Annotated in this window: 44 protein-coding genes (2 of these 44 only partly in view); 23 read left to right on the forward strand and 21 right to left on the reverse strand. The window is 54.6% G+C overall.

Going from position 1 to position 57,671, the window contains the following annotated elements:
- The 5 genes from WD071_RS07970 to WD071_RS07990 all read left to right on the forward strand — a co-directional run.
- On the forward strand, positions 1 to 934 hold the 3' portion of the coding sequence (locus WD071_RS07970) for a c-type cytochrome (RefSeq protein WP_368047819.1). It extends 434 nt beyond the left edge of the window; 934 of the gene's 1,368 nt are visible here — the last part of the coding sequence; its start codon lies beyond the left edge, outside the window; the stop codon is at positions 932 to 934.
- 76 nt (positions 935 to 1,010) lie between these two features.
- The gene (locus WD071_RS07975; protein ID WP_368047820.1) at positions 1,011 to 2,780 is read left to right on the forward strand and encodes a cbb3-type cytochrome c oxidase subunit I; all 1,770 of its coding nucleotides are present in this window, start codon (positions 1,011 to 1,013) and stop codon (positions 2,778 to 2,780) included.
- Entirely contained in the window at positions 2,777 to 3,403 is a 627-nt protein-coding gene (locus WD071_RS07980) for a cytochrome c oxidase subunit 3 (protein WP_368047821.1), read from the forward strand. The genes WD071_RS07975 and WD071_RS07980 overlap by 4 nt, the downstream gene beginning before the upstream one ends.
- 57 nt (positions 3,404 to 3,460) lie before the next feature.
- Positions 3,461 to 4,162 (forward strand): heme-copper oxidase subunit III family protein, encoded by a 702-nt coding sequence (locus tag WD071_RS07985; RefSeq protein WP_368047822.1) that lies wholly within the window; start codon positions 3,461 to 3,463, stop codon positions 4,160 to 4,162.
- Between the two features lie 59 nt (positions 4,163 to 4,221).
- Complete coding sequence (locus WD071_RS07990; RefSeq protein ID WP_368047823.1) at positions 4,222 to 4,578, forward strand: cytochrome C oxidase subunit IV family protein; 357 nt, start codon at positions 4,222 to 4,224, stop codon at positions 4,576 to 4,578.
- Positions 4,579 to 4,583: 5 nt separating this feature from the next.
- Here WD071_RS07990 and WD071_RS07995 read toward each other — a convergent pair whose 3' ends face one another.
- Together WD071_RS07995 and WD071_RS08000 are read right to left on the reverse strand one after the other, a co-directional pair.
- A complete protein-coding gene (locus WD071_RS07995; protein WP_368047824.1) occupies positions 4,584 to 5,237 on the reverse strand; it encodes a hypothetical protein in 654 nt (217 codons plus the stop codon).
- Between the two features lies 1 nt (position 5,238).
- Positions 5,239 to 5,949: an SURF1 family protein gene (locus WD071_RS08000; RefSeq protein WP_368047825.1), complete on the reverse strand. Its 711-nt coding sequence runs from the start codon at positions 5,947 to 5,949 to the stop codon at positions 5,239 to 5,241.
- 85 nt (positions 5,950 to 6,034) lie between these two features.
- Between WD071_RS08000 and WD071_RS08005 the strand changes: the two genes are divergently transcribed.
- Complete coding sequence (locus tag WD071_RS08005; RefSeq protein ID WP_368047826.1) at positions 6,035 to 6,241, forward strand: DUF2909 domain-containing protein; 207 nt, start codon at positions 6,035 to 6,037, stop codon at positions 6,239 to 6,241.
- 126 nt (positions 6,242 to 6,367) lie between these two features.
- On the opposite strand, the gene WD071_RS08010 is transcribed toward WD071_RS08005, so the two are convergent.
- The 5 genes from WD071_RS08010 to WD071_RS08030 form a co-directional block, all read right to left on the reverse strand.
- Entirely contained in the window at positions 6,368 to 7,294 is a 927-nt protein-coding gene (locus WD071_RS08010) for a cytochrome c oxidase subunit 3 (protein ID WP_368047827.1), read from the reverse strand.
- A gap of 34 nt (positions 7,295 to 7,328) precedes the next feature.
- Positions 7,329 to 7,898 (reverse strand): cytochrome c oxidase assembly protein, encoded by a 570-nt coding sequence (locus WD071_RS08015; RefSeq protein ID WP_368047828.1) that lies wholly within the window; start codon positions 7,896 to 7,898, stop codon positions 7,329 to 7,331.
- Positions 7,899 to 7,931: 33 nt separating this feature from the next.
- A complete protein-coding gene (gene ctaD, locus WD071_RS08020) occupies positions 7,932 to 9,515 on the reverse strand; it encodes a cytochrome c oxidase subunit I (RefSeq protein WP_368047829.1) in 1,584 nt (527 codons plus the stop codon).
- A gap of 5 nt (positions 9,516 to 9,520) precedes the next feature.
- The gene (gene coxB, locus WD071_RS08025; RefSeq protein ID WP_368047830.1) at positions 9,521 to 10,669 is read right to left on the reverse strand and encodes a cytochrome c oxidase subunit II; all 1,149 of its coding nucleotides are present in this window, start codon (positions 10,667 to 10,669) and stop codon (positions 9,521 to 9,523) included.
- A gap of 398 nt (positions 10,670 to 11,067) precedes the next feature.
- On the reverse strand, positions 11,068 to 13,170 hold the full coding sequence (locus WD071_RS08030; protein WP_368047831.1) for a M3 family metallopeptidase: 2,103 nt from the start codon (positions 13,168 to 13,170) through the stop codon (positions 11,068 to 11,070).
- A 162-nt stretch (positions 13,171 to 13,332) separates the two neighbouring features.
- On the opposite strand from WD071_RS08030, the gene WD071_RS08035 reads away from it, so the two are divergent.
- A complete protein-coding gene (locus WD071_RS08035) occupies positions 13,333 to 13,872 on the forward strand; it encodes a gamma carbonic anhydrase family protein (RefSeq protein WP_368047832.1) in 540 nt (179 codons plus the stop codon).
- On the opposite strand, the gene aroE is transcribed toward WD071_RS08035, so the two are convergent.
- From aroE to dprA, 4 genes are all read right to left on the reverse strand, one after another.
- Positions 13,861 to 14,715: a shikimate dehydrogenase gene (gene aroE / locus WD071_RS08040; protein WP_368047833.1), complete on the reverse strand. Its 855-nt coding sequence runs from the start codon at positions 14,713 to 14,715 to the stop codon at positions 13,861 to 13,863. The genes WD071_RS08035 and aroE overlap by 12 nt on opposite strands.
- A 45-nt stretch (positions 14,716 to 14,760) precedes the next feature.
- Positions 14,761 to 15,714 (reverse strand): oxygen-dependent coproporphyrinogen oxidase, encoded by a 954-nt coding sequence (gene hemF / locus WD071_RS08045; RefSeq protein ID WP_368047834.1) that lies wholly within the window; start codon positions 15,712 to 15,714, stop codon positions 14,761 to 14,763.
- 60 nt (positions 15,715 to 15,774) lie between these two features.
- Complete coding sequence (locus WD071_RS08050; protein ID WP_368047835.1) at positions 15,775 to 16,350, reverse strand: L-threonylcarbamoyladenylate synthase; 576 nt, start codon at positions 16,348 to 16,350, stop codon at positions 15,775 to 15,777.
- 96 nt (positions 16,351 to 16,446) lie between these two features.
- Positions 16,447 to 17,457, reverse strand: a complete 1,011-nt coding sequence (gene dprA / locus WD071_RS08055) for a DNA-processing protein DprA (RefSeq protein WP_368047836.1) — start codon at positions 17,455 to 17,457, stop codon at positions 16,447 to 16,449.
- A 195-nt stretch (positions 17,458 to 17,652) separates the two neighbouring features.
- Between dprA and def the strand changes: the two genes are divergently transcribed.
- The 5 genes from def (at position 17,653) to WD071_RS08080 (ending at position 23,447) form a co-directional block, all read left to right on the forward strand.
- Positions 17,653 to 18,165 carry a peptide deformylase gene (def, locus tag WD071_RS08060; RefSeq protein WP_368047837.1) on the forward strand — a complete coding sequence of 171 codons (513 nt, stop codon included), beginning with the start codon at positions 17,653 to 17,655 and terminating at the stop codon, positions 18,163 to 18,165.
- The gene (gene fmt, locus WD071_RS08065; RefSeq protein WP_368047838.1) at positions 18,162 to 19,142 is read left to right on the forward strand and encodes a methionyl-tRNA formyltransferase; all 981 of its coding nucleotides are present in this window, start codon (positions 18,162 to 18,164) and stop codon (positions 19,140 to 19,142) included. Before def ends, fmt begins: the two co-directional genes overlap by 4 nt.
- Positions 19,129 to 20,475, forward strand: a complete 1,347-nt coding sequence (rsmB, locus tag WD071_RS08070) for a 16S rRNA (cytosine(967)-C(5))-methyltransferase RsmB (protein WP_368047839.1) — start codon at positions 19,129 to 19,131, stop codon at positions 20,473 to 20,475. Before fmt ends, rsmB begins: the two co-directional genes overlap by 14 nt.
- A gap of 107 nt (positions 20,476 to 20,582) precedes the next feature.
- The gene (gene trkA, locus WD071_RS08075) at positions 20,583 to 21,956 is read left to right on the forward strand and encodes a Trk system potassium transporter TrkA (RefSeq protein WP_368047840.1); all 1,374 of its coding nucleotides are present in this window, start codon (positions 20,583 to 20,585) and stop codon (positions 21,954 to 21,956) included.
- Between the two features lie 39 nt (positions 21,957 to 21,995).
- Positions 21,996 to 23,447 carry a TrkH family potassium uptake protein gene (locus WD071_RS08080; RefSeq protein ID WP_368047841.1) on the forward strand — a complete coding sequence of 484 codons (1,452 nt, stop codon included), beginning with the start codon at positions 21,996 to 21,998 and terminating at the stop codon, positions 23,445 to 23,447.
- A gap of 13 nt (positions 23,448 to 23,460) precedes the next feature.
- Here the strand turns inward: WD071_RS08080 and WD071_RS08085 are convergent, their stop codons facing one another.
- On the reverse strand, positions 23,461 to 24,354 hold the full coding sequence (locus tag WD071_RS08085; RefSeq protein ID WP_368047842.1) for a lysophospholipid acyltransferase family protein: 894 nt from the start codon (positions 24,352 to 24,354) through the stop codon (positions 23,461 to 23,463).
- A 111-nt stretch (positions 24,355 to 24,465) separates the two neighbouring features.
- Between WD071_RS08085 and glyQ the strand changes: the two genes are divergently transcribed.
- Genes glyQ through WD071_RS08105 form a run of 4 tightly spaced genes read left to right on the forward strand, consistent with a single transcriptional unit; the run spans position 24,466 to position 28,856 of the window.
- Positions 24,466 to 25,407, forward strand: coding sequence for a glycine--tRNA ligase subunit alpha (gene glyQ / locus WD071_RS08090; RefSeq protein ID WP_368047843.1), 942 nt, complete (start codon positions 24,466 to 24,468; stop codon positions 25,405 to 25,407).
- Positions 25,408 to 25,451: 44 nt separating this feature from the next.
- Positions 25,452 to 27,557: a glycine--tRNA ligase subunit beta gene (gene glyS, locus WD071_RS08095; RefSeq protein WP_368047844.1), complete on the forward strand. Its 2,106-nt coding sequence runs from the start codon at positions 25,452 to 25,454 to the stop codon at positions 27,555 to 27,557.
- A gap of 4 nt (positions 27,558 to 27,561) precedes the next feature.
- Entirely contained in the window at positions 27,562 to 28,116 is a 555-nt protein-coding gene (gene gmhB / locus WD071_RS08100; protein ID WP_368047845.1) for a D-glycero-beta-D-manno-heptose 1,7-bisphosphate 7-phosphatase, read from the forward strand.
- Positions 28,113 to 28,856 (forward strand): lysophospholipid acyltransferase family protein, encoded by a 744-nt coding sequence (locus tag WD071_RS08105; RefSeq protein ID WP_368047846.1) that lies wholly within the window; start codon positions 28,113 to 28,115, stop codon positions 28,854 to 28,856. The genes gmhB and WD071_RS08105 overlap by 4 nt, the downstream gene beginning before the upstream one ends.
- A gap of 48 nt (positions 28,857 to 28,904) precedes the next feature.
- On the opposite strand, the gene WD071_RS08110 is transcribed toward WD071_RS08105, so the two are convergent.
- Positions 28,905 to 33,152 (reverse strand): cadherin-like domain-containing protein, encoded by a 4,248-nt coding sequence (locus WD071_RS08110; protein ID WP_368047847.1) that lies wholly within the window; start codon positions 33,150 to 33,152, stop codon positions 28,905 to 28,907.
- Between the two features lie 217 nt (positions 33,153 to 33,369).
- On the opposite strand from WD071_RS08110, the gene WD071_RS08115 reads away from it, so the two are divergent.
- Together WD071_RS08115 and WD071_RS08120 are read left to right on the forward strand one after the other, a co-directional pair.
- Positions 33,370 to 34,413 (forward strand): helix-turn-helix domain-containing protein, encoded by a 1,044-nt coding sequence (locus tag WD071_RS08115; protein ID WP_368047848.1) that lies wholly within the window; start codon positions 33,370 to 33,372, stop codon positions 34,411 to 34,413.
- Positions 34,414 to 34,449: 36 nt separating this feature from the next.
- Positions 34,450 to 35,493 (forward strand): helix-turn-helix domain-containing protein, encoded by a 1,044-nt coding sequence (locus WD071_RS08120; RefSeq protein ID WP_368047849.1) that lies wholly within the window; start codon positions 34,450 to 34,452, stop codon positions 35,491 to 35,493.
- Positions 35,494 to 35,544: 51 nt separating this feature from the next.
- Here the strand turns inward: WD071_RS08120 and WD071_RS08125 are convergent, their stop codons facing one another.
- Entirely contained in the window at positions 35,545 to 40,725 is a 5,181-nt protein-coding gene (locus WD071_RS08125) for an Ig-like domain-containing protein (RefSeq protein WP_368047850.1), read from the reverse strand.
- 211 nt (positions 40,726 to 40,936) lie between these two features.
- Here WD071_RS08125 and WD071_RS08130 point away from each other — a divergent pair, with 211 nt between their 5' ends.
- On the forward strand, positions 40,937 to 41,980 hold the full coding sequence (locus WD071_RS08130) for an AraC family transcriptional regulator (RefSeq protein WP_368047851.1): 1,044 nt from the start codon (positions 40,937 to 40,939) through the stop codon (positions 41,978 to 41,980).
- A gap of 110 nt (positions 41,981 to 42,090) precedes the next feature.
- Here WD071_RS08130 and WD071_RS08135 read toward each other — a convergent pair whose 3' ends face one another.
- The 4 genes from WD071_RS08135 to WD071_RS08150 form a co-directional block, all read right to left on the reverse strand.
- Positions 42,091 to 43,563, reverse strand: coding sequence for a CehA/McbA family metallohydrolase (locus WD071_RS08135; RefSeq protein WP_368047852.1), 1,473 nt, complete (start codon positions 43,561 to 43,563; stop codon positions 42,091 to 42,093).
- A gap of 117 nt (positions 43,564 to 43,680) precedes the next feature.
- A complete protein-coding gene (locus tag WD071_RS08140; RefSeq protein ID WP_368047853.1) occupies positions 43,681 to 45,264 on the reverse strand; it encodes a fibronectin type III domain-containing protein in 1,584 nt (527 codons plus the stop codon).
- A gap of 132 nt (positions 45,265 to 45,396) precedes the next feature.
- Entirely contained in the window at positions 45,397 to 48,345 is a 2,949-nt protein-coding gene (locus WD071_RS08145; protein ID WP_368047854.1) for a TonB-dependent receptor, read from the reverse strand.
- A 267-nt stretch (positions 48,346 to 48,612) separates the two neighbouring features.
- On the reverse strand, positions 48,613 to 49,068 hold the full coding sequence (locus tag WD071_RS08150) for a hypothetical protein (RefSeq protein ID WP_368047855.1): 456 nt from the start codon (positions 49,066 to 49,068) through the stop codon (positions 48,613 to 48,615).
- 175 nt (positions 49,069 to 49,243) lie between these two features.
- On the opposite strand from WD071_RS08150, the gene WD071_RS08155 reads away from it, so the two are divergent.
- From WD071_RS08155 to WD071_RS08170, 4 genes are all read left to right on the forward strand, one after another.
- The gene (locus WD071_RS08155; RefSeq protein ID WP_368047856.1) at positions 49,244 to 51,424 is read left to right on the forward strand and encodes a TonB-dependent receptor plug domain-containing protein; all 2,181 of its coding nucleotides are present in this window, start codon (positions 49,244 to 49,246) and stop codon (positions 51,422 to 51,424) included.
- A 103-nt stretch (positions 51,425 to 51,527) separates the two neighbouring features.
- Entirely contained in the window at positions 51,528 to 51,899 is a 372-nt protein-coding gene (locus WD071_RS08160; RefSeq protein ID WP_368047857.1) for a PepSY domain-containing protein, read from the forward strand.
- On the forward strand, positions 51,896 to 52,594 hold the full coding sequence (locus tag WD071_RS08165; RefSeq protein ID WP_368047858.1) for a response regulator: 699 nt from the start codon (positions 51,896 to 51,898) through the stop codon (positions 52,592 to 52,594). The genes WD071_RS08160 and WD071_RS08165 overlap by 4 nt, the downstream gene beginning before the upstream one ends.
- Positions 52,587 to 53,933 carry a sensor histidine kinase gene (locus WD071_RS08170; RefSeq protein ID WP_368047859.1) on the forward strand — a complete coding sequence of 449 codons (1,347 nt, stop codon included), beginning with the start codon at positions 52,587 to 52,589 and terminating at the stop codon, positions 53,931 to 53,933. The genes WD071_RS08165 and WD071_RS08170 overlap by 8 nt, the downstream gene beginning before the upstream one ends.
- Before the next feature lie 25 nt (positions 53,934 to 53,958).
- Here WD071_RS08170 and WD071_RS08175 read toward each other — a convergent pair whose 3' ends face one another.
- The 3 genes in view from WD071_RS08175 to recF are tightly spaced (at most 20 nt apart) and all read right to left on the reverse strand, a layout consistent with a single transcriptional unit that may run on beyond the window.
- A complete protein-coding gene (locus WD071_RS08175) occupies positions 53,959 to 54,999 on the reverse strand; it encodes a hypothetical protein (RefSeq protein WP_368047860.1) in 1,041 nt (346 codons plus the stop codon).
- 20 nt (positions 55,000 to 55,019) lie between these two features.
- The gene (gene gyrB / locus WD071_RS08180) at positions 55,020 to 57,440 is read right to left on the reverse strand and encodes a DNA topoisomerase (ATP-hydrolyzing) subunit B (RefSeq protein WP_368047861.1); all 2,421 of its coding nucleotides are present in this window, start codon (positions 57,438 to 57,440) and stop codon (positions 55,020 to 55,022) included.
- 17 nt (positions 57,441 to 57,457) lie between these two features.
- Positions 57,458 to 57,671: the 3' end of a DNA replication/repair protein RecF gene (gene recF, locus WD071_RS08185; protein ID WP_368047862.1), read on the reverse strand. It continues 899 nt past the right edge of the window; the window shows 214 of its 1,113 coding nt (coding positions 900–1,113); its start codon lies beyond the right edge, outside the window — the gene reads right to left on this strand; the stop codon is at positions 57,458 to 57,460.

Here is a 57,671-nt window from a genome sequence, read left to right on the forward strand (position 1 = left end):
GCACATCACCGAAACCAACCCCTGGGGTATCAACCCCCAGGATCCCAATGGCCAGGATGACCGGATCGTCAAAAAACCCTACATGATGCTGCCTGTCGACCAGCCGGTGAAAGCCCTGCTGCGCTCGCGCGACGTTCTGCATAACTACACAGTGCCACAGTTTCGCATCAAGATGGACATGGTACCGGGCATGGTGTCTTACTTGTGGCTGACACCAACACGCACGGGTGTCTTTGATATTCTGTGTGAGCAATATTGCGGCCTGGGCCATCACATCATGCGCGCCCGGGTTGAAGTCGCCGAAGCTGATCAGTATGCCACCTGGCTGCAGGATCAGCCGACATTCGCGGAAACCCAGGCGCGCGAAGACGCCGATGTGACGGCGGGCCAGCAAGCGTACACGGTTTGCGCCAGCTGCCACGGGCAGGAAGGTGAAGGCAACCAGGCCATGAACGCGCCCAAACTTGCCGGCCTGCAACCCTGGTACATTGATCGCCAGCTGCGTTATTACCAGGAAGGTATTCGCGGCGCCCACGAAGACGATCAATTCGGCCGCATGATGGCACCGATGGCAAATATGGTGGCATCGCCCGAAGCTCGCGCCAATGTTTCTGCCTATATTGCTTCCCTGTCAGACGAGCCAGCAGCCATCACCATGTCCGAAGGTGATCCGGCGCGCGGCATGCGCATCTACAGCGCCAACTGTGCGTCCTGCCACGGTGACGATGGCCAGGGCAGCTGGGCGACCGACGCCCCGGCGCTTGCAGGCATGGATGACTGGTATCTTGCCAATCAACTGCAGAATTATCGCGACGGCATCCGCGGGGCTCATCGCGAAGACGATTATGGCTACCAGATGACATCGATGGTGAAAGCGATGCGCACTGAGGAACAGCAGAACGATGTGATCAGTTACATCAATACCCTGCGATAGTGGTGAGCAGCAAAACGAATTTTAAAAAACAAATATAGATAACCGCAGGTTCGGTTGATACCGGGAGGACGTTTACATGGCATATGTTCCATTAGCGGACCAGGATGATGCTCACGCACTGCACGACCCGCAGAGTTTTGTGACCAAGTATATCTGGAGTCAGGATCACAAGGTCATTGCAATACAGTATGGTGGTGTTGCGATTTTTGTTGGTCTGATTGCCTTGGGGCTGTCCATTCTGATGCGCCTGCAACTGGGCTTCCCGGACACCATCAGCTGGATTGACCCTGCATTCTATTACCAGGCCGTCACCATGCACGGCATGATCATGGTGATCTACCTGCTGACTGCGCTATTTCTCGGCGGGTTTGGTAATTACCTGATCCCCTTGATGTGCGGCACGCGGGACATGGTGTTTCCGTTTCTCAATATGCTCAGTTTCTGGTTTTACCTGGTATCCGTGATCATTCTGCTGGCGAGTTTCTTTGTGCCGGGCGGTCCCACCGGGGCCGGGTGGACTCTGTATGCACCGCAGTCAATTTCACATGGCACTCCGGGCAGCGAAGGCGGCATTCTGCTGATGCTGATCTCGCTGGCGGTGTTCATCATCGCCTTCACCATGGGCGGTCTGAACTATGTCACTACCATCCTGCAGGCGCGTACCCGCGGCCTGACCCTGATGCGACTGCCACTGTCAATCTGGGGCATCTTTACCGCAACGGTGCTGGGTTTATTTGCTTTTCCGGCGCTGCTGGTCAGCGCCATCATGATGGCATTTGATCTGGTGCTGGGCACCAGCTTCTTTATGCCGGCCATGATGGAACTGGGCACCCAGAATGATTACGAGGGCGGCAGCCCGATTCTCTTCCAGCATCTGTTCTGGTTCTTTGGTCATCCTGAAGTCTATATCGTAGCCTTGCCCGCATTCGGCCTGGTATCGGATGTCATCAGTACCCATGCCCGCAAAAACATCTTCGGGTATCGCATGATGGTGTGGGCCATCATCGCCATCGGCGGCCTGAGCTTCATGGTCTGGGCTCACCACATGTATGTCAGCGGCATGAATCCCTATTTCGGCTTCTTTTTTGCCACCACCACACTGGTGATCGCAATACCGACCGCGCTCAAGGTATACAACTGGGTGCTGACGCTGTGGCAGGGCAACATCCGGCTCAATACGCCGATGCTGTTTGCCATCGGGTTTATCTTTACCTTTGTTCATGGCGGCCTGACCGGTCTGTTCCTGGGCAACGTCGTCATTGACGTACCGCTGGCGGATACCTATTTCGTCGTTGCTCACTTCCATATGGTCATGGGTGTTTCTCCGGTGCTGGTGCTGTTCGCAGCCCTGTACCATTGGTATCCGAAAGTGACCGGTCGCATGTTCAATGAAACCATGGGCAAGGTACATTTCTGGTGTACCTTCCTGGGCACTTACGCAATCTATCTGCCCATGCACTACCTCGGTTTCCTGGGCGTGCCGCGACGTTATTACGAAATGGGTAACACTGACTTTATTCCGGAAACCGCGCAGGCGCTCAATGCCAATATCACGCTGGCAGCGATTTTTGTGGCCACGGCCCAGATCCTGTTCTTCATCAATATTTTCTGGAGCCTGAGGAACGGCGAGAAATCCGGTGGCAACCCGTGGGGCGCAACCACACTGGAATGGCAGACACCTGACACACCGCCCAAACACGGTAACTGGGGCGACGAGTTGCCTTCGGTATATCGCTGGGCGTATGACTACAGTGTGCCCGGTATGGAAAAGGACTTTATTCCGCAAAACGAACCCGGTATGGAATTTGAAAAACCCAGACAGCAGAAGGGGATGGAAGCGTTATGAGTTTTTATCGTGATGTCACTAAAAAGCCCTGGAACACTGTCGGCCTGCCTGAAGGTATAGAGCCGAGGCCGGCCTTCAACATGCCCAACGAAAAAGTGGCGCTGATATTTTTCGCCACCTGTGCCAGTGTGTTGTTCTCTTTGCTGGTGGTGTCCTACTTCATTCGCATGACGGTCGGGGACTGGGTGCCGCTGGCGACGCCATCGATGTTGTGGGTCAATACCGGCGCTCTGGCATTGAGCAGTGTCTGCTTTCACTTTGCTGTGCTTCAGTCACGCAAGACCGGCGCGGTTCGTTTTGGCTCCGGTGCAGGGCTGCTGTCACTGGCCGGTGGCCTGCTGGCGATTGTTTTTATTGCCGGACAGTACAGCGTATCGGAGCAACTGCTCGCCGCCGGTCATGGCTTGCGCGTCAACGCGGCCAATGCCTTTTTTTACCTGCTAACCGGTATTCACGTCATACATCTGCTTGGCGGCTTATGGGTCTGGGGCAAAGCCCAGGTCAGGCTGGCAATAGGTACTGATGCCAAGGATGCGCGCCTTAGCCTTGAGTTGTGCGCCTGGTACTGGCACTTCCTGCTCGTCATCTGGGCCATCCTGTTTTATCTGCTCGCCTCTACCTGATGACGCGATGGCCGCACTACGATTGAACACAAGAATAGACAGAAAAAGGAATCTATCATGAGTCACAGCAGCACAGTTGATGCAAGCGTCAGTGGCAGTGCGGCTCCCGCAGCCGATGGCGTGACCGGTTTCATAAACGATTGGTCCGCCGACAAACAGACATATCATGTGCCGTGGGGCAAGGCCATGATGTGGATATTCCTGGTCAGTGACACCTTCATCTTTTCCTGTTTCCTTGTCGGTTACATGACGGTTCGGATTTCAACCGCCGATCCGTGGCCATTGGCGACCGAGGTTTTTGCGCTGTCTTTTTTTGGCAGTGAACCGATTCCTCTCATCCTGATTGCGATCATGACCTTTGTGCTCATCACCAGTAGCGGGACCATGGCGCTGGCGGTCAATTATGGTTATCGAAAAGACAAGAAAAAGACGGTCATTCTGATGTGCGCCACTGCGGCACTGGGTGCCACATTTGTTGGCATGCAAGTGTATGAATGGTCAAAATTGATTGGTTATGGCGTCAGGCCCTGGGGTAATCCCTGGGGCGCTGATCAGTTCGGCTCGGTTTTTTACATGATCACCGGGTTCCATGGTTTGCATGTCACCGGGGGTGTCATTTACCTGCTGGTCGTCGCACGAAAAGTATGGCTTGGCCACTATGAGAAAAAAGGTTACGAGATTGTCGAAATCACCGGTCTGTACTGGCACTTTGTTGATCTGGTCTGGGTGTTCATCTTCGCTTTCTTTTATTTGTTATAGCGCCGGCGATCAGTCACCGATTTTTTGAAATTTGAGTTTAGCGCTGAAGGAGAACACACATGGCGTCAACAGCAAGCGGACCACAACAGCATCCTTTAAGTATCTATCTGAAGATCTGGACATTGCTCTTTGTATTGAGCCTGTTCAGCTATATGGTGGATTATTTTGATGTCCAGGGCGTCATGCGCTGGACATTGGTGCTGCTGTTCATGGCATTAAAAGCGGGTTTCATCCTCGCCATTTTCATGCACGTGGTGTGGGAGAGAATGGCGCTGGCGCTGACCATTCTTGGCCCGCCGACAATACTGCTATTGCTGATATTCTTTATGGCCATTGAAGGCAATTACACAGAAGACGCGCGCGTTCAGTACTTTGGTCAGGACGCTGACCGCAGCCCTCTGCATGTAGAGCATTGACAGAACTAGCCCAGGCTTGAGTGCCTTAACAGTCGGTCCAGATCGGTCTTGATGTCGTCGGTGGTATGGGACCCATCGTAGTACATCATGACGTTGCCGACCGGATCGACAAAGAACACATAGTCATCGGCCGACAGATCTATGTTCACACCTTTGGCAGCAAGATTTTCCTGCAGCAAAGCGACCGAAGAGTAGGCAATTCCCATGCTGGGAAATTCCTGACGAAAATGAGTTGCGGTTGACTGTGCAATAGGCGCCGTATCGGCATGCAGGTAATAACGGCGGACACGCTCGACGTTCTTGCCTAACGTGATATGTAACTGACGCAGATAGAATACACGCTCCTCACAGACCTCATCGCAGGCACCGGCGTTCACATAGACCATGAGCCAAGGCTGTGCATCGTAGTCCTCTTCACTTTCCAGGGTTGCGACAAATTCTTCAAAGCTGCTGAACATCGGGGCTCCGTCCGCGTCGGACATGCCCAGATCGGTGATGTCTGCCGGGGGCAGAATGAAGTTGCCCTTGTTGACGGTGCCACCACCAAATCCACCGGACTCGGTAGCGGCGCGGAAGGCAAAGGTTGCCATGGTGATCGGCACAAACGCAATCAGCAGCAGGAAGGCGAGTTTAAGCTTGCTGCGGGTCAGATCTTTCATGTCAAATCTCCGGACGTCTGAAACTGAAAATCAAATATAAAATAACAAGAACGACTGCCATGAAAAACCATTGCACGGCATAGGCACGATGCGTTTCCGGGCTCAGCGTCACCGGCTGCCAGTTTACTTGCTGCAAGCCGGGCGAACCAGTCTCCAGGCGTAAACTGTAGGGCAGAACAGGCTCGCCAAGCAGGGCAGACATCCGGGTGATGTCCAGGCTCTGGACGACACGTGGCCAGGGGTTGCGACCCACAGGTTCTTCGTCACCCAACACCAGGATATCACCGCCGGGGACATAGACAGTGCCCCGAATCACGGTCTCATCATCCATAACCGTGACATCTGGCAGCGTCTGCCGATCTGCCCCCTGCGCGACCCAGCCTCGGTTGACCAGCAACAGTCCGCTATCGGTCCGGAACGGTGTGATCAGTTCGTAACCAACGCGCGACTGATTAATGCGATTATCAAGCAGGAACTGCCGCGTATTATCATACTGCCCCGCTGCTTCAACCCTGAGCCACGCCAGCTCATCGGCTGACTGCCAGTTGATGTCAGCCAGGGCGCGCGGCGCCTCGGTAGCTCGCAGATCGTAGCTGTCCTGTGTTGCCCGCTTTTCCTGCTCCCGTGCGAGCTGCCAGAACCCAAGATAGACCAGCAAAGGCAGCATCAACAGCGTAAACAGCGTCAGTTTCCAGTTGAAGTGAAACACCATGACTCCTGTGTTGGTCGTCGGTTTCGGTTCGCCAGAACATCATGATCTGCTATCATGATGTTCTATTTCTTTTGCGGGATTAACAATGCTCAGAGCAATTATCGTCCTTCTTTTGCTTGCGATTGTGATCAGTCTTGTTGTTGGTTACGTTTTTTTCTACAAGGATCAGGGTCGCTCCAAACGGGTCATGTATGCGCTCGGCATTCGTGTCACGCTCGCGATCATTCTGATGATCTGCGTGTTCTACGGTGTCACCACCGGTCAACTGAACTTCGGCGCACCCTGGAGCTGATCCGGGAACAAGCCGTCACAGTATCAGAGGCAAAGAAGCAAAAAAAAGACGGCCCGTATCGCGAGCCGTCTTTTTTATTGTGTGCATGTTTCTTAAAAGGCTGGCTGCCTGCTCGCGACGAGCGGTTTACAGGCAGTATACAAAAATGAACAGCCCGACCCACACGACGTCAACAAAGTGCCAGTACCAGGCCGCAGCCTCAAAACCGAAGTGGTCATTGGGTTTGAAGTGACCTTTGATGGAGCGTATCAACATCACCAGCAGGATAAAGGTACCCAGCGTCACGTGGAAACCGTGGAAACCGGTCAACAGGAAGAACGTGGAACCGTAAATCCCGGAATCCAGTGTAATGCCGTAGTGGCCGTAGGCTTCAACGTACTCCAGCGCCTGCAGGCCAAGGAATATGATACCCAGACCAACCGTCACAAACATCCACTGAATCAGACGCTTGCGATTTTCTGCTTTAAGCGCCACGTGGGCAAAGTGCAGGGTGACAGACGATGTGATCAGGATGACCGTGTTCCAGAAGGGCAGGTAGCCGGCAAAGAACGCTGGCGTCCACTCTTTCACATTCAGACCGTCAATAGGGTTTCTGAATACAGTCGGATCCGGGTTGACCAGCAGCGGCCAGGCAGCCTGGAATTCCGGCCACAGGAATTCACCCGCGCTGCCTTTCTCGCCTTCACCGCCCAGCCAGGGCACAGACAGCGTGCGGACGTAGAACAGGGCGCCGAAGAAGGCTGCGAAGAACATGACCTCCGAGAAAATAAACCAGCTCATGCCCCAGACATAGGAGCGCTTGAGCTGCGCGCTGTTGAGGCCCGCATGGTTTTCGCGAATGGTGGTAGCAAACCACTGGAACAGAATGAAAGACAGTATCGTGAAGCCGATCAGGGCCGTCCACGTTGAGCCGGTGACGCTGACCCCGGCACTGATGTCATTCAATACGCCGCCCAGACCGTAAACCGTCAGGAACAGACCAATGGATGCAAAGAACGGAAATTTGCTCTGTTCCGGTACATAATAGGTTTCATGGGAGCTTTCGCTGGCCATCTTTATTCTCCAAAAAAAACAATATTATTGTCGTTTACAGTGTTGCCAATTCTTTCAGTGTTTTACTTTTAGCCGTGATGTCGTAAAGCGTATATGACAGGGTCAGCTTATTGATGTCCGAGGGCAATGCCGGATCAACAAAAAAGCGCAAAGGCATATCAGCCGACTCGCCTGGCTGCAGGATCTGCTCTTCAAAGCAGAAGCATTCCACCTTGTTGAGATGACCGGCAGCGGCGTTCGGCGCAACGCTGGGTATTGCCTGACCAACCATCACCTTGTCGGTGGTATTGGTCACTTTATAACTGATCATGTTGACTTCGCCTGGCTTGACCTTGACCTGAGTCGCACTGGGCGTGAAGCCCCACTGCATGTCAGCGTTCTCACGGGCAATAAACTGCACCGTGATCTCGCGGGTTTCGTCAATGATTTCGCCGGCTTCTGCCTGCACGGCAAGATTATTGGTCTTGCCGTTCAACCCGGTGATGTCACAAATCACATCGTACAGCGGTACCAGAGCAAACCCGAACGCAAACATGCCCACAACAGCAAACAACAACTTTGTTACCACAGTCTTGTTTTTAGCAGGTGCCTTGTCAGTTTTCATCGTTTTAACTCCGATACCGTTTGCGAAACAGAATTACTGAGCCTTGATCAGTGCAGGATCAGGCGGTGTTTCAAAGGTGTGGTATGGCGCCGGTGACGGCACTGTCCACTCCAGACCCTGAGCACCTTCCCAGACTTGAGCCGTTGCCTTCTTGCCACCACGGATACACTTGATGATGACAAACAGCAGGATCAGCTGGGAGAAGCCGAACAGGAAGCCGCCGACACTGGATATCCAGTTGAAGTCAGCAAACTGCAGGGCGTAGTCCGGAATACGACGCGGCATGCCGGCCAGACCCAGGAAGTGCTGCGGGAAGAACAACAGGTTGACGCCGATAAAGGACAACCAGAAGTGCAGCTTGCCCAGCGTCTCGTCGTACATGTAACCGGTCCACTTGGGCAGCCAGTAGTAGGCGGCCGCCATCAGTGAGAACACAGCGCCAGGCACCAGTACGTAGTGGAAGTGAGCAACCACGAAGTAGGTGTCATGGTACTGGAAGTCTACCGGCGTGATCGCCAGCATGACCCCGGTGAAACCACCGATGGTGAACAGCACCACAAACGCAATGGCAAACAGCATCGGCGTTTCAAAGGTCATGGAACCACGGAACATGGTAGCCACCCAGTTGAACACTTTAACGCCTGTCGGTACCGCGATCAGCATGGTCGCGTACATGAAAAACAGCTGGCCGGCCAATGGCATGCCGACTGTGAACATGTGGTGCGCCCATACGATAAAGGACAGGAAGGCGATGGACGCGGTCGCGTAAACCATGGAGTCATAACCGAACAGACGCTTGCGGGCGAAGGTCGGGATGATGGCGGACACGATACCGAATGCCGGCAGAATCATGATGTAAACTTCCGGGTGACCGAAGAACCAGAACAAGTGCTGGAACAGAACCGGGTCACCACCACCGGCGGCGTCAAAGAACGCAGTGCCGAAGTGGATATCGAACAGCATCATGGTCACTACACCCGCCAGAACCGGCATAACCGCAATCAGCAGGTAGGCAGTGATCAGCCAGGTCCACACGAACAGCGGCATCTTCATCAGGGTCATGCCGGGGGCACGCATGTTGAGGATGGTCGCAATCACGTTGATCGCACCCATAATGGATGAAGCACCCAGAATGTGAACGGCAAAGATGAAGAACGTGGTGGAGGGCGGTCCGTATGTCGTGGACAGCGGCGCATAGAAAGTCCAGCCGAAGTTGGGGCCGCCGCCTTCCATGAACAGGGTGGACACCATCATCGCGAAAGCGAAGGGCAGAATCCAGAAACTCCAGTTGTTCATCCGCGGCAGCGCCATGTCAGGCGCGCCAATCATCAGCGGAATCATCCAGTTGGCCAGACCCACAAACGCAGGCATGACCGCACCGAAAACCATGATCAGACCGTGCATGGTCGTCATCTGGTTAAAGAAGTTGGGTTCTACAAATTGCAGACCCGGCTGGAACAGTTCGGCGCGAATCACCAGGGCAAACGTACCGCCCAGGAGAAACATGGCGAAGCTGAACCACAAGTACATGGAGCCAATATCTTTATGGTTGGTAGTAAACAACCATCGCGTAATGCCTTTGGCGGGGCCGTGATGATGATCGTGTGCAGCGCTCATGGTCTTTACTGTCCTTCTTGAATATATGCGTTGACTTCAGTTGGCTGAACCAGGTCGCCCGTATCGTTGCCAAAGGCATTACGAACGAAAGTAATAACAGCAGCCAGTTGAATCGGATTCAGCTGTCGGCCATAGGCCGCCATGGCTGTTCCGTCGACACCGTTGACCAATGTGTCCATGGTGACCAGACGATCGCCTGTGGCTTTTTCACTGCCGGCAATGGCCGGGAATACCGGTGGCATGCCCACACCACCCGCCTGGTGGCAGGCAACGCAGTTCTGGTTGTAGATCTGCTCGCCCTGCGCCATGGCATCTTCCATGCTCAGTTCGGCATTGGCCAGTTCACGAATCTCGGCGGCCGCCTGCTGCTGCTCGGCGTACCATGCGTCATACTCTTCCGGCGGCAGTGCATGCACCACAATCGGCATGAAACCATGCTCCATGCCGCACAACTCGGCGCACTGGCCACGGTAGACGCCAGGCTCTTCAACAATTACCCAGGTTTCATTGATGAAGCCGGGAATGGTGTCTTTCTTGATGGCAAAGTCAGGCACCCACCAGGCGTGCAGTACATCCGCAGATGTCATCAGGAAGCGCACTTTGGTGTCGGTGGGGATAACCATCGGCCGGTCAACGTCCAGCAGGTAGTTTTCAGACTTCTCGATACTGTTGTCGATTTCCTCACGGGACGTGGACAGAATGCTGAAGAAAGAGACTTCTTCTTCATTCATGTCTTCGCGCATGTAGGTATATTCCCAGCGCCACTGGTAACCGGTGATCTGAATATCCAGCTCAGAGTCGCCTGTATCATACGCAGCCGTCAGCACACGGGTAGCCGGAATCGCCATCATGATCAGGATCAGGAAGGGAATCAACGTCCAGACAATTTCCACTTTGGTGCTCTCGTGGAAGGTTGCCGGTTTGGCGCCTTTGGATTTGCGATGATGGATGATCGACCACAACATGGCACCAAATACCACAACCCCGATGGCAACTACCCACCAGAAGATTGTCATATGAAGGCCATAGGTATCGCGACTCATTTGGGTTACGCCCCTGGGCATGTTCAATTCCCAGGCTGCCTGCAGACCCGCACTCCAGAACATCAGAGTGCTGAGGGCAAGGCCTAACCACAGCTTTGCTTTGGACAACATTCGCCGTGTCTCCGTAATAGTAAGAAAGGGCTGTTACAAACGTTTTTATGTTTTATTGGTTTAGCCCGACATTTGCAAAATAAAACAGTGCAATGGCGGGCGGCTTTAAGCACCGTGCGATATGAACAGGTGTCAAATCCGGCGAGCCGGACGCTGATACCAGCACATATCCTGTAGCCCTCCCGAGACGTTCCGGGGCGAACTTTGGTGGCAGGACATCCGAGTACAATGTAAAGCGCCGGGCATTATAGCAAAACTTATTTCGATAATGCCATGGAAACCGGCCAGAATCGGTCACTGTCATTGCGAAAGACGGCACCACACTGTCAATTTGTCCCGTCCGCACTATACGACGCTGAGTTGTTGCGTTTCTGCGTCAGATCAAATTAGCCTTATATTTATTGTATTTGCAGGCCTTCCTGCTTGAGCAGAGCGGCCAGATCGGGCTCTCTGCCCATAAAATCGGTGAACAGACTCAGCGCATCTACTCCGCCACCTCTTGACAATATTTTGTCATAAAATGCTTTGCCGGTAGCCGGATTGAGCACGCCGCTCTCTTCAAACCGCGAAAAAACATCTGCCGACAGGACTTCTGCCCACTTATAACTGTAGTAGCCGGCGGAATAACCTCCGGCGAAAACATGCGAAAAGCTGTTCTGAAAGCGGTTATAGTCCGGGACCGGATAAACGGCCGTTTTCGCTCGCGCCATCGCCAGCATGTCTGCGACAAAATCGCGTGACAGTTCGACCGGGGCCTGGTGCAGGGCAAAATCAAATAGCGCAAACTCAAGCTGCCGTACGCTGTGCATGCCAGACTGAAAGTTCTTTGCTGCCAGCATCTTGTCGAGTAATGCCGGCGGCAAAGGCTCGCCCGTTTGATAATGATCGGAAATCAGGCCGATCGATTCAGGGTCCCAGCACCAGTTTTCCATCAGCTGGCTTGGTAACTCCACGGCATCCCAGGCGACCCCATTGATTCCGGAGCAGCGCAGGTAGTTTTCCCGGGTAAGCATATGATGAAGGCCATGTCCGAACTCATGGAACAGGGTAGTGACATCATTGTGGGTCAACAGCGCTGGCGTATTGGCATCCGCAGGGGGCGCGAAATTGCAGACCAGATAGGCCACCGGAATCTGCTGCTGCACCGCCGCGCCCTTTAAGGTAATCAACCGACGACTGCGGCAGTCCGCCATCCAGGCCCCGCCGCGCTTGCCTTCGCGGGTAAACAGATCGAAGTAGAAGCGGGCCACTATCTCGCCATCGCGGCGGATATTGTAGAACTCAACGGCCGGACCCCAGACCCCGGCGCCAAAGTCGCGCTCAATCTGCACGCCATAAAGCGTTTCTACGATGGCAAACAGGCCTTGCCGCACCTTGTCCAGCGGAAACCAAGCGCGCAGCTCTTCCTGCGAAATATCGTAATTCTGCTTGCGCAGTTTTTCACTGTAGTAGGACACATCCCAGGCATTGAGCTTTTCCACGCCATGTTGTGTACGCGCAAATTCACCCAGCTCCCGGAATTCGCGCTCCGCCGCCGGGCGACTGTAGCGCGTCAGGTCGTCGAGGAATGTATTGACCTGATCAACCGATTTGGCCATTTTGCGTGCCACTGACAACTCGGCGTAGTTTTTGTACCCCAGCAGACTGGCCATTTCCTGACGCAGCTGCATGATGTCGCGAATGGTGTCGTGGTTGTTCCATTTGTCGGCCGCCTCCGGATCCGCGCCAACCGCCTGGTCTGAGGCACGGGTGCTGAATGCCCGATACATTTCTTCGCGCAACCCTGCATTGTCAGCATAAGTCATCACGGCGTAATAACAGGGGAAATCCAGTGTCAGCAGGTAGCCATGCAAGCCTTTGCCGGCTGCGGCAGTGGCGGCCGCCTGCACAGACATGTCCGGGATGCCCGCCAGCAGCGCGTTGTCAGTCAGGTGCCGGGTCCAGGCGCGGGTGGCATCAAGTACATTGTTGCTGAATACATTGCCAAGACTGCTGAGCCGGGTCTGAATATCGGTAAACCGTTTCTTGTCCGCGGCTGGCAGATTAACCCCCGCCTGTCGGAAATCGAGCAGGGTGTCTGCAATGATCTTGCGCTGGGAGCCATTGAGGTTTAGCTCGTCCGCGCGCGCACTCAGGGCTTCGACGCAGGCATACAAGCTCTCGTTCTGGCCCAGGTCAGCGTGGTATTCCGTGATCAGAGGCTGACAGGCGTTATACGCCTCCCGTATTTCCGGGGTATTGGCCACCGAATTGAGGTGGCTGGCAGTCGACCAGACTTTTGTCAGCCGATCATCCAGATCGTCCAGCGCATCCATCAGGCTGTGCCAGTCCGGTGCCGTCTGATTCCGCTCATCTGCCAGGATCGCGTCGAGTGCCACCCGGTTTTCACTGAGCACATGCTCCACTGCCGGCCGGATATGTTCGGCGCGTAACGCCGGAAAGTCCGGCAGGCGCTCAAACTGCAATAAGGGATTGGACCTGGAAGCTGACTGCGTTGACATCGGGTAGAACTCCTGTCGTACTGGAATGCGGGACCAGGAGCATCATATCATGATGCCGGTGTCATAAATGCCTGTCGCGCCCGATGCCTGCCGGAAACTGGCAGGTCCAGCACTCAGCAGCGAGCACTGGCAACCAAATTGAATCAAAAGGAGGATTGCACCGTGGCAATCAGATCATTTGAAAAGCATACGCCTGACCTTGGCCCGGGCGTGTTTGTTGATGACAGCGCCGTGGTGATCGGCGATGTCAGTATCGGCGCGGATTCATCCGTGTGGCCAATGACCGTCATCCGTGGCGACATTCATCGCATCCGCATAGGAGAGCGCAGCAGCATACAGGACGGCTCGGTATTACATGTAACCCATGCCGGTCCGTTTAATCCGGATGGTTATCCCTGCACCGTGGGCAGTGATGTCACCGTGGGACACAAGGTCATGCTGCATGGCTGCACCATTCACGACCGCGTACTGGTCGGCATGGGCGCAACTGTCATGGATGGCGCAGTTGTAGAATCAGAGGTTATCATTGGCGCCGGCAGCCTGGTGCCTCCGGGCAAAACACTGGCAAGCGGTTATCTGTACGTCGGCTCACCGGTCAAACAGGCGAGGCCGCTAAACGATGACGAGAAAAAATTCTTCCTGTACAGCGCCAACAAATACAGGGAACTGAAAGACAGATACCTGGGTAAATCAGCTGACTGACTGATTGCTGGCCAGGGTTTCGCGTAACGCCTGGATGACAGGCCCCGTGTCCGGGCGCACACCTCGCCATATACGGAACGACTCGGCGGCCTGCTCCACCAGCATGCCGCTGCCATCAAGTGACATGGCCGCACCGTGCGTTGAGGCCCATTTCTGGAATACTGTGCCACCTGGCGCATAGACCATGTCGTAACACGCTGTGCCAGATGTTACCAGCGCATCCGGCAGGGGTGGCAACTCACCTTTAAGACCACCCGCGCTGCCATTGATGATCCAGTCAAAGGCCGTAGCCTGTTGTTGCAACTGGGCGTACGACAACACGTTTATACGGATCTGATCAGCAAACAAACGTGCCAACGTATCTGCGCGTGATTCGGTGCGATTGACTATGCACAGAGATGCCGGTGCAGCCGCAATCAATCTTGGCAGCACCCCACGGACGGCACCACCGGCGCCTACAATCAGAATACGTGCACCGGCAAGTGTGCCCGCATTGTTCGTTTCGATGTCGCGCACCATACCAACACCGTCGGTGTTATCACCGGCCAGCCGGCCATCGTCAAGGCGGTAAATGGTGTTGACAGCGCCAGCCCGGTCCGCATTCGGTGCGCGCCAATCCACCAGCTGCCAGGCAGCTTCTTTATGAGGCACGGTTATGTTCAGGCCCCGGCCACCCTGATCAAAGAATTCGCGCACGCTGTGGTCAAAATCTTCCGGCGCGATTTCCAGTCGTTCATAACACATTGCCTGCGCCGTCTGCTCTGCAAACCGGGCGTGGATAAACGGGGATTTACTGTGCGCCACAGGATACCCAACAACGGCGTAACGATCAGTCATAGTCATTGCAGCACACATTCCATCCCATCAAACATTCCATCACACATTCCTTCATACCCAGTCGCGCGCACGCAGATAGTCGCTGTACAGTTTCTCTTCAGGGCTGCCCGCGGCGGGATGCCAATCGTAAACCCAGCGAACTTCCGGTGGCAGTGACATCAGAATGGACTCCACACGCCCCAGCCCGGACTGCAGTCCGAACAAGGTGCCGCGGTCGTAAACCAGATTGAATTCAACATAACGGCCACGGCGATATCGCTGAAACTGCTTGTGCATATCAGTAAAGGGCTGCGTGGCACGCGCCTCAACGATAGGGGCGTAGGCGTCAATATAGCTGTTGGCGAGGTCCTGCACCATGGCGAAACTGCGCTCAAAACCCAGCTCATTAAAGTCATCAAAAAATACGCCACCGATGCCGCGCGGCTCTTTACGGTGGGGCAGGTAGAAATACTCATCACATTCTTTTTTGAAGCGCGGATAGAGGGTCTTGTCGTGTTTGTCACAGGCTTTTTTTGCAGTCAGGTGCCAGTGCCGACAGTCATCATCATTGCCGTAATACGGTGTGAGATCGTAGCCTCCGCCGAACCACCACACAGGTGCTTCACCCGGTTTTTCGGCAATAAAAAAACGGAAGTTTGCGTGCGAGGTCGGTACAAAAGGATTGTCCGGATGAATGACCAGCGACACCCCCATGGCCTGAAAGCTGCGGCCTGCCATCTCCGGCCGGGTCGCCGAGGCTGACGGGGGCAGGGAGTCACCAAATACATGCGAGAAATTGACACCACCTTTCTCGAAAATCGCGCCATCGCTGATCACCCGGCTGATGCCACTGCCCCCTTTGTCCCGCTGCCATGCATCTTCATGAAAGCGGCTGCGACCATCGAGTGTTTCCAGGCGCTGACAAATGCTGTCCTGCAATGCGTGCAGAAACTCGCGAACCTTGTCGGCGTCTGCCGCTGCATCGCTATTCGCTGTGGTCGCACCGGTGTTGTTACTGTCAGCCATCGTGTTGCATTCCTGTTAAGTTCTGGCGGAGCGATGCCCCTTGTCAGTGATCGGTTGTTGTCATCCTGCTCTGACGACTCGGCCGCTACTCAATTCAATAATCTGTGAGGGTCTGTCGGCACCGCCCAAGGCGCCCGGCAAAACATAATCGAGTTGCGCACCCAATGCCTTTTCCACCTTCAATCGGGTTGTTGCCGCCGGCGCGCCGGCGATATTGGCCGACGTGGACACCAGTGGCGCGCCAATGGCAGCGCACAGCTGCTGCACCAGCGGATGCAGGCTGACCCTCAGTGCCACAGCGCTATGTTCACCTTTTACCCACCACGGCACCTGATCGTGTGCATCAGGCACCAGGAATGTTATCGGCCCCGTTCGCGACTGACCGGCCCAGGCCTGCTGCAAAATCTGCTGCTGCGCCTGCGGCAATGGCGCCAGCAGTGTCGCAAACTGAGCCACTGACGCGGCGACCAGTATCATACCTTTTTCGACAGGTCGTTGTTTGATCTGCAACAAGGCCAGACATGCATCACGGTTATCCGGATCACAGCCCAGGCCCCAGACGGCCTCAGTTGGGTAGGCAATCACACCACCGGCATCAACAACGCGGGCGGCTTTTTTTATCTGAAGTGTCGACATGTCCGGTCTTCCATCGGCTGAACCCAAAACACAAACCACTGGCGACCTGCCGGGTGGTGCAGACCGGGTGGTGCAGAAAAGTAGCGTAGCCGTTGTTTACTTGCAAGTCGACTGTCGCACCCAGCTGCCTCCGTGTTTGTGAATTCTGCCTGCCAGCTCCAGCGCCAGGAGCTGCCGGCTCAGTTCGCTGACAGTCAGGCCCGTTCGCTGCACCAGCGCATCCATATTGATGGGATCTGTACCGATGCAGGCCAGCACCGGGCTTTCATACAGGCTTTTGTCGGGATTTTCTCCGGCGTCTGAGTGAGAATCTGTCTGCTGTGCTCCACCTGTCGCCGCCGCAACGACATCAGCAGCCGGTTGCAGCTGCGACAGCAAATCGAGCTGGCCACGGTACAGAGATTCGACATGGGCAAGAATATCATCGGCTGTTTCCACCAGCACAGCGCCCTGGCGCAGCAGTTCGTGGCAACCACGGCTGCGGCTGCTGTTGACCGAACCCGGCACAGCGAACACCTCGCGGTTCTGTTGCAGCGCGAGCCGCGCTGTAATCAGCGAGCCACTGCGCATGGTGGCCTCCACAACACAGACGCCAAGACTCAAGCCACTGATGATGCGGTTTCGGCTGGGAAAATGTGACGCAATGGGGCCAGCGTCCAGGGCCAACTCCGAGATCAGAGCGCCTTGCGCCGGACCTGGCGCAGCAATATGCCTGGCCAGGCCCCGGTTGGTCGCCGGATACACATCATGCAGGCCGTTCCCCAGCACCGCGACCGTGGGCACGCCTGCTTTGACGGCCGCTTTGTGCGCCTCGGTATCAATACCCGCTGCCAGGCCGCTGCACACCACAAACCCTTTTTTTGCCAGTTCGGCACCAAGCCGGAAGGCGGTTTCCCGGCCATAAGCAGTACTGTTGCGGCTGCCGACGATGGCTATCATGGGTCTGGTCAACACGTCCGGATCACCGCGCACATACAGATACAGGGGATGGCCCGCTGTTTCCCTGAGCAACGGTGGATATCCCGGATCATCAACGGTGACCAGATGATGATCGGGTTCATCCAGCCATTCGGACACATTCTTTGTCTGCATTCGGTCCGTGTTCATTCTGTACCTGTCCCTGGTTTTTTGTCAGTGGCTTTTTGTGCAACGAGACTTTTTGGATTGTCGCCGGTCTCATCATCTGCAGCCGCCGCGCGCTATGTTATACTGAGGCTATTAACATGCTTGGGGTTACGTACATGGGTTATGGCACAAATGCGTCTGCCCTGCCGAATCGAAGCACCAGACTGGAGTTGAACCATGGCAAAACTGGACATACTGGAATTCCCTGATTCCCGCCTGCGCACCATCGCCAAGCCGGTAGTGCAGGTGGATGATGCGCTGCGTCAGGTCATTGATGATATGTTCGAGACCATGTACGACGCGCCCGGTATCGGTCTGGCCGCCACCCAGGTCAACATCCACAAGCAGCTTATTGTTATTGATGTGTCAGACGATAACAGCGCACCACTGGTTTTTATCAACCCCCGGCTGGAAGTGCTGGATGATGACCTGGCGGAATATGACGAGGGCTGCCTGTCCGTGCCCGGCTTCTACGAGTCCGTCAGCCGGCCGCGGCAGATAAAGGTGAATGCCATAGACCGCAACGGTGAACCGTTCGAGATGGTAACCGACGGGTTGCTGGCCACCTGTATTCAGCATGAGATGGACCACCTGAACGGCAAACTGTTTGTGGATTATCTAAGCACCATCAAACGCCAGCGTATCCGCAGCAAACTGGTGAAAGCCCACAAACAGGCGGCCACCGCTTGAAACTGATTTTTGCCGGCACGCCCGCGTTTGCAGCCACCCACCTGGGCGCCCTGATTGAACAGGGTCATGACATTGTTGCTGTCTATACGCAGCCCGATCGGGCCGCTGGTCGCGGCAAGAAGCTGCATGCCAGTCCGGTCAAGGTTCTGGCCACAGAACACAATTTGCCGGTACTGCAACCGGCATCCCTGAAAAGCCCCGAAGCGCAGGCGGAGCTGGCCGCATTCAAGCCAGACCTGATGATTGTTGTCGCTTATGGCCTGTTATTGCCCAAAGCTGTGCTCGACACTCCTCGCTTCGGCTGTATCAATGTCCACGCCTCCCTGTTACCACGCTGGCGCGGTGCGGCGCCCATCGAGCGCGCACTGCTGGCCGGCGACAATGAAACCGGCGTCACCATCATGCAAATGGATGTCGGCCTGGATACCGGAGACATGCTGTACAAACTCAGTACACCGCTGAGCGATGACGACGACCGGCAACAACTGGAAGACCGCCTGGCTATTCTCGGCTGTGAGGGCCTGCTGCATACCTTGCATCATTTCGCCAGTTTGCGTGACCACGCCGAGAAACAGGATGATGCCCTGAGCACCTACGCCCGCAAACTGGAAAAGTCCGAAGCGCTTGTTGACTGGCAGGCAAGCAGCATTGATATCTCACGCACTATTCGTGCCGGTATCGGGCGTCAACCAGCCTACAGCTTTCTTGATGGTGAACGGTTACGTTTATTGCGTGCCTCCCGTTCAACTACATCTGCTGATAATGTTGCACCCGGCACTATTATACAGAACCCGGGTGCGCAAAGCCCCGACAAAAGCGCAATCGCCATTGCCTGCACGGATGGTGTTTTGAAGGTGACCGAGCTGCAGTTTCCCGGGAAAAACCCGGTATCGGTGCGTGACATCATGAACTCACGACCCGAACTGCTGGCAGCAGGTAAACAGTTCAGCAGCGACGACGTTCATGAAGCCCGCTAAGGTTCGCGCCAACGCCGCGCAAATACTTGCCCGACTGTTCAAACAACAAGGCTCTCTTGCCAGCCTGTTACCCAGAGCCGCAGATGTCGCCGACGCTGACCAGAACCAGATCGCTTTGTTGCGGGAGCTTTGTTTTGGTACCTGTCGCTGGTACCACAGGCTTCATCGCGAGTTGGGTACCTTGATCGACAAACCCCTCAAGAACAAGGACATTGATATTCAATGCCTGTTGCTGATCGGTATGTATCAGCTTGAATACATGCGCCTGGCCGACCATGCCGCGGTCAACGAGACCGTCAACGCTACCGTGTTGCTGAAAAAAGGCTGGGCAAAGTCGCTGGTCAATGGTGTGCTCCGGCAGTATCAACGTCGGCTTGCCGGCACCCTCACAACCGCCGCCGACAAGACTGTCAATGATGATGCTGCGCTGGCGTACCCTGACTGGATGGTCAATGATCTGCGGAGCGACTGGCCACAGCACTGGTCGCAGATTTTGACCGCGGGCAACCAACACCCCCCGATGACCTTGCGTGTCAATCTGTCCCGCATCAGCCGGGCGGACTACCTTGAACGATTGGCCAATGCCGGCATTGCGGCTGTCGCCGGGGAGCTGACCGGGACTGCCGTGTATCTGGAGCAGGGCAGAGCAGTCACCACCTTGCCGGGGTTCAGCGATGGCCTGATCAGTGTGCAGGATGAAGCATCGCAACTGATTCCCGGTTTATTGCTGGCCGGTGAGGGCCACCGCATCCTCGACGCCTGCGCGGCGCCGGGAGGCAAAACCTGCCATATACTGGAATCCCTGGCACAGGCTGGCGAGCAAGCACTATCGGTGCTGGCGCTGGATATCGAGGCGCGTCGGCTGGGGCGCATAGAGGACAATCTGCAACGACTGGCCCTGGCCGGTGACCACGTCAAATTGCAGGCCACAGACAGCAGCGAACCCGACAATTGGTGGGACGGTGTACCGTTTGACCGGATTCTGCTGGATGCGCCGTGTTCCGCCACCGGTATCATCCGGCGCCAGCCCGATGTCAAAGTGCTGCGCCAGTCAGCTGATGTGGCCCGCCTGGCCGAACTGCAGCAAAAACTGCTCACCCGGCTATGGTCGTGTCTGGCGCCCGGCGGCCTGATGCTGTACTCAACCTGCTCGGTACTGCGGGCGGAGAACGACGGGCAAATACGCCGGTTTCTGTCTTTCACACCGGATGCCGAAGAGCTACCCATCAACACCGACTGGGGCGTCTGCATCGACGTGGGCCGCCAGTTGCTGCCCGCTGATCAGGGACCCGACGGGTTTTATTTTGCGGTACTGCGAAAAAACGCCGATTGAAATCTTGTAAGCCGGACTTGTAAGGCAGGGCACAGGGGCGGATAATTCGCGGGCATGACCGCCGGGCCTCAATATCCGTAGGGCATTGCGCAGGAGCTTGCGATTACATGAAGATAATAATACTGGGATGTAACCAGGTCGCGATTTCCCTGGCCGAGAATCTGGCCAGCGAAGCCAACGACATTACCCTGGTCGATCCTGATGTAGACGCGCTGCGCGAACTCAAGGACCGGCTGGATGTGGGTATCGCCCAGGGCTGGCCCTCGCACCCTGACGTGCTGCGCATGGCGGGCGCCGAAGACGCCGACATGATTATCGCGGTGACCGAAAATGACGAAGTGAATATGGTCGCCTGCCAGATTGCCTACTCCATCTTCAAAACACCGAAAAAAATCTGCCGCCTGCGCTCCGCTTCCTATATGGCACAGGAAGGTCTGTTTCGCCCTGAGTCCATTCCCCTTGATGTGGTTATCAGCCCTGAGCTGTTAGTGTCCAATTACATCGCACGACTGATCGAGCTACCCGGATCCTTGCAGGTACTGGACTTTGCCGAGGGCAACGCCCAGCTGGTCGCGGTGCGCGCGTATTATGGCGGTCCGCTGGTCGGGCAGGAAATTCGTTTTCTGCGTGAGCACATGCCCAAGGTCGATGCCCGGGTAGCGGCCATTTTCCGCCGTAACCGGGCCATCACGCCGGAAGGTTCCACCGTCATCGAAGCCGACGATGAGGTGTTTTTTATTGCTGCACCCAAGAATATCCGGGCGGTGATCGGGGAGCTGCGTCGCCTGGACAAACCCTACAAGCGCATCATCATCGCAGGCGGCGGCAATATTGGTATCCGGCTGGCCGAGGCACTGGAGAAGCGGTATCAGGTAAAAGTCATCGAGCGCAACGCTGCGCGCTGTGAGTACCTGGCGGAGTATCTGAACAAGGCCATTGTGCTGAACGGCGAATCCTCTGACAAACAGCTCTTGCTGGAAGAGGGCATCGAGGACACCGATGTGTTCCTGGCGCTGACCAATGACGACGAAGCCAACATCATGTCGTCCATGCTGGCCAAACGACTGGGCGCCCGCAAGGTAATGAGCCTGATCAACAACCCCGCATATGTGGATCTGGTGCAGGGCGGCGAAATCGACATTGCCATCTCACCACAGCAGGCTTCCATTGGCAGCCTGCTCACACATGTACGCAAAGGTGATATTGTTAATGTGCACTCACTTCGCCGTGGTGCTGCAGAGGCACTTGAGGCCATCGCTCATGGCGATAGCCATTCGTCCAAAGTGGTGGGCCGCGCGATCGAAGATATCGAGCTGCCCGCAGGTACCACCATCGGCGCGATTGTGCGCGACGAGGAAGTGCTGATAGCGCATGACGACATCGTCATTGAGTCCGGTGATCACGTTATCCTGTTTTTGACGGATAAAAAACGCATCCCTGAAGTGGAGCGGCTGTTTGCCGTCGGGTTCAGCTTCTTCTGAGCAACTTTCTTCAGGCAATATAAAAGGCGTCTGGCATTCATGCATATAGCGATTGTTGCAAAAATTGTTGGCGTGTTGCTGATGCTTTTCAGCATGCTGGCAAATCTGCCCTCGATTCTGGTGTCCTTCATTTACAATGACGGCGAGGCATCATCATTCCTGACGTCTTTGATGATTACCTTTGGTGTCGGTTTCAGTCTGTGGGTGTTGACCTGGCGCTCGAAAGAGGAGATGCGCACCCGCGACGGCTTTCTGGTAGTCACCCTGTTCTGGACCGTACTAAGCACGTTCGGCGCATTACCCTTCCTGTTCTCTTCAAATACGCCACTTTCTGTTACTGATGCCGTATTCGAATCGTTCTCTGGTCTGACTACGACCGGTGCCACGGTCATCACCGGGCTGGACTTTCTGCCCAGATCCATTCTGTTCTATCGTCAGCAGCTGCAGTGGCTCGGCGGCATGGGTATTGTCGCGCTGGCAGTAGCAGTGCTGCCCATGCTGGGCATCGGCGGTATGCAACTGTACCGGGCCGAAAGCCCGGGGCCGGTGAAAAACGACAATCTGGTGCCGCGCCTGGCAGAAACCGCCAAGGCATTGTGGTACATCTATATGGGGTTGACCACACTCTGTGCACTGGCCTACTGGGCAGCCGGCATGACCTTGTTTGACGCCATCTGTCACAGCTTTTCGACCGTGGCCATTGGTGGGTTTTCGACCCACGATACCAGCATGGCTTACTTCAACAGCAATACCATCAACATGATTGCTGTGTTTTTCATGTTTCTTGCCGGCATCAACTTCGCATTGCACTTCACAGCCTGGCAGCGGCGCAGCATTGTGCAGTATCTGCGCGATCCTGAAGCCAAATTCTACGCCTCCATTTTGCTCGCTGTGGCTGTGTTTACGGTATCGGTTCTGTATCTGACAGAGACGTATAATGCGCAGAATGCATTTGTGCACGGCCTGTTTCAGAGCATCTCGATTGCCACCACGACCGGTTTCACCACCGCCGACTTCAACTCCTGGCCACTGGCGTTGCCGTACCTGCTGATTTACGCCTCCATCATTGGCGCCTGCGCCGGCTCTACCGGTGGTGGCATGAAGGCGATCCGGATCCTGTTGATCTTTAAACAGGGATTTCGGGAAATCAAACGGCTGATACATCCCAACGCCGTCATAAGCGTCAAGCTGGGTCGCACCACGGTACCGGACCGCGTTATTGAATCGGTGTGGGGCTTTTTTGCTGTATACGTGCTGGTGTATCTGGTTCTGTTGATCGTTTTGCTGGCGCTGGACCTGGAAGTGGTCACCGCATTCAGCGCAGTCGGCGCCAGCCTGAATAATCTGGGGCCGGGCCTGGAAGGCGTCGCCAGCAACTATGCCGATATCGGCAATACTGCGAAATGGGTACTGTGTCTGGCCATGCTGCTGGGGCGACTGGAGATCTTCACCCTGCTGGTGCTGTTCATGCCCATGTTCTGGCGCCGCTGATCGTTACCCGAACTCAATAAAACGGCTCGGTCTCGTCTGTCGGCCGTTTGCGAAAGCGCTTGTACTCCCACTGGTATTGCTCGGGCGCCAGCCTGACACAGGCTTCCACGGACCGGTTGAGCGCTGCAGCGGCCTGACTGGAATCTGCATGCGCGATGTCGGCATCGGCCGGCATGCAGATCAGTTCAAAACCGGTGCCGCCGGGCAGACGCCTGGCGAAGGTAAACAGCACAACGGCGTTGCTGCGCGCGGCCAGCTTGGACACCAGCGTCATGGTGTAGGCCTGATGACCAAAGAACGGCGCAAACACGCCTCCTTCGCGGGGTTGCTGATCGGGCAGAATACCGGTTGACGCACCCTGCTGCAGCGCCCGGGTCAGTTTCACCACACCCGCGCGATCGGTAGCGACAAGATCCGCGCCGGCCCGCGCGCGGGCATCGGCAATCAGGTCATTCAGGCCGGTCAGTTTGGGCGGTTTGTATAAGGTCGTCAGCGGCGCCAGCGTTGATACATACAAGCCCATCAATTCCCAATTGCCCAGGTGCGGCGAGCAATAAATGATGCTGCGCCCGCTGGCCAGGGCGTCGTCGATATATTCTTTGCCCTGAATGCCTTTGATCAGGCTCATGGCATGCTCAACGCTGCCATACCACATATGCCCCAGCTCGAAGCCAGCCTTGAGGGTTTCCTGGATACTGCGCCTGGCCAGGCGTTTACGTTCGTCAAGAGCAAGCTCCGGAAATACCCGTTGCAGATTGATCAGCGTCACCCGGCGGGTTTCCGTGGGCAAAACATACACCAGCGCACCGATTAACCCGGCCAGCCTGTGCAGAAGCGGCAAGGGGATCCACGACAACAGCCGCAACAGGCTTTTTACAATGAACGTCTTGACGGTTTCGATGAGCAAGGCCTCGCAGAATGGCGGTTTGAATATCAGTGGCCATTTTAGCGCAGTAGATATTAACTGCCTAATCCCGCATAATTGCGGCTTTTCAACCGATTGTATTTGGGGTGTGTCTTGTCCGCGCAGAGTCCGGCTATTGCCGATGTAAAAACCTTTCAGGGTCTGATCCTGGCGCTTCAGGAATTCTGGGCCAGACAGGGCTGTGTTGTATTGCAGCCACTGGATCTGGAAGTCGGTGCCGGTACCTTTCACCCGGCCACATTCCTGCGTTCGATTGGCCCGGAGAGCTGGCGCACGGCCTATGTGCAGCCCAGCCGACGGCCCACCGATGGCCGCTACGGTGAAAACCCCAACCGTCTGCAGCACTACTATCAGTTTCAGGTCATCCTCAAACCTTCACCACCGGATATTCAGGACCTGTACATAGAGTCCCTGAAACACCTGGGTATCGATCCGACCGTACATGACATCCGGTTTGTCGAAGATAACTGGGAATCACCAACCCTTGGCGCCTGGGGCCTGGGCTGGGAAGTCTGGCTCAACGGCATGGAAGTGACCCAGTTCACCTATTTCCAGCAGGTCGGCGGTATCGAATGTTTCCCGGTCAGCGGTGAAATCACTTATGGCCTTGAACGCATTGCCATGTACCTGCAGGGCGTGGACAGCCTGTACGATCTGGTCTGGACTGAAGGCCCCAATGGCGTGGTGACTTACGGCGATGTATTCCATCAGAACGAAGTGGAAATGTCTGCTTATAACTTTGAGCATGCCAATGTGGACGCATTGTTTGCCAGCTTTGACGAATGCGAATCCCAGTGCTCTGCCCTGATTGAAAAAGGGCTGGCATTGCCGGCTTACGAGCAGGTGTTAAAAGCATCCCACTATTTCAACCTGCTGGATGCCCGCCAGGCGATCTCGGTGACAGAGCGGCAGCGTTTTATCCTGCGGGTCCGAACCCTGTCTCGCCAGGTCGCCGAAGCCTATTACGAAAGCCGGCGTAAACTCGGTTTCCCGCTGGCGCCTGCCGCCTTGCGCGAAGCAGCCCTGAAAAGCTGAGCCACCTTTCATTTATTTTACCGACAGCGTTGCCAACTGACACCATGAGCCAAACTCAAGAAAACAAAGAGACACACAAAGATTTTTTAGTAGAAATTGGTTGTGCAGAACTGCCGCCCAAAGCCTTGCGCGGTTTGTCGGATGCATTCATCGCCGGTTTGCAGGCAGGGCTGGACAGTGCCGGCCTCAGCTATAGCGCAATCAAGGCCTTCACCAGTCCGCGTCGGCTGGCCGCCCGTGTTGAGGGCCTGGCAATAAAACAGGCCGACACCAAAGTTGAGCGGTTTGGACCGGCCGTTAAAGCTGCCTATGACAAAGACGGCAATCCCACCCCGGCTGCCTCAGGTTTTGCACGCTCCTGTGGCGTAGCAGTAGACGCGCTTGAAACGGTAGACAAGGACGGTGTGGAGAAGCTGGTGTTTCGGGCCGACAAGGCTGGTGAACCGACGCAAACGCTGTTGCCCGATATCGTGTCTGCCTCGTTGGCAAAACTGCCGATTCCGCGCAAGATGCGCTGGGGCAGTACCCGCGATGAGTTTGTCCGGCCGGTCTACTGGCTGGTCATGCTGTTCGGTGACGATGTCATCGACACTGAATTGTTTGGCATCAAGAGTGGCCGCATCACCCAGGGTCATCGTTTCCATTGCGGTACCGACATCACGCTCGACGCTCCGGCAGAATACGAAGGCAAGCTGCTGAACCCGGGTTATGTCATTGCAGATTACGAAGACCGCAAGAAAAAAGTACGTGCGCTGGTGGAGGCACAAGGTACTGCCCTGAATGCCGACGTTCGCATTGACGAAGACCTACTGGAAGAAGTCACCAGCATGGTGGAATGGCCGGTTGCGCTGACCGGCCGCTTTGATGAACATTTCCTGTCGGTACCGCCCGAAGCCCTGATTTCTTCGATGAAGAATCACCAAAAAACCTTTTACGTGCTGGACAAGGCAGGCAGGATGCTGCCCAATTTTGTGGCCGTCGCCAATCTTGAAAGCAAAGACCCGGCGCAGGTCATCGCCGGTAATGAGCGGGTTATCCGTCCGCGGCTGGCAGATGCAGCGTTCTTTTTTGAAAGCGATCGCAAACTGACGCTGGCGTCACGACTTGAACAGCTGGGCAGCATTGTGTTCCAGCAGCAACTGGGCACCGTTGAACAGAAATCGCGCCGGGTCGCAGCACTTGCCAGCAATATCGCCCAGGCCCTGAGTATTGATCCGGCGCATTGCGAACGAGCGGCGCTGCTGGGCAAATGCGATCTGGTCAGCCATATGGTGGCCGAGTTCCCCGAACTGCAAGGCATAATGGGGCACTACTACGCGCTGCACGATAAAGAGTCCAGCGAAGTCGCGCACGCCATTACCGAACAGTACCAGCCACGTTTTGCCGGTGACGCCGTGCCTGCCAGCGATACCGGTGCGGTGCTGGCTGTCGCCGAAAAACTTGATACCATTTGTGGTCTGTTCGCCATCGGGCAGCCACCCACCGGCTCCAAAGATCCGTTTGCCCTGCGCCGCGCGGCGCTGGGTGTATTGCGCATTTTGGTGGAAAAGTCTCTTGATCTTGATCTGAACAATGCCATCGGTCAGGCACTGACAGCGTACACGGAACAAGGCCTGGTAGTGCCTGACGACACACAGACGCAGGTCTTCGAATTCATGCTGGAACGCTTCCGCGCCTGGTATACCGGTGATGGCGTGTCGCCCGAAGTTTTCCAGTCGGTGATGGAACTTAAGCCGGCAAAACCACTGGATTTTTCCTTGCGGGTTGCCGCAGTGCAGCAGTTCAGCAAACTGCCGGAAAGCGGGGCATTGGCAGCGGCCAATAAGCGTGTCTCCAACATTCTGCAGAAACAAGAGGGTGCGATTGCCGACTCTGTTGACAAGGCACTGCTCACTGAAGCGGCGGAAATTGCGTTGGCGGAAGAGCTCGGACGTATGGCACAGACCGTCGCGCCGCTGTTCAAACAGCGCGACTACGCCAAAGGGCTGGAAGCGCTGGCCGGTATGCGCACTGTCGTGGATACGTTTTTTGATGACGTGCTGGTGATGGCGGACGACGACGGCGTGCGTCAAAATCGTCTGGCCCTGTTGCGAGAACTGCGTACATTGTTCCTGCAGGTCGCTGATATCTCCTGCCTGCACACGGCATGAGCACATGAGCAGGCTGATTATTCTTGATCGTGACGGCGTCATCAATGAGGACTCCGATACGTTCGTCAAATCCGCCGACGAATGCATCGCAATACCCGGTAGCATTGAGGCCATTGCCCGCCTGAGCAGGGCCGGTTATCAGATTGCAGTAGCGACCAATCAGTCGGGAATTGCCCGCCGGTTGTTCGACGAATACGCACTCGCCGGGATTCACCATACCATCAATGACTGGGTGGAAGAGGCCGGTGGCATTATCAGCGGATTCTTTTATTGTCCGCATGGTCCGGATGACGGTTGCCTGTGCCGCAAACCACTGCCCGGATTGATCCATCGAATTGCCACCGAACTTGAAGTATCAGTGATCGATGCACCTTTCGTCGGCGACAGTTTGCGGGATCTGCAGGCAGCAAAAAGTGCTGGTTGTCAGCCCGTACTGGTGCTTACCGGCAATGGCACCGCGACGGCGGACGCCGGTCTGCCCGATGAGCTTTGCGATACACCGGTGCATGCCGACCTGGCGTCGTTCGTCAACACGTTATTGGATTCAGATTCTCAATGATCAACAAGATTCGCTCAGTACTGTTTTTCCTGGGTTATGCCGGCCTGACATTTATCATCTCAGTGCTGATCATTTCCCTGTTCTGGCTGCTGCCACCGCGGCGTCGTTATTATCTTTACGCTCTGTGGTGTCGGCTGGTGATTGGCTGGCTTCGCATCACCAGCAATGTGCGTTACGAAATAGAAGGTGCGGAGAATATACCCGATCACCCGGTCATCATTTTCAGTAATCACCAAAGCACCTGGGAAACCATTTTTCTGTACCAGTTGTTCACGCCGGTGTGCCCCATTCTCAAGAAAGAACTGCTGGAGATTCCGTTCTGGGGCTGGGCGCTGCGCTTGCAAAGACCCATCGCAATTGATCGCAGCAAACCCCGGGAGGCCGGCAAATCATTGCTGAAACAGGGCGCCGAAAGATTGCAGGAAGGCGCGTCGGTATTGGTATTCCCGGAGGGCACTCGAGCGCCCACCGGCAAGTTGGGCAAGTTTTCCAGAGGCGGCGCGCAGCTGGCCGTAGCAACCGAAACCGAGATTGTTCCGGTGCTGCATAATGCCGGCAAGCACTGGCCTGCCGGCAGCACGCGGAAAAATCCCGGTACCATCAAGTTGATTGTTGGTAAGCCCATCTCAACCCAGGGCAAAACCTCCAAGGAAGTGAACCTGGAGTTTCTGATCTGGGTCGAATCAAAGCGTCACGAACTGGGCCTTGAGTATGCCGGTGAGCCGAATGAAGCCAATTAGCCGGCTTTGTTGGCTCACTACTGCCTGATACCCATCAATCATCGCCGGTCAGGCTGGCATCACGCCAACCAGAGTCACCAGCTGCTCATCAGTGACTGCATAGTCTCCGTTGATTTCCGCTGTACCGATATCAAAGTCAAAGCGCGACTCGAATATATCCGCGCTCGCCAGATCAAGGTCACCCTGAATACGCAGCAGCGGCCCCAATTTGACATCGACCATATTCAGTGACACCGGTGACAGTCCGGATATGCCGAGATACTCCTCCAGTGGAAACTTCAGATCCGCCTTCATCGAAGCTTGCAGGAAGTCCAGCACATAACCAACGGTCAGGCCGATCTCGGTATCATTGGAGAACATGGCCTCCGGCGCCAGTGAGATATCGTAGCTCACAATACCGTCACCGTTCTCGTCGTGCCTGCTGGCATTTTCAATACGCAAGCCGCTGTCGTCGTTGGCAGCAAAGATGTATTGGGTATCGTCCTCCATGGTAGCGACGTACTGGACTTCATCGATGGACAGCGTGAATTCCTGGGAGAAGTTGTAGGCCGAATAGATATCTAAGTCGGCTGCTTCAAACCCAACGGTCATATCGAAGTATTTTTTCAGTTCGTCAATCGTGGGTTGAGGTACTTCAACAACCTTCAGCATGTCCTCCAGACCAAACGACAGATCCAGCGGGTTAATGTCATCGAGGGTCTGCAAGGGCTTGACCGTGGCGCCACCGCTGACCACACCCAGTATGGCTTCAACAATTTTATTGATGATGACGGCAACCGCCTGATCAACATCGAGAGTCACTTTAACCAAGTCATTACTCTCACCATAAGCAGTAAAGAAGCCAATCTTGCCGGTGTCCTCTGCTAAGGTATCGCCCATAACCGAGTCCGGAATCACATTGAGATGCACAAAGGCGTCATTGGTCTGATCCCTGGCATCCAGCAGAAAAATTGGTGTTTTCTTGGACTGTCCGTCCAGCGCATCATAAAGCGTGCCGAGCAATGCCTCGCCCACCAGTGCCACGGTGTCGGCAAATGATTCGGTATCCTGCAGACTGCGCAGATTGGGCTGTTGCTCCCTGAGTTCGGGACTGAAGTCCAGTCTGGCATTCACCAGGTTCAACACCGTTGCGGCAAGTTCATCAAAGTCGACAGCGACCAGGCCGCCTTCTTCAAAAAATGCCGGATCAAAATCATCCGCCTTGCCTTGCGTTTCTATGGTTGGAATGCCCACTTGCAGAGAGAAAATGTCTTCCGTAAATGATTCGACGGGTATTTTAATCTGACCGACATCCTTGGTGTTAAGGTCGATCAATACCAATTCTCCTTCCGAGAAACTTTCCAGATTTATTTCTTCCTCTTCCGTTACACTCGCTATCTCTTCATCGCTCAGATTGGCCAGGTCGTCGCCCCAGCCGCCGGTGGAAACCTGCGGCGACAGACTAATGGGGCCAGCGCCAGGCGTAATATCCCAAAGGGCCTCTCCGTCGATAACCAGATTACTGTCGAGCAGGACCTTAAGTTTGGCACCCACGTCGTAGTTCAGCACGGCTTTCAGTGAAGCATTGGGGCTGATGGTGTCAAACGCAACTGCATCACCTGTGGTCTGATTAACCAGATGTGGTGTGATCAGTAATGTATCCGTGGTTCGGTTATGCTGCAGTGACGATGACACATCGTACTGCACTTGCGTATCAACCGACCCGGAATCAAGTACAAAATTGACCTGCAGACCAACCTCACCATAGAGGTCGGCTTTAACGTCGAGACTGGTCTCTCCTTGCACCTTGTTCAATTCAGTTTCGACATCGTCGTACACGTCCTGGGCAAGACCAAGGACCTCCTGAGCTCCCTGTTTGGCCAGATCAAACACATCTCTGGCAGCCTGAAACGCTGTATTAGCTGCCTCAATAGCCCCGTCCTTGATGACGCGAGCCCCAGCAATGGCTTCGTTAAGCACGGTTCGGGCACCCGCTTCAAGGCCTTCGACGGCATCGAGCGCCACATTGAGTGTGCCCCGCGCCACTGACTCCGCAGCATAGTAGGCGCTCCAGATCGCACCTGTGGCGATGTCCAGGAAATCTGCCACCAGTGCAGCATCCCTGATACCGGCAGCAGCGTCTCTTGCCGTGTTGTACGTAGCGTATGCCGCATCTATGGTGGCTTGTGCGGCAGCACCAACGGTGGCATTAAACACATCCCAGGCTGCCTGCGACGCCGTGTTGAAAGCGCTGTTGGCTGCAGCAGCAGCCTCCAGGTATATATTCCAGGCGCCATTGAGTACGGTTTGCGCCGCCTGCACAGTTGTGTTGAATGCCGATTTTGCGGTAGCAAGAACCTCCCTGGGGAGAGTCAAGGCCACGTTAATCGCATCCTCTGCCGAAATGCGGGTAGAAACCAGCGAGAATTCGCCGCTGGTCCAGGGCGCTACTCCGGTATCTTCCCACGCCTCGGTTTGCGCATTCCAGTTCTTTGCCTTGCCACCAATAATCGGCACATACTCGTTCCACTGCACCATCGGCGCCGGACCCGAAGCCCATATACCCTGATTCTGTGAACTGAATATGACCTGGTCCGAATCGCTGTCATGATCATAGACAAAGTCGATTGTGCCGGTGGTCGCGGCAATCTCGGAACCATCCGGATTCAAGCCGGTCACGGTCATGCCAAAATCGAAATCAGCGTCGACATTGGGCGGCACCACCACTACAAAATCATGCACACCCACAAAATCGTGGACCCCCGCAGTAACGTCAATGCCTGCAGCATTAAGCACACGTGCGCCGACTGGCAAGTTGGTGAAGGTAAGAACGACCGTTTCATCTTTAGCAGGTTGACTGGCAATCTTGACTTTAAGCTCGTTGACTTCAGCGCCTGCAGAGGCACTCGCCGCCAACGAAGGCGCATCGGTAAAACCTTCGACATTGAGCTGCAGCGTCTGATCGACGATTGCGCCGTGCTCATCGGTAACCTTATAACTGACATCAAGCGTCTCAAGATCACCAGTATTCAGGTCGTCATAGAAGTCGGGATCAAAATACAACTTGTTGCCTTGCAGCTGCCAGCCGCCTTTGTCACCGGCGACGCCGAGGTCACTGACACTCAATACCGAGCCCTGGTCCACGTCCGCTGCGCTTTCCAGCAAATCAATAATCAGCGGATCATCTTCTTCACTGACTGTGCGCTCCAGCGAGTACTCCACGGTCGGCTTGTCGTTGCTGCCGGTCACGGTAATGGTGAGCTGAGACGAGTCTTCAGCGCCATTGTTGTCTGCCATCGTGTAGTCAATTTTGACCGTGGCTTCCTGATCCAGCGCCAGGTAATCATAGTCAGAGCCGGGGGTCCAACGCACCTGATTATTGACTATCGCAGCGATACCCAACCCTGATGCAATGGAAACGGCGGTAACTGTCTTTGTATCCTTGATATCCACATCAGTGTCATTGGCCAGCACCTCCACCAGCAATACAGCATTCTCATCGGTGGTACCCGTATCAACATTAGCCACCGGGGCATCGTTGGTACCGGTTATGGTGATGCTTACCACGGCCGTGGCGGCGTCCCGGTCTGCGTCAGTCACCTGGTAGGTGAATTCAACCTGCGCAGTTTCACCTTCTGCCAGATAGTCAAATTCCATGCCCGGGTCGTACGAGAAGCTGCCGTCTGGGGCCAGTGCCAGGTCACCTTTCGCGGGCCCCTGGATCAAGGTGACCTCTCGCACCAGATCCGGCACATCATCGTTGTCGGTGACGTTGCCGGTGACGATGCTGTGCTCAGTCAACGTAGTCTGGGACACGTTGTTTGCTATGATCTCCTCGTCTCGGGGATCCTGAGCAACGCCATCAACAAAGATTTCCAGACTTTGCGTGCGACGCGCGGTCAGACCCAGCGACGTGAACTCGTAACCTGAGCTGTTGTTTTTGCCTTTGGCATTGGGCGCTGTGGAGGAGATAAAAGCCAGATATCCGGCCACATCTGCCTGGATGTCATCGCGCATCCACTCATCGCGGGTCATTCTCAGTTCCAGAATATTGGTACCTGAGCCGCCATCATAGTCATCGGTGGCGCCTTCATTGAGCCCAACCGTATAGACCAGCCGGTCATCGCCCGAGCCGCCTTTGACCCAGTCGTTACCACCACCGCCGGACACGGTGTCATCACCGGACTTGCCGTCCACTGTTTCATCGGCTGAGGTGCCTACCAGGAGATCGTTGCCATTGCGACCGAACAGCTTGTCTGAGGGACTTTTTTTGTTGCTGCCGTTGCTTTTGTTATTGGCATTTTTATTTTTGCTCACGATTGAGGTATCTCCGGAAATAAGGGGTCGTTGACCGAATGGAAGGGCTCAGCATTGCGGCTGAATTGAGATGCCTTGAATACTACCCATTCTGTTCTCTCGGGGTTTGACCGTATGTCTCAAAAGCATTGACTGTATGTCTCAGATGGTTTGATCTGGGAACTGTAATGGTCTAAGGTTCGTAGACGGTCCCAAAAGCAGCTGAAAGAATGGTCTGATGAGCTCTGTTAACAAATCCACCTTTACCACGCGGCATTTAAGCCCGGAACTTCGGTTGCCTGCCTGGCAGATGAACATCTGCCCAATGTTTGAAATCACGCCAGCGTCGGAAATCACCAATACCGGCGACCACAACAGCATCACCAGCTATCTGATTGACAATCAGATCATGTTTTCGGGCTGCACCAAACACGCACAGCGATTTGCGCGCACACCCTTAAAGGTGGCCCGCGACGGTCTGGATAATTATGTATTGCAGACACACCGGCGTGGCAAGCAGACGCTACGCCATGGAGGCAAAACCACGACCTGCGAACCGGGCGATTTGATAGTTCTGGATCTGGCGGACAGTTATGAGGCAACTGCAACAGACTCTACGCAGTGTTCATTGATGATTCCGCGACACATGTTATCACCACTGTTGGTGAATCCGGACGGTCAGGGCGGGCGGGTGCTGCGAAGTGATTCACCTCTGGCAACACTTGTCGTCAACCATATAAAAGCCGTTTTTGACGTAATAGATTCCATGAGCGAGATGGAGGCGTCACAAATCATTCAACCAACCGTGCAGCTGGTCGCCGGCGCCCTCAATGGCTCTGTAGATCACATACCGGGTGGCGGCACAGCCATTTCAACCAGCCTTCTGGCACATGCCAAGGCCGAGATTGAAAATAATTTGCAACGCAATATCAGCATAGGCAAGCTCAGTGCTGCACTGAACCATTCGCGTGCTACGCTCTATCGTTTGTTCGAGCCGGAAGGAGGTGTCCGCGCATACGTACAGGAACGTCGGTTAAGACGAAGTGCGGAAGACCTGTTATCCGGGCAGGGTGTCAACAAAAGAATATGTGATATCGCCTACACCTGGGGATTTGCCAGCGAAGCGCATTATTCACGGGCATTTCGTACCCGCTTTGGCATGACACCCGGCGAAGCCAGAGCCGGTCGACTGGCGATGTTTCCGGTGGAAAATGGTGTTGAACTGGCGGAAATTGGAGATCTCAATTACGGACAGTGGCTGACCCAGACCTTACGTCTGTAAATACAATATCTTCAGAGCGGCGAAGAGCGCGAGCAAATGAGTTCTGTCAAAAAATCAACGTTTAGTACCCGGCATCTCAGCCCTGAAAAGCGACTATCTGCCTGGAAGAAAAACATCGGTCCGATGTTTGAGATATCGCCCGCCGCGAAGTCCATCAATATCGACGTCCATAATACTGTCAGCAGCTATCTGGTTGATAATAAACTTTTATTTTCCGGTTGTACCAGTTACGCACAGCGCTTCAAGCGTACGCCCCTGAAGATAGCCAGCGATGGTCTGGATAGCTACGCTATTCAGACGCATTTGAGTGGCGAGCAGGAACTTCATCATGGGGGAAAGACCAACACCTGCAAACCGGGAGATTTGATTATTCTGGATCTGGCGATCAGCTATGAGGCGACCGCAACAGACTCTGCGCAACGTTCACTGGTAGTCCCGCGACACTTGTTAGCGCCGCTGTTAGTCAATCCAGACGATCAGGGCGGGAGGGTGCTGAGAGGTGACTCGCCACTGGCAAAACTGGTTGTCAATCATATGCAGGCAGTTTTCGACATCGCTGAGTCCCTGAACGATATGGAAGCGTCGCAGGTCGTTCAACCAACATTGCTGCTGGTTGCCAGTGCCCTCAATGGCTCAATAGACCAGGTACCTGACGGCGGCGCCGCGGTCTCGGCCGGTCTTCTGATGCACGCCAAAGCTGTGATCGAAAAAAATCTGCAACATGATATAAGCATTGGCAAACTCAGTGCCTCGTTGAACCACTCGCGCGCTACCCTCTATCGGTTATTCGAGCCCGTGGGGGGTGTTCGCGCCTACATACAGGAGCGCCGGCTCCGACGAAGCGCGGAGGAGCTGTTGTCCGCCCAGGGTGCCAGCAAACGAATATGTGATATCGCCTATACCTGGGGATTTGTCAGCGAGGCCCATTATTCACGAGCATTTCGAACCCGCTTTGGTATGACACCTGGCGAAGCCAGAGCCAGTCGATTGGCTATGTTCCCGGTGGAGAATGGTGTCGATTCCGCAGATCTTGGAGATATCGATTACGGTCAGTGGCTGATGCAGACCCTGCGCCTGTGAGCCGACAGAGGCTTGTAACTTCACCTCTATCGACTCTCAACCGCAGTTGCATCAGGCAGGCATGACGCCGACCAGGGTTACCAGCTGTTCATCTACCGTGTCAAAACCACCATCGACGTCCGCCGAGCCCAGATTAAAGTCAAAGCGCGACTCGAATATATCCGCGCTTGCCAGGTCCAGATCACCCTGAAGTCGCAGTAGCGGCCCAAGATTGACATCTGCAAGGTTGAGCGGAATGGCGGGCAAGCCTTCTATGTCCAGCAGGTCATCAAGCGGCAGCATCAGATCTGCCGCCAGTGATGCCTTCAGGAAGTCCAGTACATACCCGATCTCCAGACCGATCTCTGTATCATTGGAGAACATGGCCTTGGGCACCATGTTCATCTGGTAGTCCACCACACCATTACCATCGGCATCATGCTGACTGGCATTTTCGATAACCAGACTGCCCTCGGTATTAGCAGCAAACAGGTATTGCGCGCCATCTTCCAGGGTGACCTGGTACTCAACATCATCCAGTGACAGGGTAAACTCTTGCGAGAACTTGATGGCGGAGTAGACATCGAGATCTGCCGCTTCAAAACCAACATTAAGGTCAAAGTACTTGGTCATCTGGTCGATCGTTGATTGCGGAGCTTCAATGGCCTTGAGTATTTCTTCCAGCCCAAACGACAGATCCAGCGGGTTAATATCCGGCAAGGCTTGCAGGAAAGATACCGTTGAACCCGAACTCGCGGTGGCTGCCGCGGCTTCTATAATCTTGTTGACTATAACCGCAACCGCCTGGTCGATATCAATAGTTACTCTAACCAGATCGTTGCTCTCACCATAGGACGTAAAGAAACCAAATTTGCCGGTATCTGCGGTTACCGTATTCCCCATCACTGAATCCGGAAATAAGTTCAGGTGCAACAGTGAACTGCTGGTCTCATCAGTGGCATCCAGCAGGAATACCGGCGTGTTTTCTGACTGACCATCCAGAGCGGAAAACAGTGTGCCCAGAAACGCTTCGCCCAGCAGACTGACAGCGGCGGCAAAGGATTCGGCTTCCTGCAAACTGCCCAGATTCAGTTGCTCTCGCAGTTCGGGACTAAAGTCCAGCCTGGCATTTAGCAGATTCATGACTGAACCGACGATCTCACCCAGGTCCACCGCAACCAGGCCACCTTCAGCATAATATGAGGGACTATAGGCAGCAGCTTTGCCTTGTGTTTGCACCGTTGGCACACCCAGTTCAATTGAAACAATATCTTCTGTTAACGTGCCGATAAATGGCACTTCAAACTGGTCAAGTTCTGCGGTGTTGATATCTATCAGCACCAACTCACCTACTGAAATACCCTCCAGATTCAAATCACCTGCCAGATCCTCGATGTCATCTTTCAGGTTTTCAAAGTCCTCAGCCCAGCCGCCAGTGGTGACAGATGTACCAATATTGATAGGCCCCTCGCCCTGAGAAATATCCCAGATTACGGTGTTGCCAATGACCAGGTTACTGTCAAGCAGAACATTCAGGTTGGCACCGACATCATATAGCAGAGCAGCTTTGAGCGAGGCGTTCGGGCTGATGGTTTCAAAGGCCACTGCCTCACCGGTGGTCTGATTGACCAGGTGCGGTGTGATCATCAATACATCGCTGGTGCGGTTGTGTTGCAGTGTTGAGGCGACATCGTATTGCACCTCGGTATCCACGGAGCCAGAATCCAGCACAAAATCAATCTGCAGGCCCACTTCGGCGTACATATCAGCGTTGATATCTAAACTTGTTTTACCCTGAACAGTGTCAAGTGCTGCTGAAGCCACATCAAACGCCAATTGTGCAGTATCAAATATCGCCTTCGCAGCATCAAAAACAGCCTGCTTTGCCGTGTTGTAAACGTTTTCGGCCGCTGCAAAGGTAGCATTCGCAGCCTCTATCGCCCGTTCTGAGGCCCAGTTTGCTGCCGCGATGGCGGCATCGTAGGTAACCTGAGCCGCTTCCGCAATCTTCTCTGCCGACCAATTCACACCAGCCAAAGCAGCCTCCTTTGCGGCGGCCGCCGCATTCACGACTTCATTGTAAACAGCCCATGCCGAATTCGATACCCAGCCGCCAAGCCATCCGAAGGTAGCGATGGCACCGTCGCGTACGGCCGCTGCTGCGTTGACAGCCGCATTGTATGTGGCAATAGCGACATCCTCTGCAACCTGACTGATGCCGTTTATCGCAGTATCAAAAACCTCTTGCGCTTTGCTAGTTGCTGCCTGAAAAACGTTTCCTGCGGTAGTCAGAGCTGTACCGAATGCCGAAACTGCCGCGTTGTACGTTGACTGCACGGCCGAGTCAATTGCATAGGCTGTGTCATTGAATGTGTCTTCTGCCGCATCCAATGTGGCCTGGGCACCTGCCAAGGCAATATTCTTTGCCTGTTCAGCACTGACTTCAGCACTGAACAGGCTAAAACTACCGCTGGTCCAGGGAGCTTCGTCGGTGGCTTCCCATGCTTTGGTAGCGGTATTCCAGGCCTTGGTTTTACCACCAATGATCGGAATGTATTCGTGCCACTGCACCATGGGTGCATCGCCTGAGGCCCAGATACCCTGGTCTTCAGAAGAAAAAGTCACCTGGTTATTCAGTTGCGTATGATCATAAATGAAGTCAATCGCACCAGAAGTGGAACCAATTTCCGAGCCATCTGCCCTGAACCCTGTTACGGTCATGCCAAAATCGAAGTCGGCGTCAGCTTCCGGCGGTAACACCACAAAGAAATTGTGTGTACCGGCAAAATTATTCACACCACCCGTCACATCAGCACGCGCAGCGTCAAGCACCCGGGCGCCCACTGGTAGATTGGTGAACGATAGTACAACACGCTCGTCATTGGCTGGCTGACTGGCGATTTTGACCTGCAGTTCGTTAACTGCCGTGCCTGCAGTTGCAATGGCGGCCAGCGATGGTGCGTCCGTAAATCCTTCGATGTTTATCGCCAGTGTCTGATCGACGCTTGCACCTTTTTCGTCGGTAACTTTATAACTAACGTTTAGTGTCTCCAGGTCACCGGTGTTCAGCTCATCAAAATGGTGCGGGTCGATAACCAGCTGGTTTTCGTTGAGCGTCCAGCCGCCTTTGCCATCGGCAACACTCAGATCACTGACACTCAACACGGCACCATTGTCCAGATCCGCGGCGCTTTCCAGTAAATCAACGGTAAATACCGTATCTTCCTCACTGGCTGTGCGTGACAGTGCATAATCCACCGTTGGTGCATCGTTGCTGCCGGTCACGGTGATAGTTAGTGTTGATGAATCCTCGGCGCCGTTGTTGTCTTCCATGGTGTAGCTAATTTCGACTTTGGCGGATTCACCCACGGCCAGGTAGTCGTAATCCGTTCCGGGGGTCCATTGCACCTGATTGTTTACGACGGCCGCTATACCCAGGCCGGAGACAATGGTGGCAGCAATCACGGTATGGGTGTCACTGTCATCAACGTCGGTGTCGTTGGCCAGCACATCCACCAGTAGTGACGCGTTTTCATCGGTGGTGCCGGTGTCGACGTTGGCTACCGGGCCATCGTTGCTGCCGGTCACGGTGATAGTTAGTGTTGATGAATCCTCGGCGCCGTTGTTGTCTTCCATGGTGTAGCTAATTTCGACTTTGGCGGATTCACCCACGGCCAGGTAGTCATAATCGGCGCCGGGGGACCATTCGACCTTGTTATCAACAATAGCAACAACACCCAGGCCGGCGGCGATAGTGGCGGCGGTGACGGTATGGGTATCGCTGGCATCGATATCGGTGTCGTTGGCCAGCACATCCACTAACAACGCACCGTTCTCATCGGTGGTGCCGGTGTCGACGTTGGCCACCGGGCCATCGTTGCTGCCGGTCACGGTGAGGGCCAGTGTTGATGACGCCTCGGCACCGTTGTTGTCCTTGATGGTGTAGTTGATTTCAACGGTCGCGGATTCATTCAACGCCAGGTAGTCGTAATCCGTGCCGGGGGTCCATTGCACCTGATTGTTTACGATGGCCGCTATACCCAGGCCGGAGACAATGGTGGCAGCAATCACGGTATGGGTGTCACTGTCATCAACGTCGGTGTCGTTGGCCAGCACATCCACCAGTAGTGACGCGTTTTCATCGGTGGTGCCGGTGTCGACGTTGGCTACTGGGCCATCGTTGCTGCCGGTCACAGTGATAGTCAGCACAGAGGAGTCCTCGGCGCCGTTATTGTCTTCCATGGTGTAGTTAATTTCGACTGTGGCGGATTCACCCACGGCCAGGTAGTCATAGTCCGTGCCAGGAGTCCATTCAACTTTGTTATCAACAATGGCGACGACGCCCAGACCGGCAGCGATGGTTGCCGCAGTGACGATATGGGTATCGCTGGCATCAACATCCGTGTCGTTAGCAAGTACATCCACCCGCAAAACAGCATTCTCATCCGTGGTGCCGGTATCGACATTGGCCACTGGGCCATCGTTGGTGCCGGTTATGGTGATGCTTACCACGGCCGTGGCGGTGTCCCGGTCTGCGTCAGTCACCTGGTAGGTGAATTCAACCTGCGCAGTTTCACCTTCCGCCAGATAGTCAAATTCCATGCCCGGGTCGTATGAAAAACTGCCATCAGAGGTCAGCGACAGGCTTCCTTGCGCGGGCCCCTGGACCAGCGTGACCTCGCGCACCAAATCCGGCACATCGTCGTTAGCCACCACATTGCCAGTGACAATGCTGTGCTCTGTAAGGGTTGTCCGGGAAACATTATTAGCCACGATGATATCGTCTCGCGGATCCTGAGCGACACCATCAACCAGAACCTCCAGGCTCTGCATACGACGCGCAGTCATGCCCAGCGACGTGAACTCATAGCCCGAGCTGTTGTTTTTGCCTTTTGCATTAGGGGCTGCGGAGTCCAGAAAGGCCAGATATCCGGCAACATCGGCCTGGATATCATCACGCATCCACTCATCCCGGGTCATCCTGAGCTCTAGAATATTGCTGCCAGAGCCTCCATCGTAGAGATCGGTTGCACCAACATTGAGCCCAACGGTGTAGACCAGCTTGTCGTTACCTGAACCACCTTTGACCCAGTCATCGCCCCCACCGCTTGAAACCGTGTCGTCGCCCGCCTTGCCGTCCACTGTTTCGTCAAGAGCTGTGCCATCCAGGATGTCGTTGCTATTGCGGCCGTTGAGTTTGTCCGAAGTACCGGTGTTGTTGCCGGCGCTATTGCCTTTATTCTTATTGCTCACGTTTAGAGTGTCTCCTGGAATAAGGTTATTCGACCGTGTCGATAGATTGAGCGATGAGGCTGAATTCGCGTGGATGGATGGTATCCAATTCTGGCCTCGCGGCTTTGACTATACGTCCCAAAAACTCTGACTGTACGTCCCAGGATTTGATCTGCGAACGAGAATGTTCTAAAGTCTCTTGAAATCTAATCAGAAAAATTGCTACTCACTGATGAGCGCCCTGCAGAAATCCCTTTTTACCACTCAGTATCTTTGTCCTGATCAGCAGCTCGGGGTCTGGGAAGAGAGCATTGATACGCTTTTTGATGTGACTCCATCACCTCAAAGCATCAGCTCAAGATGCCATACCACCGTTGCCAGCTTCCTGATCGACAACCAGTTTATGTTCTCCGGGTGCAGCACCCACGCGCAACGTTTTGAGCGTCCGCCATTAAGGGTTGCTCGTGACAATCTGGATTATTATGTCGTGCAGACGCATTTGAGCGGCACCCAGGAAATCGCACACGGGTCAGCAACGGTCTGTTGTAATCCAGGGGATCTCCTGATTCTGGACATGGCAGACAAGCATGAAGCAACGACAACCGCGTTCACGCAGCGCTCTCTGGTAATTCCGCGACACATGTTGACACCACTTTTGTCCGATCCAGACAGCCAGGCGGGTCGGGTACTCAAGGGAGGGTCACCACTGACAACATTGGTGGTCAATCACATGAAAACCGCGTTCAACCTGCTGGGTGGCATGACTGAGGAAGAGGCGCAGCAACTGATACAGCCAACTGTGCATTTGGTTGCCAGTGCACTCAACGGGTCGCTTGAGCGTATCCCTGACGGCGGCGCAGCGGTGGCATCCAGCCTGCTTGCACAGGCAAAGTTAGAAATCGAGAACAATCTTCAACGCAACATTAATGTTGATAGGCTTTGCGCCTCTCTAAAACATTCACGTTCGGCACTTTACAGACTTTTTGAGCCAATAGGCGGTATTCGGGCATATATTCAGGAAAGGCGATTACGACGCAGTGCACATGAGTTATTGTCTGACAAATTTTCGAACAGGCGTATTTGTGATATCGCCTATGCTTGGGGTTTTGCCAGTGAGGCGCATTATTCACGCGCGTTTCGGCAACGATTTGGAATGACACCCAGCGAAGCAAAGATATGTCGCGCGGGAACATGTCAGGTCGATAAAGAGACAAACCGGACAGAAGTAGGTGATCGCGACTATGAACGCTGGCTGAGCGAAGTATTGCGCATGTGATGCGTTGATCATTGCCAGCGTATTTTACAGAAATCAATTTTTACAGAGATCGATGCCTTGTTGTGACATATGGCATATTTATGAATACCACACGCCGAAAAACCGAGCCATCATATATCAAAATTGATGTAAACAGGATTGGACAACATCAGAACATTGTTCTGTTGGTCAATGACTTCGGTGCGAAACCACTCGCGTTGGCCAGTGCTGGTGAAAACTGACTGAGCAGTCATCGAATTATTGGCGTGTGTGTAGTTAATTGCATTGGTCATTGCTACCCCATTGCGGTACAGAATAATACTGCTGTCAGGGGCATGCTCAACGTTGACGTTTATTTCAATTTCATCCCCTGAACTTACCTGCAAGTTCTCGCCCATGATCGCGGTTTGCTCTGCCGAGGTCGCTGTCATATCCAGCACACGATCACGACTACCCTCGAGATCAACAAAAACCCTGCCTTGCCTGATGCCCTGCATCAGATCTGCCTGACTCAGAGATGCCGCATGTATGACTGTGGTGATCTGCCCCAGTGCTGACAGGCGACCGCTGGCAGCGTCAAGATCTGCACTGTGATTGTCGCTGCCGGCAATTCCCGTGATTCGATAGCCTTTGTTGAGGAGATCTTGCCAGAAAGGAATGCCCGACAATGGGCCATAGATCTCACCATTGCTGCTGTCGATGACGCTTCCGTTAATAATCTCGATGGCATGCACCAGAGAATAGTCCGTGTCTGCTACCCAGCCACATCCCATGCAAGCCTCGCCCGAGGGCAAACCCGGGTGGTTTAACGACACCAAGCCTCCGTCATCACCAACGTCACGCAGGATCGAATCCATCTGCGCATTGGTGGCGCGGAAATCAATAAAATCGGTGGTGCCAAAAATATTGCTGTGGCCAAAAAACGTGGTAATTTCACGACCAGCCATCAATACCATCTGGTCAAACGCTATTTGCAGTTCTTGCAAGGCTTGATGATGAGAGGTGGCGTTGTGCTCAGTGATAGCCAGAAAATCCAGACCCAATGCAGCCGCAGCTTCAACGCTGCGATACACGGGGCACGGCACCGACTCACCACTTTGGGACCGGCAGCTGCCATCACTGTGCCCCGTATGTGCATGCAACTCACCGCGGTACCATGCAGGTGAATCGTTTAGCGCAATAGTGGCGAACGGGCGCGCCCCGGCCATTGCGCCGGATTCCAGTAATATCTCTGCGCGGTACTTAGCGACCGAACCCTCACGTATGTTTGGCACGCCCAAAATCAATTTCCATGTTCCTGAAATCACCGGTCCGGGCAGGTAGGAAGGCGTGGCATAGCTTTCGGCAACGGTGAAAGTGGATTTGTTGCCTCCGCTCCAGCCACGAAATCGCTCCGGATCGAATAGCCCCAGATCAACCACCGTGCGATTATCACGTTCGTACTCAACACTGACGGTGATGCGAGTGATGCCCGGTGGTACTTCGAACGGCACTTCCTGATAGCTTTCGTGGTCATTGCCAGTCAATTCGCCGCTAATAGTCAGTCTGCCCGGGTTCTCATCAGCGTGTGCAGAAAACCCTGCCAGACTGATCAACAAGCTCATGAAGACAACTTTCAGGACAATGCGTAACATTAACATAGACACTCTCAGCAGAGGTTAAGGGTAACAGCCAACCTTCCAACTGTCATAGCAGTGGGGCCCAATAGGGTACTCGTCAGATTACTGATTGGCACGATTCTCCGGCGGCAGGATCTCGCGTAGCCGGTTCGCTTCACCGTCGCGCTTCTCCAGCGTGAACGCATCATACAGTTCACCGGTCGCTGTGTAGGCCTTGAAGGTCAGCACGGAATCATCAATCGCCACGATCTGATAAAGCTGCGTATCTTCGGCAACACGTCTGGCGAAGTCACCTTTGGTGATATCGTACATCTTGGGGCCGCTGACTGAGACCACATAAACAGTGCCGATATTAGCATCGTATGCTTGCTGATAGCCGGTTGGCACGTTCTCGGTGCCAACCTTTTCGCCCACATCACCGGTGCGGGCATAGGTGTGATCGTGGCCACTGAGTACCAGGTCTACCTTGAACTCATCAAACAACGGTTTCCACAGTGCGCGCAATTCAGGATTGTCGCGATCCGAGGCAGGCGAGAACATCGGGTGATGGAAAGTCAGCACAGTCCAGCGGTTGGGATTGTCCGCGAGTACTTTGCGCAACCACGGCACCTGAGCGTCGCGCGAGCGGTTTGAGTCCAGCGAAATGAAGCGCACACCCTGGTAGTCGATGTAGTACACCGTCTCTTCCAGGCCTTCGGGTACGTCTTGTACCGGAAACGCAAACTGTGGTCGCCAATGTGTGCTGACGCTGGGGGTTCCGTTGTCGCGGCGACGATCGTCCAGCGGTGCGTCATCATAGTCAGTTCCCAACAGCTCAGCTTCGCTGAATCCAGTCAGGGTTTCCACGCCGTCGCCTACTCTGGTGATTTCATCGTCATCGTTGAATTCCAGGTAGGCGGTGCGGCCATCTGGGGCGATAGCGGTCACTTTGTACAGTTCGCTGCCATCTTCTTGATGCTCTTCGACAACCTCAACAATCACGGGCAGATCAGCCCCGGCTTTGGTCTGCCAGAATCTTTCATTTTCCGGGCCCTGGTTGGCACGAAAATATTCATGATTGCCTGGCGTGGCGATCACCGGGATAGTGCCGTTTACCCAGGCCGGTGCACCGTGCCACTCGCCCCATTCTGCATCCCAGGCGTCCTCGTTGACGAGGTCTCCTGCATGCAGGGTGAACGCAGCGCGAGGTGCATCACGGAAGGCTTCACGAAACACTCGCGACCAATGTGTCTTCACTTCGTTTTGCGCATCGCCAAAATAGATGAAGCTGAAAGGACGCGCACGATCACTGGCGGTGCGAAAGTGGAAGTACTCGCTCCAGTTTTCACCATCTCCCACGCGATACGCATAGAGGGTGTCGGCCTGCAAATTCCTGAACGTCACCGAGTGATAGTGAGCTTCGTTCAGATCGCTTTGGAAATAAGTGGTCTCTGCCTGCACACGTTCCGGATTCAGGGCGCGACCATTGACATTGGCAATCGCAATTTCGGCGACGCTTTTTTTCACCGACGTGTCCGTGCGCCAGGTAACTGATTGCGTTGAAGCCGGATCCTCGTTCCAGGTCAGAATGACGCGTTCCGGCATGGGGGTTGGCGCGTAAGCGCGATTTAGTGCGTAGGGGGTCGGCTGCCAATTATCATGATCATGTTCTTGCCCTTCCGCAAAAGGCACAGCGAAAGCAAGCATAAACATTATTCTAATGAATGTCGGTTTCATGGTTGCAGAGCCTCTCTTGTTTTTCCTGAAGAAAAAAAAGAGGTGTTGTGGAACACCCCTTTTTATATTAAGCAACTGCCGGTAGTCAGCAGGGTTTACCGATTAAAAGTCCAGACGCAGTCCCAAGGTATATTTTCGGCCAGAGAAGCTGGTATCTTCAACAAAGCCAGGGTAACCCGCGTAAGAGACCTGCGGTTCATCCGTCAGATTGCTTGCCGTGATAAAGCCTCGCAGCCGGTCATTGAAGCTGTAGTGTACTTCGGCATCGATGCGATCTTCGGCTGCATAGAACTCATCAGTCTCGATGGAATTTCCCAGGCCTTCGATGTAGTCATCCCGATAGGTGTAGTCAATTCGAGCATCCAGATTACGCCATGTGTAATTCAGTGTTGCGGTGTACAGCAACTCGGAAAAACCTTCCAGCGGCAGATCGCGACCATCGGTACGGTTTGGATACTCGGCGTCACTTTCGGTCAGCGTCGTACTCAGTGCCACACTCAATCCTTGCAGAGCGCCGGGCAGGAAGAACAGGTTCTGACGGGCGATCAACTCAAGACCGTAGTTTGTCGCTCCGGCACCGTTAACAGGCCGTTCGTATTCGAAGTCACCGCCTTCAGCCGGGACAGGAATGCCGTCCGGGCCCAGCTCATTAAAGTCATACACTTCAGTGTAGGTGAAGTCCTCGATGTCCTTGTAGAAAACACCGATGGAGTACAGACCACCACGCTCGGTGTAGTACTCAAGTTGGGCATCCAGGTTGTCTGCCAAGGCAGGTATCAGATTCGCGTTGCCGTCTTCGATATTACCTTCGTCATCTACCCAGCGACCACGTGACAGTTCACTGAGGCGAGGACGGCCATAGCTGCGGTTGTAACTTTCGCGCAGAATCAGATTGTCGGTCAGCTCATGCCGGAAGTGAATGCCCGGCAACCAGAATGAATGTGAGTCGCCTTGACGTGTCGGTGTTACCGTAGGCACTTCATTCAGATAGCTGACCGTTTTGTTGAGGTTGGACCATTCGTAGCGCTCCAGACGCACACCGGCAATGATGGTATGAATACCGGTTTCGTAGGTGCCCATCACGTAGCCGGCGGAAATGGATTCCTCGGCATCATAGTCCTCAACGTTACTGTCCTCGAGCGAATCATCATCCACGAATTCGAACAGGCCCGGGTTGCGGTTGAGCATGTCCAGTGCCACTTGCGGCTGCACGTCGTAGTACTTCTTCTTCAGGAAAATCACATCGTCTGTGGGCACAAGGATGTCGGCATAAGGGAAAGTTTCATCCATTTCATACAGATCAACGGTAATGTCGCGCACCTGTTGACTGACACGATACTTGGCACCGGTCTTGATGGTGAAAGTATTGCTACCGCTGCTGTAGCTGCGCTGCCAGTCAATACGTGAGCTGTACACCTGATCTTCTTTGCCACCAAAAATCTTTTCCAGCTCGCCCTCGGTCATCAGGCTGAGATCGCTGGAATCAACGCCATTGACGGCATCAATCCTGATGTCACCGGCTTGCGCATCAATAACCTCATATTCAAAAATGAACCAGGGGTCGTCCGGCTCCATCAGCATGTTCACTTCGCTGTCATCCGTAATTTTACTTTTGTTGCGGGAGTAGGACAGGTCGTACGTCAGCAGGTCAGAGTCATACTCATGACGACCGCCTACGGACAGCGAGTACAGAGTATTTTCGCTGTCTTCCAGAGTACCAATCCAGCCCCGTGAGCCTTCGCTGTCGGCTGTGCCACGACCATAGGTGGGTGTCAGTTCGGCGTATGTTTTTCGACCACCCACGGAATTCTGGAATCGTGTGTCAACATCAATGTCAGTTTCGTATTTGGTACCGCTTTGTTCATACTGACTGATCATCGGACGCAGATAGAACGAGTTATTGTCACCCACACGGTAGTCAATGGAACCACTCAGTGTATTGGTCAATGTGGTACGCGTATCGTGCTCGAAGTGACTGGCTTCCATGAACCAGACTGGCATGTTGTATTGGCCGATGTTCAGTTCCGGGTTGTTTTCTGGCGTCACCTGCACCCAGTCTATGTCGGCGTTGCGCGAATAACGATCGGTGTCGTAGCGGCTCAGCGTAAAACTGATACCCAGGTTGTTGTCTTCGCCATTGACACTGTAAATGTCAGAAAACGAGAAGCTGGCCGAGTTCCCCCAGTTATCAGGCTCTTCGTTCAGCACACCGGAAACGTCCAGGCTCATTTCGCGGCCCTGGCGCTGGAACGCACTGCGGGTGACCATGTTGACAATACCACCGACGGCATCGCCATCACGGTCAGGTGTCGGGGCCTTGATCACTTCGATTTTGGTGACACCGTCAGCGGCCAGTTGACGCGGGTTGAAGCTGTTACTGCCGCCTGAAGACGGTACCCGGTTTCCGTCTATCTGTACCGAGTTGAATTCACCGGCGATACCACGAATGTTGATGTCGCCGTGCGCACCATCCTGACCCTGGTTGACACTGATGCCCGGCAGGCGCTGCATGGCCTGGCCGATATTGCCATCAAGCATGGCGCCAAACGACTCTTCTGAAATGACGTTAACGATACCGGCGGCCGTTCTTTGCTCATTGATCGCACGGTCCGTGCCTGTTCTGGATGCACTGACGGTAATGGTTTCCACGCCGGCCAGACGCGCCATTTCCACATCGTAAGATGTGGATTGATCCGCGGAGATAGATACATCCATTTCCATCGGTGCCAGGCCAACGTAGGTCACTGTCAGGCGATAGTCACCCGGTGGCAGATCGGTTATTGAATATCGTCCACTAGCATCGGTGTAGTCACGGTAGGTAGTACCCGGGATCGTAACAATGGCGCCTTCCAGCGAGCGGCCGGTACCCGCTTCAGCGACACGACCAACCAGCGTTCCTTCGGCAGACTGGGCATTGACGTTGGCAACGCTGGCCAGTGACAGCACGAGCGTCGCTGTCAGCAGCTTCGGTGCAGACCAGGTGCGAGTCGCACGCAGGGCCGTGCATAAGCGGGAAAGGGGAAACGACGTAATCTCATTACGATGCGTCATGAAAAATCTCCGGAATACCAGTTAATTTGTTGGTGCACGGCATCGGTCCAGGTTTTTATGCGCATTGTCGACACAATGTTTGTGTTGACCTACTGACCTTTTAACTCGCTGCCTACAATGAAGTAGCCTGTGTAATGCGAGATCAAGGGTAGTGGGGTTGTGTGTCACGAACGTGACGGATTGATGAGGGTTTCATGACGTGATTGTCATGCTGGGCGGGCTGGCTGCGTCAGCCAGCCCGAGCGTGTAAAAATAACGTCGTTGATATCAGTCGCGTTGCACTGATTCCGGTTCAGTATCACCGGTGCGGAAATACACGTCGATGTCTCTCCCGTTCGCGTCTTCACCTTCCACTTCAACAATCCCCTGGTTGTTGATGGCGATTTCCTCGATACTCACCATGCCTTCAGTGATCGCCGCCTGCACATAACCACGCAGCTCGCCCGCGGTCATACCCCATGGGCCATCAATCCGGCGCTCCCGCTCTTCCTGTGCAATCTGGTCGCCACGAAGACCTATCTCGACGAACCACTCATCGTCCACCCAGCCTTCTATATCTGCCCGATTGCCATCATCGAACTCCAGTTCATAGAAATGGGTAATACCATACTCTTCCGCCAGGGTTACTGATTGCTCTACATAGTTATCCGGTGCCCCGGCATAAGCCAGCGCGCTGAGGGTCATCAATCCGGTCAGGCCCACGCCTGCGATTTGTGCTTTCATATTCTTTCTCCTGTCAAAGGGTTGGACTCGTTGCCCCGGCGGCAAAGCTGCATCGCCAGGCACATGTACACGGTACAGTGGTCTACCTTGCCGGAAGCTGACTCGCTGATTCATGTTCTGTTCACCTCTAGTTTGCAACCATTACATCACCATTTCGCAGCGGGTGACCACGCCAATGTTTAGTACACGACCTTCAATTCCCGGGCTCGCCACCGCGCTTGCCGTGTTTACCTGCAGTGCGCTGTGGTGTGCCAGCCTCCAGGCCCAAGAGGAAGATCCGTCAACTACGGGCGTCGGCACAGTACCGGGCGACGATGCCTCGACTGTCCGCTACGGCGTCGATTTCTTCACTCAGTATAATCCGAACACGGTTGACGATATGCTGGACTGGATTCCCGGCATTTCCATCGCACTGGCAGGCAACAACGGCAACGATAATGACCGCGGACTCGGTGGCGAGGGGAGCATTCTCATCAACGGTCAGCGCATGGCTGGCAAGACAAACGATCCCCGTGATCAGTTGAACCGCATACCTGCCAATAACGTCGAGTACATCGAGATCATCCGGGGCTCTTCTGCCGGTCTGGGAGTCAGAAGCAGCGGTCAGATCATCAACGTGGTACTGATCGATGACCTGAGTGGCTCCAGTGTCACGGCGGAAATCAGCACAAACTACAATCACGACGGTACGCTCAGACCCGGAGGCAGCGCATCCTGGAGCCGTCAGCAGGGAGCCCTGGATTTTCTGGTCAGCCTGGCAGCTGAGCCTGAATACGAGATTAGAGACAGTTTTGAACGCAGTTCAGGCGTTGATCTTATCCCCACCGGGACCACGATGCGGAAAGAGGTCACCGACGAAACCGGCTTCGAGTTCAACACCAACCTTAGCTATGACATCAGTCCGCGGGATCGTATCCAGTTCAACGCGCTGTGGCAGACTGAAGATTCACCGGAGCACATCCATCGCATCGAAACGCAATTGAACAGCGGTTCGCCAACCGTCACCCTAGAGCGGGAAGACATGGATGCAAGCGAGGTGGGGTGGGAGATCGGTGGCAATTACGAGCACTTCTTGAAAGGCGGCAGCCGGTTCCGCATTCTCGCCATCAGTACGCGAGAGGAGGAGGAGCTGTTCCGGGAACGCTTTGTCCGCAGCAATCCCGGGGCGGAAGAAGAGAAGGATCTGGTTCTCGAAAACCGCAGTGTTGCCAGTGAGCGGATTGTTCGCGGTGCGTTCACCTGGAATGTGAGCGACAGCAATAGCCTGGAGTTGGGTGCCGAAGTCGCGCAAAACATACTTGAATCGAGCCTGTTTCAGGGCTCGCCGACCGCCGAAGGGCCGGTGCTTCCGCAAACCGGCGGGCTGCCTTCACTGCCCATCGACAACGCCAGTGCGGACGTCGAAGAAATTCGATATGAGCCTTTTGCGGTCCATAGCTGGCAGGTTAACTCAGCCCTCGCTATTGAAAGCGAGCTTGTTTCCGAGTTCTCGACGATTGAACAGACCGGTGACATCAATAACAAAAGACGTTTTGATTTTCTGCGTCCCTCCCTTGAGGTGCGCTATGATCCGAACGCCTCCATGCAATACCGCGCCAGCATCGGAAAGCAGGTATCCCAGTTAAGTTTTGATGATTTTGTGGCCTCCACGGACAGCAGCGACGAGGAGCGTGATACAGAAGCCGGAAACCCGGAACTGAGGCAGGAAGAAACGTGGCGCTACGAATTGAATTTTGAGTACCGTCTGCCTGATGATCTCGGTGTCATCAACACGCTGGCATACTACGAGGACATTTCAAACGTGATTGACCGCGTAGACCTGACCCCATCAGCGGCTCAGGCAACCGGGGCGGTCGGTAACGTAGGTGATGCAAAAAGATATGGGGCCGAAATGGATCTCAGCCTGCGACTTGGATTCGTCGGATTGCCGGATGCCATCGTGACCTCCCGTCTGCAGGCCTCGTCGTCGTCGGTGACTGATCCGGTTCTGGGAATCAAACGGCGTCTGGAGCGAGATGACCGGGGTAGTGCCAGCCTCGGTTTCCGGCACGATATTCCGTCCCAACAGCTGAATTATGGTTTTGACTTAGAATACGATCTTGATAAGGGTCCGCAATTTGATGTCGACCGGATTGAATACGTCGACTTTGAGCCAGCGTTGTCTGCCTACATCCAAAAAACCGCGTTCGATGGTATCGTTTTCCGTGTCGAGGCGGGCAATATTCTGGACACTGGGCAATGCCGCGAGCGCCGCCGCTTCACAAACCGGACTTCTGATCCGTTTCCCTCAGCGATTGAGACCAACTGCCAAAACGATGGTCGAAGTCTGACCCTGAGAGTACGCAACACATTCTGATACAACTGCCATGACCGGTCAGGGGCACAACGGAGCCACTCTGCTATCATGGCGGGCCGATACAAGTTTTTCCTTTCTGCGGGAACCATGAGAGGTGCTCATCATGAAGAGACTGGCAGCAAAGCCACTGATTCAAGGGCGCATCAGTCTGCCCTTTTGCATGGGTATCCTGTGTCTGCTGGGTGCGACCTTGTCGCTGCCGGGTTTCGCTCAACCAGACACAGAGGGTCAGCGCCTGAGAGAAGAAGTCGCTGCCGGAAGAATCCTGCCGCTACAGTCCATCCTTGATTTGCTGCTCACTGACTATGTTGGCGAAGTCATTAGCGTGGAGCTGGATATGGACGATGGTATCCGGCTTTACGAAATTGAGTTGCTGGGTCCACAGGGGCAGATTGTGGAGTTCGAAATAGCCGCGCGCACAGGTGTGATCATGAAAATCGAAGGCAGCAACCTGAGTGGGATGAAGCGACCATGAAAGTGTTGCTGGTGGAGGACGACAAGGCGCTGGCTGAAGGGTTGCAAAGGGCCCTGGCCGATGCCGGCGTGCTTGTTGAAGTGGCCGGGGAGGGTAAACAGGCGGATTTTTTATTGTTCACTGAGCAATACAGTGTGGTCATTCTGGATCTGGGTTTGCCCGATGGCGAGGGCGCGCAGTGGCTGGCTACCTGGCGGAACCGGGGCATGGAGCTGCCCGTGCTGATCCTGACGGCGCGGGAGCGCTGGTCCGACAAGGCTGCCGGATTTTCCGCCGGTGCCGACGATTATGTCACCAAACCCTTCGAAACCGCGGAAATCCTGTTCCGGTTGCGTGCGCTGGTGCGGCGCAGTCACGGACATGCCCACCCGCTAATTGCGGTAGGCGACATCCGACTGGATACGCACACAGGGCAGGTGACACGCGCTGGAATGCCGGTATCGTTGACGGCACAGGAATTGCGGGTGCTGTCCCATCTGATGCATGCCTCACCGCGACCGGTGTCCCGCACTGAACTGTCAGAATATGTCTATGACCGGGACCAGGAACCGGACTCCAATGTCATCGATGTGCAAATCAGCCGCCTGCGTCGCAAACTGGGCGGCTCCTGGATTGAAACTCTGCGCGGTCAGGGTTACCGCATGCTCGAACCCTCCGCGGATCCAGGAAACAGGGGGGCCGGGGAAGTTGATTAACCTGCGTCGATTTCCCATCGTAGCCCGCATGCTGGTAGTGTCGCTTGTGCTGGTCGTCGTCGTGCTGCCCCTGGCTGGCGTTGTGCTCGCCTACAATTTCCGCTCAGCCGTTATCAGTGCCTTTGATGAACGGCTGGAGGCACTGTCTAATGTGGTGCTTGCCAGCGCCAACTATGACCCGATCGCAGATACCCTGACCCTGAACCGGGAGCTCGGTGACCCCCGCTTCGACCGGGTGTTTTCCGGATGGTATTGGCAGATCACCGATGGGCAGAATCGTCTACTGACATCCCGTTCGTTGTGGGATCAGCAACTGGAAATTAACAATCAACCGGGTCTTACCTACCGCGCCGTATCCGGGCCCAATGGCAGACCGGCAAGGCTATCGGAGCGCGATGTCCGCCTGCCCGGGCTGCCCGTTACGCTGCATGTTTCAGTCGCCGGCGAAATCGATGAGATAGAAGCCGAAGTCGCTGAATTTCAACGGCTTCTGTGGTTGTCTCTGCTTGTTCTCGGAAGTCTGTTGTTGTTAGCCGTATGGCTGCAATTGCGTTGGGGGCTGGAGCCACTGCGCCGGGTGCAGAAAAGCCTGGAAGCGGTACAGCGGGGACAGGAGAACAAACTGGATACAGATCTGCCGTCCGAACTCCGACCCCTGGCCGGGACCATCAATGCGGTGCTCGAGCAGGATCAGCGTTTCATCGAACGCGGACGGGCGGCTGCCGGTAATCTTGCTCACGCGCTGAAGACTCCGGTCTCGGTTATCAGCACCCTGTCCGAGCAACTGCCCAGCGATCAGGCTCGTGCTCTGCGGCGCGAGGTAAAGCGGCTGGATCTGGCAGTGCGACATCATCTGGCCCGCGCATCCGCCGCAGGTACGGTGGCCGTTGGCCGTTCCCACGATGTCATGGTGGTGCTCGACCCGGTGCTGACGGGTATCGCGCGGCTGGCGGGACGGCGTGCTCTGCGTTTTACTGCCCCCGCTGGCAGGGTAGTGACAACGCGTGTTGATCCGCAGGATTTACAGGAAATCGTTGGCAATGTGCTGGAAAATGCCATCAAGTGGGCCCGCAGCGAAGTGATCATGACGGTGGACGCCGACAATGATGGGCTGCTGTTGCGGATTCAGGATGATGGTCCGGGCATGTCGGATGCACAAATCCACACTGCCCTGGACCGGGGTGTAAAGCTGGATGAAACAACTCCCGGCTCGGGACTGGGTTTGTCCATCGTTTCCGATCTGGCGAAATTATATGGTGGACACGTATCGCTGACGCGGTGGCAGGATGGCGGTCTGACCGTGGAGATTCGCCTGCCTGAATGGCGGGCGTCGCAGTGATTACTCACTTAACTGAATTTACTGCTTAGTCTTCGCTCATACTTTGAATCGAAAATTGTAATCGATACTGAGTGTCCGCTGTTTGTATTACTCGCAGCGAACCAAACAGTTGAGACTCATCGACGTTACGGACCCAGCTGGCCGTGGCGCTGAAATTGCCAACGGCGTTGTTGTCATTTTGCCAGTCCTGTTGCGCTATCTGATCCGTAAAGTGTCTGAACACCCTGTCCAGGTCCCAGTCGATGGCCATGTCAATGCTCGATTCCATGCCCTTGGGCAATCCTGAGGTGAAGGCCGGCGACATACCCGGGGAAGAAGGCAAGGTCGCGGCAGCCGGCAGCTCCATTCTTGGCATGTACTGATTCAGGTTCATTCTTGCCGGCCTTGACTGCATACGACCGCTATACTGAGCCAACATCTGCGCGCAGTTCGCACTTGCCATCCTCGGACCGTTCGTGCCGCCGCTGGCCGTCATGTTGATCACACTGTTGTACGATGTATTTGCCTGACCCGTGGTGGGCGAAATTGCCTGTGTCTGACTGGAAAATGGAGCGAACGGCACACTTTGTGGTGTCCATACTGGCCCTCCTTGCATACGCCCGGTAGATCTGACCATTGTTCCGGTGATATGAACGGTCATCATGCCGCGTACATCGTGACAGAACTGGACCGGCATATTCGGGGGAATAAACCGGGGCGTGACAAATCCGGTCTGCTCGAGGTTCGAACCCGGTGGCTGGGTTAACATCAGATAACCCAGGTTCTCCAGCGCGGTCATGATTTGGGAACGTTGATTGACACCGTCACCTTCTGCGCGCATCACAACCTGCTGAGAATGCCCCATGTCAGCACTACCTAACAACTCAACCGAATCGGGTATGACAATTTCGGGAAAGTTGTCAGGTACACCTGAATAAAGACGGATATCGAAAGGGTTGTTATTACCCAGTAGCGCCTTAACCAGTTCCAACGGTACGTCGCCCTGAATCTCCTCAGCGGCCTGCACCGATATGGCAAAACACATGGCTACAAAGAGGGTCGTGAACAATACCCTGGCGGAAGACATAGTCACTCCATAGACAGTTTTTAAATATCCAGATTCTGCACAGCCAGCGCATTGGATTCGATAAACTCCCGACGCGGGTCCACCTGGTCGCCCATCAATGTGGTGAACAACTGGTCAGCGCTGATGGCATCCTCAATGGTCACCTGCAGCATTCGCCGGGCTTCTGGGTCCATGGTCGTTTCCCACAGCTGCGCCGGGTTCATTTCGCCCAGACCTTTGTAACGCTGCAGGTAGTGTCCTTTCATGGCATCCTCTGTGAGCCACCGCAAAGCTTCTGTAAATGTTTGAATTTCCTGCTTTTTTTCGCCTCGCTGGACAAAAGCACCTGGTTCGATCAACCCATCAAGCATGACGCCAAGGCGGGTCAGGGAACGATATTCACCGGAATTAAAGAAATCTTTCGAGAAACGGTATTCGCGTGTCAAACCGTGAAGACTGTGCACAATCTCTGGAAGGAAAATATGACGCTCGGGATCTTCATAGGGACGCATGGTATAACCCTGCGCTGTTTTAGGGTGCAGATCATGCAGCTCTTTGCTCAGTTTTTCCAGCCAGTTGCTTATACCCGCTTCGGTGTACTCGGCCTCGGTAAGTGGTTGGGTAAACACAATCGCTTCCATAACTTCGGAAGGATAGAGTCGCTCCAGCCGCTCGATCATGCTGTAAGTGGTGTTGTATTGACGCACCATTTCTTCCAGCGCATCGCCCGAGATGGCCGGGGCTTCCGGGTTTACATGCAAACTGGATCCGTCGAGCGCAATCTGCGTCTGATACTTACGCAGCTCGCTTTCGTCTTTCAGATACTGCTCGTGTTTACCCTTGCGAACCTTATACAAGGGTGGCTGGGCGATATAGATGTAGCCACGCTCGACAAGCTCATGCATTTGACGAAAAAAGAAGGTCAACAACAAGGTGCGGATATGTGAACCATCCACGTCGGCGTCGGTCATGATGATGATGCGGTGATAGCGCAATTTGTCAGCAGAGAATTCGTCCTTGCCTATGCCGCAGCCCAATGCCTTGATCAATGTTCCGATCTCGGCGGAACTCAGCATTTTATCGAAGCGTGCTTTTTCAACATTCAGGATTTTGCCCTTCAGCGGCAGAATAGCCTGGTTCTTGCGGTTTCGGCCCTGTTTGGCCGAACCGCCCGCTGAATCACCCTCCACAATGTATATTTCAGACAAAGCAGGATCTTTTTCCTGACAATCCGCTAGTTTGCCCGGCAATCCGGCCAGATCCAGTGCACCTTTGCGTCGTGTCATTTCCCGAGCTTTCCGGGCTGCTTCACGCGCCCGGGCTGCATCAATCATTTTGCTGACAATCTGCTTGGCCTCCAGCGGATTTTCCAGTAGGAAATCGGTGAAATGACTGACCATTTCCTGCTCGACCGCCGTTTTCACTTCTGATGAAACGAGCTTGTCTTTTGTCTGCGAGGAGAACTTGGGATCGGGTACCTTGACGGAAACCACGGCGGTCAGGCCTTCTCGTGCGTCATCGCCCGTGGTCATGACTTCCTTGCCCTTTTTGGCAGCTACTTCTTTGTCGATATAGGTCTTTAACACACGTGTCAGTGCACTACGGAAGCCAGCCATATGGGCACCGCCGTCACGCTGCGGGATATTATTGGTGTAGGGGAAGATGTTTTCCTGGTAGCTGTCGTTCCACTGCAGGGCAATCTCAACACCAATACCGTCATCCGGTCGATCCACCTGGAAATGGAAAATTTTGTTAATCGGCGTTTTGTTTTTGTTCAGGTAATCAACAAAGGCACGTAGACCGCCGTCGTACTTATAGGTATCTGTTTTTCCGCTGCGTTCGTCTTTAAGCACGATAGAAACGCCGGCGTTGAGGAATGCCAGTTCACGGAGTTTTTTTGCCAGAATATCGTAGTGGAACTCGATGTTTTTGAAAGTGGCGGTCGAAGGTTTGAAGAAAGTTTCTGTACCTGTGATCGAGGTATCGCCAACCACAGCCAGCGGTGCCTGCGGTACACCATGTGCATAAAACTGCTCATGGACTTTGCCACCACGTCGGATCGTCAGCTTTAACTCTTCGGACAGGGCGTTAACAACAGACACGCCCACACCATGCAGGCCTCCGGAGACTTTATAACTGTTGTCATCAAACTTACCGCCAGCGTGCAGAACCGTCATGATAACTTCAGCAGCAGACACGCCTTCGGTGTGCATCTCTGTTGGAATACCACGACCATTGTCCGACACGGTAATTCCTTCACCTGGATGCACAATGACACGGACCTCATCACAGTGACCGGCCAGGGCTTCGTCGATGGAGTTATCAACCAGCTCGAATACCATGTGATGCAATCCGGTGCCATCTTCCGTGTCACCAATATACATACCTGGTCGTTTACGCACGGCGTCAAGGCCTTTTAGTACCTTGATACTGGACGAATCGTAGGTTGACTCATTAGACATGCTGCTCTCCGCTTGTGTTACTGATATGACTGTATTTTACCATGTTCCACGTGGAACTTTCTTGATCTGTCTGACATTTCCTTATCGAGGTCGAGGTCTTCCGCCTCAACTGCGGTAAATAGACACTGTGCTCCTGAATCGCCGAGCAGACGAATTACCTTATTTCTGTTATCGCGATCCAGTTCAGACGCCAGGTCATCAATCAGATAGGTACACTGATTGTTATCAATG

This window comes from Pseudohongiella sp. (genome assembly GCF_040877505.1).
In the GTDB taxonomy this organism is placed as follows: domain Bacteria; phylum Pseudomonadota; class Gammaproteobacteria; order Pseudomonadales; family Pseudohongiellaceae; genus Pseudohongiella.

Coding starts and splice junctions, on each gene's coding strand:
- WD071_RS07975 (WP_368047820.1), top strand. CDS start 1,011: ATGGCATATGTTCCATTAGCGGACCAGGATGATGCTCACGCACTGCAC.
- WD071_RS07980 (WP_368047821.1), top strand. CDS start 2,777: ATGAGTTTTTATCGTGATGTCACTAAAAAGCCCTGGAACACTGTCGGC.
- WD071_RS07985 (WP_368047822.1), top strand. CDS start 3,461: ATGAGTCACAGCAGCACAGTTGATGCAAGCGTCAGTGGCAGTGCGGCT.
- WD071_RS07990 (WP_368047823.1), top strand. CDS start 4,222: ATGGCGTCAACAGCAAGCGGACCACAACAGCATCCTTTAAGTATCTAT.
- WD071_RS07995 (WP_368047824.1), bottom strand. CDS start 5,237: ATGAAAGATCTGACCCGCAGCAAGCTTAAACTCGCCTTCCTGCTGCTG.
- WD071_RS08000 (WP_368047825.1), bottom strand. CDS start 5,949: ATGGTGTTTCACTTCAACTGGAAACTGACGCTGTTTACGCTGTTGATG.
- WD071_RS08005 (WP_368047826.1), top strand. CDS start 6,035: ATGCTCAGAGCAATTATCGTCCTTCTTTTGCTTGCGATTGTGATCAGT.
- WD071_RS08010 (WP_368047827.1), bottom strand. CDS start 7,294: ATGGCCAGCGAAAGCTCCCATGAAACCTATTATGTACCGGAACAGAGC.
- WD071_RS08015 (WP_368047828.1), bottom strand. CDS start 7,898: ATGAAAACTGACAAGGCACCTGCTAAAAACAAGACTGTGGTAACAAAG.
- ctaD (WP_368047829.1), bottom strand. CDS start 9,515: ATGAGCGCTGCACACGATCATCATCACGGCCCCGCCAAAGGCATTACG.
- coxB (WP_368047830.1), bottom strand. CDS start 10,669: ATGTTGTCCAAAGCAAAGCTGTGGTTAGGCCTTGCCCTCAGCACTCTG.
- WD071_RS08030 (WP_368047831.1), bottom strand. CDS start 13,170: ATGTCAACGCAGTCAGCTTCCAGGTCCAATCCCTTATTGCAGTTTGAG.
- aroE (WP_368047833.1), bottom strand. CDS start 14,715: ATGACTATGACTGATCGTTACGCCGTTGTTGGGTATCCTGTGGCGCAC.
- hemF (WP_368047834.1), bottom strand. CDS start 15,714: ATGGCTGACAGTAACAACACCGGTGCGACCACAGCGAATAGCGATGCA.
- WD071_RS08050 (WP_368047835.1), bottom strand. CDS start 16,350: ATGTCGACACTTCAGATAAAAAAAGCCGCCCGCGTTGTTGATGCCGGT.
- dprA (WP_368047836.1), bottom strand. CDS start 17,457: ATGAACACGGACCGAATGCAGACAAAGAATGTGTCCGAATGGCTGGAT.
- def (WP_368047837.1), top strand. CDS start 17,653: ATGGCAAAACTGGACATACTGGAATTCCCTGATTCCCGCCTGCGCACC.
- rsmB (WP_368047839.1), top strand. CDS start 19,129: ATGAAGCCCGCTAAGGTTCGCGCCAACGCCGCGCAAATACTTGCCCGA.
- trkA (WP_368047840.1), top strand. CDS start 20,583: ATGAAGATAATAATACTGGGATGTAACCAGGTCGCGATTTCCCTGGCC.
- WD071_RS08080 (WP_368047841.1), top strand. CDS start 21,996: ATGCATATAGCGATTGTTGCAAAAATTGTTGGCGTGTTGCTGATGCTT.
- glyS (WP_368047844.1), top strand. CDS start 25,452: ATGAGCCAAACTCAAGAAAACAAAGAGACACACAAAGATTTTTTAGTA.
- gmhB (WP_368047845.1), top strand. CDS start 27,562: ATGAGCAGGCTGATTATTCTTGATCGTGACGGCGTCATCAATGAGGAC.
- WD071_RS08105 (WP_368047846.1), top strand. CDS start 28,113: ATGATCAACAAGATTCGCTCAGTACTGTTTTTCCTGGGTTATGCCGGC.
- WD071_RS08115 (WP_368047848.1), top strand. CDS start 33,370: ATGAGCTCTGTTAACAAATCCACCTTTACCACGCGGCATTTAAGCCCG.
- WD071_RS08120 (WP_368047849.1), top strand. CDS start 34,450: ATGAGTTCTGTCAAAAAATCAACGTTTAGTACCCGGCATCTCAGCCCT.
- WD071_RS08130 (WP_368047851.1), top strand. CDS start 40,937: ATGAGCGCCCTGCAGAAATCCCTTTTTACCACTCAGTATCTTTGTCCT.
- WD071_RS08135 (WP_368047852.1), bottom strand. CDS start 43,563: ATGAGCTTGTTGATCAGTCTGGCAGGGTTTTCTGCACACGCTGATGAG.
- WD071_RS08140 (WP_368047853.1), bottom strand. CDS start 45,264: ATGCTTGCTTTCGCTGTGCCTTTTGCGGAAGGGCAAGAACATGATCAT.
- WD071_RS08145 (WP_368047854.1), bottom strand. CDS start 48,345: ATGACGCATCGTAATGAGATTACGTCGTTTCCCCTTTCCCGCTTATGC.
- WD071_RS08150 (WP_368047855.1), bottom strand. CDS start 49,068: ATGAAAGCACAAATCGCAGGCGTGGGCCTGACCGGATTGATGACCCTC.
- WD071_RS08155 (WP_368047856.1), top strand. CDS start 49,244: ATGTTTAGTACACGACCTTCAATTCCCGGGCTCGCCACCGCGCTTGCC.
- WD071_RS08160 (WP_368047857.1), top strand. CDS start 51,528: ATGAAGAGACTGGCAGCAAAGCCACTGATTCAAGGGCGCATCAGTCTG.
- WD071_RS08165 (WP_368047858.1), top strand. CDS start 51,896: ATGAAAGTGTTGCTGGTGGAGGACGACAAGGCGCTGGCTGAAGGGTTG.
- WD071_RS08175 (WP_368047860.1), bottom strand. CDS start 54,999: ATGTCTTCCGCCAGGGTATTGTTCACGACCCTCTTTGTAGCCATGTGT.
- gyrB (WP_368047861.1), bottom strand. CDS start 57,440: ATGTCTAATGAGTCAACCTACGATTCGTCCAGTATCAAGGTACTAAAA.